Genomic DNA, 49,082 nt, shown 5'->3' on the forward strand with positions numbered 1-49,082 from the left:
ATATTTTGGAAAGAAAGTGTACAAACCTACTATAGGGGATAAAAATAGAGAGTTAAATATTATCAATATAAAAGATGCAATAAAAATTATGTATGGGGCAGAGATTTTACTAATAGTCATTATTACTATGGCTTTACTATGATTATGATTTGCTGAATGAAAGGAGCATTATATGAATAAGCACGGAGGCTATTATGGAGAAAATCAGGAAAAAGTTTTAGATTTTAGTGTTAACATAAATCCCCTAGGTATAACTGAAAAAGTAAAAGAAAAGCTCATTGAAAGCATAAATACAATAAATAGATATCCAGAAATAGATGGAGAAAGCGTAAAGAAAGTATTAGCCGATAGATTAAATGTTGAAACTTCTCAAGTCATAATAGGTAATGGAGCAATTGAATTAATATATCTATTTGCAAGAGCTTTTTGTCCTAATAAAGTAGTTATTATACAGCCAACTTTTAATGAGTATTTAAGAGCATTTAATTTAACAGGAAGTATTATTTGCAATTATGAACTAACATATTCTAATGATTTTAATTTAGAAACAAATGCTTTGTTAGAGTATTTAAAAAAAGCAAAGCCTAATTTACTTATATTATGCAATCCTAATAATCCAACTGGTCATTTTATTAGATATAAAAACTTACTACCTGCTATTAGTTATATTAAAGAAATTGGGGCATATTTATTAATTGACGAGTCTTTTATTGATTTTACTGATGAAGAATCATATGTAAATCTTTTTAAAGAATTTCCTATATTTATTATAAGGTCAATGACGAAATTTTATGCTATTCCAGGATTAAGGCTTGGATACGGTATAGCTAATAGTGATATTATTAAGAAATTAAATAAATACAAAGAGCCTTGGACAATAAATAGTTTGGCTTTATCGATAGTCACAACAGTTTTAGATGATGAAATATTTTATAAAGAGTCTAAAAAATGGCTGCAGGCTGAAAAAAGTTATTTGTATAAAGAGTTAAAAAAAATCAAAGATATTGATTTTTTTAATAGTCAGACCAATTTTATTTTATGTAGAGTTAAAAAAGGCAATGCATATGAGATGAGAGAAAAATTAATGAAATATAATATCTATATTAGAGTTTGTGATGATTTTGCTGGGTTAGACAATACTTATTTTAGGGTTGCTATTAAAAGTCATAAAGATAATGTGAAGCTAATTAATGCTATAAAAGAGATTTTACAATAAAATACAATATATAAGTAGAAGGAAATGGGTGAAAATCCCATACGGTCCCGCCACTGTGATGAGGAGCCTATTAGCATTTGCCACTGAGTTAATTCTTGGGAAGGCGTTAATAGGTGATGAATCTAAGTCAGGATACTTCGCTTATATATTTAAGTTTAAAGTCTACGGGGATATAGGCTTTAACTTGAGATTATTTATTTTAATATTGCTTAAGTTAAACCTTATCCTTTTGGATAAGGTTTTTTATAATCCATAAGGAAATTATATACATTATTAAATTGTGGATAATTTTAAATATAATTTCCGTTTATGGATTTCAACAAAATCTTCTTTAATCTACTTAAATCAAAGATTTTGTTCGATTTTTCAAATTATAAGGAGGGGTATCATGAAAAATTTTTTAAGAATTACAGTTTTATCACTTGTTCTAGTTTTAGTATTATCAAGCTTGGCATTAGCTGCAGATGTAAAGGTAAGTGTTGATGGCTTGGATAAAAATCTTAATATTGAAATTATTAATGCCAGATCCTACGTTTCATCAGAAAGCTTAAGAGACTTTGGATTAACTACAATTGAAGAAGGAAATGTAATAGTTGTTAAGAACGATGATGTAGTTTTTGAGTTTACTCTAGGAAGTAATCAAGTTAAGGTTAATGATTTGAGTTTAACATTAGATGCTAGGCCATATAAAAAAGGGAAGGATATATACTTACCGTTAAGATTTATACTTGAGACTTTAAATTATAAGATAGGTTGGGATGCTGAGGCTAAGAAGGTTAGAGCTGAAAAACTTAAGGAGTTAACATTTCCTATTACAATCGTAGATGGTGACAATACATATGTTGTTGAAAAAGAGGCCAAAACTATAGTGTCTATGGCTCCAGGAGTAACAGAAAAACTATTTGCTTTAGGTGTTGGAGACAGAATTAAGGGCAGAACTCAATATTGTAATTATCCTGAAGAGGTTAATAATATTCCAAGCATTGGTACTATGTTTGAACCGAATTTAGAATTAATATTAGATATAAATCCTGATTTGGTTATTGGCGAAACTCATTTCAAAGATGAGGTTATAGCTAAACTTAATGAAGCTGGTATAAAAGTTGTAGCTAAATCAACAGCTAAGGATATGGAAGGTGTATATGACTATATGCTTAAATTAGGTGCTATAGTTAATAAAAATTATGAAGCAAGAGCACTAGTATCAAGTTTAAGGGCAAAAGTTGATAGGGTTAAATATGAGTTAAAAGATTTAAAAGAAAGTAATAAGCCTAGAGTATATTATGTAGTAGGTACAGGACAATGGGGAGAGTATACAGCAGGTAAAGATACTTTTATATCAGAGCTTATTTCACTAGCAGGTGGCAAGAATGTTGCTGATGATGTGACAGGTTGGAAGTATAGTCTTGAAAAACTTATAGACCATGATCCAGATATTATCATAGGTGGACAATTTAATATCGATACAATGGTTAATGGTGAAAATTATCAAGCATTATCAGCAATTAAGAATAAAAAATATAAGATAGTAAATGAAGATATATTTGTCAGAGCAGCTCCAAGAGCTATTAATGAAGGGCTTAAAATATTGATAGAAACTTTCCATAAAGAAAAGATTAAAGACTTAGACTTTTAGTTTGGTGGTTTAGATGATGTACTTAAAGCAAAAGAAATATTATAAAATTTATATATTTACACTATTATTAATATTTATATTTATTTCTATAATAGCAACGACTTTGGGAACAGTAAAAATACCTGCAAAAGATGTTGTCAAAATTATTTTAAGTAAAATAAGTTTTTTAAGTAAAAAGGTTGATATTAGTAATATAAAGAAATCGAATATTTTTATAGTTATTAATATTAGATTACCTAGAATAATACTGGCTAGTTTAGTTGGAGCAGTGCTTTCAATTGTAGGTACATGTTATCAGGCTATTTTTAGAAATCCAATGGCTGACCCTTATGTTATGGGTGCTTCTTCGGGGGCAGCCTTTGGTGCCACTTTTGGTATAATTTTTGGACTAAATAATACAATTTTAGGTTTTGGACTAACATCTTTATTTGCTTTTACAGGAGCATTATTAACTACTTTGATAGTTTATAATTTGGCGAAGGTTGGAAGTAAAATATCTACTACTTCTATTTTATTAGCAGGAATTGTAATAAGTTCACTATTGTCATCTATAATTTCAATAATGATGGTGCTTAATCATAATGAACTAGCTAAAATAGTGACTTGGACTATGGGGAGTTTTAATGGAGCTAATTGGAAGCAGATAATTATTGTTATTATTCCTATATTTTTGGGAGTAGTAGTTTTATTCTCAATGACTAAAGAAATGAATGCAGTAGTGATAGGAGAAGAAAGTGCCAAAAATTTAGGAGTGAATGTCGAATTAGTAAAGAAGGTAATTTTATTATTATCATCTTTTTTAGCGGCTTGTGCAGTTTCGGTAAGCGGAATTATTGGCTTTGTCGGGTTGATTGTACCTCATTTATTTAGACTTATATTTGGTTCAGATCACAGAATACTTATACCAATTTCAGTTGTAGGAGGAGCAATTTTTTTATTAATTTGCGATACTCTAGCCAGAACTGCTTTAAATGGAATTGAGATACCAGTTGGAATTATTACTTCTATATTTGGTGGACCTTTTTTTCTTTATCTTCTTAGAAAATCTAAGCGTAATAAATTTATATAAGGGAGTATCTTTATGCCTAATGCAGTAGAACTTAAAAACATATATTTTAGCTATGGTTATGAGGATGTATTAGAGGATATTAGTTTAATTATCGAAGAAGGGAAATTTATTAGTATATTAGGCCCTAATGGTTCAGGCAAAACAACTTTATTAAAAAATATGTGCAAATTATTGAATCCATTAGATGGGAAAATACTAGTTGATGATAAAGACTTGAATAAAATAGCTTTTAAAGAATTAGCAAAAACAATGGCTGCTGTACATCAGGATAGTAGTGTGAATTTTGAATTTACAGTTTATGATATTGTTATGATGGGCAGGTATCCATATCAAAAAAGATTTAGACCTGAATCTGAAAGAGATATAAACATTGTAAAAAGGGCTATGAAAAATACTGAAACATGGACTTTGAAAGAAAAAAGTATTCATGAAATAAGTGGAGGAGAAAGACAAAGAGTTATAATTGCCAGAGCATTGGCACAGGAACCAAAAATACTTTTATTAGATGAACCAATTTCACAGTTAGATATAAAGCACCAGATAAATATATTAAATTTATGCAAAAAGCTTAACAGAGAAGAAAAAATAACTATAATTACAACATTACATGATATAAACTTGGCTGCCAGGTATAGTGACTATATTTTACTTATGAATAAAGGCAAAATAAAAGCATTTGGTTTGCCAGAGAGCGTATTGACGAAAGAAAATATTCAAGATGTTTATGGTATTGAAGTAAAGTTAATAAAACTTAATGAATATAAAGTACCATATATAGTTCCATTAAGTTTTTAGTCATTAGAGTCTTAACAAAAGAAGGTGGAAGATTGAAAAATTTTATATTAATAACTGGTGGTGCAAGAAGTGGCAAAAGTACATTAGCAGAAAGATTAGCTAAAGAATTAGGTAAAAATGTAGTTTATATAGCTACTGCAATACCTTTTGATGAAGGTATGATTGATAGAATAGAAAAGCACAAAAATTCTAGACCTAAAGAATGGGCAACTATTGAAAAATATAAAAGTTTTGATGAGCTTATAAATAATAAAGATTTTATTAAAGCAGATATTATATTACTTGATTGTATAACACTTATGATAACAAATCTGTTATTAGAAAGTGGACTAGATTTTGATAGATGTTCAATGTCTGATGTTGAAAAGGTTGAAAAAAATATTATTGATGAAATTGAAAAAATGTTATTTACAATTGAAAAGTTTAATAAAAGATTAATTATAGTTACAAATGAAGTTGGCATGGGAGTTGTACCAACTTTTAGATTAGGAAACATATTTAGAGATATAGCTGGTAGAGTAAATCAGTATTTAGCAAAACAAGCACAAGACGTTTATTTAACAGTTTCAGGAATACCTATTAAAATTAAGTGAGGTTGTTATGAAGAGTTTTCTGTTGATGATAACATTTTTAACTAGATTACCGATTAAAGTTAGGCTTCAATTTACCGAAAAAGATTTTATTAAAGGTATTAGATATTTACCAATAGTTGGTTTGATAATTGGTATATTATTATGGGCTGTAAGTCAAATTAATTATTTTACAGATAGAGCTGTAACAGTTTTATTTGTTTGGATATTTTATATTTGGATCACTGGTGGATTACATCTTGACGGTTTAGCTGATTCTTTTGATGGTATTTTTAGCAATCGCAATAAAGAAAAAATACTAGACATAATGAAAGATAGCAGAATAGGTACTTTTGGTGTTATAGGCATTATTTTTATTATATTACTTAATATAGTATTGAGCTATTTTGTAGATTTCAAAGTACTATTAATTATACCTGTTTTAGGTAGAAGCTGTGGAGTACTTTCGTGTGCTATTAATACTTATGCTAGAAAAGATAAGGGAATGGGGAAGGCTTTTGTTGAATATTCGAATTTCAAAAATGCTATATTCGTTATACTTATTACAATTATAATAACGATTATGTTTTTTGATTATACGCTAGCTTTTAGTGAAATACTTATATTTTTATATGCCTTATTACTTGGTATGTATTTTAAAAAGAAAATTGGTGGAATGACAGGAGATACTATAGGAGCAGTTATTGAGTTATCTCAGACTTTTTCACTATTATTATTCTACTTATTAAGGGGATTGATATTTTGAGATTAATCTTGATAAGACATGGAGAAACACAGGCGAATGTAGAGAGGATATATAGTGGTTGGACTGATTTTCCACTAACAGAGAAAGGAAAACAGCAAATTAACAGTATATTGGATATTTTAAGTAAAGCAAATATTGATATTTTATATTCTAGTCCGCTATCTAGAGCTTTAGTTACAGCTGAGATTATATCAAAGCACATAGGTAAAAAAATTTATGTTAGTGAAAAGTTAAAGGAAATGAATTTCGGTATTTTTGAAGGGAAATCTTATATAGAAATATCAGAAACTCATCATCTAGAATGGGAGAGGTGGATAAACGATAATATCAAATACAGGATACCTAATGGTGAGAGTTTAACAGATATGTATAATAGAGTTACTCAGTTTATAGATGGATTAAAAGACAAAACTGGAACTTTTCTTTTGGTTACTCATGCAGGAGTAATCAGAATTGTGATTACTTATCTTTTAAACCTAAACATTGATAAAATGTGGCATTTTAAGATACTGCCTGGGTGTTTAGTTGAGATATTGTATGAAAATGATTTTGGCATATTAACGAGGTTGATTTAGCATATATGTAGAGGAAATATTATATTTAGATTGTGGAGGTGAAAAAATGAATACAACTAAATCAGCTAAGCAAAATAATAAAACTATAAAAATAGTATATTGTGGGATACTTATTGCACTTTCAGCAGTAGGGGCATTGATTAAAATACAGGGAAGTATAGCATTTGACTCAATGCCTGGATTTTTTGCCGCACTGTTTTTAGGGCCAAGCTATGGGGCTTTAGTAGCAGGATTAGGACATATACTTACAGCCGTTACTAGTGGGTTTCCTTTAACACTTCCAATGCATATTATAATAGCTTTAGAAATGGCATTATTCGGTTATTTGTTTGGAGTATTTTATAGAAAATTTAATTATGCAATAGCTATAATACTAGCAATTATTTTAAATGGTCCTATTGGGGCACTTGTTGCAGCATTTGCTTCAGTATTACTTGGATTACCTTTTAATGGCTTAAAGTTATTTTATGCTGTAATTATACCTCTTACATTAGCATCAGTTGCAAATATTGTATTAGCTTATTTAGCTTTTAAAGCAATAAATAGGAATAAGTTGAGGGTACAAAATGAAAGTAAGAAAATTTAGAGATTTAACCTTTATAGAAATTAATGAAGAACAATTATTAGTTATAGCTTGTGATTCAAGCGGAGCTATAGGAAGTAAGGAGAATGATATTGTAAAAGTTTCTCCTGATATTTTAGGATATTTTACTACAAATGTTGCTTTATATGAAATTTTATCTGTTGGTGCAGAACCCTTAACTATAGTTAATACATTAACTGTAGAAATGAATGATACAGGGAATAAAATAATAGAAGGAATCAAAAAGGCTATTGAACCTTTATCAGCTAGTAAAGATATTATAATTACAGGGAGTACAGAAGAAAATTTTCCAGTTTGCCAAACTGGTATGGGTATAACTGTCATTGGCATTATAAATACTAATAATTGGACTATGCCTATGACAAAAAAAGGAGCTATTGCTTTAGTAGTTGGTTTACCTAAATTAGGGCAAGAAGTTATTGCTGATAATGGTAAAGAGATTTTTTCATTGAAAATTCTTTTAGAATTAAAGAAATATTCTTTTATACAAGAAATACTTCCTGTTGGGTCTAAAGGTATTTTATTTGAGCTGAAGGAAATGGCCAGAACAAATGATTTAGATTTATGCATATTTAGCGATATAAAAGTAGATTTGTATAAATCAGCAGGGCCTGCTACTTGTGCTATTGTTTCAATAGAAGAAGAATATTTTGATATATTGAAAGATAAATGCCCAATACCTATAAATAAAGTGGCTAAATTTTATTAAAAAGCGAAAGTCAAATTTTTATTTTCTTGTAAAGTCAATACTTTATACTTATTTAATACTCACCAAAACATGTATTTAGTACATATTCTAAATATAGGTAGTGTTGGGGGATGATATTATGGTGAGTATTGGTAAAATTAGAGAATCTGAATTAGAAGACTTATCGCTTCTCTATGAAGAGTTAACAAGTAAGAAAAGTGATATGGATAAGATGTATGAAGTTTTTTCTAATATTAAAAATAATCCTAATTATTTTTTGCTAGGTGTAAAATACTACAATAAATTGATTGGAAGTGCTATGGCTGTTATTTGTAATGACCTTACAGGCAAATGCAGACCATTTATGGTTGTTGAAAATGTGATAATCAAAAAAGAATTTCGTCAAAAGGGGTTTGGAAAGAAACTATTTGAACATATCGAAAATATTGCAAAAAGACATAATTGCTATTTTATAATGTTTGTATCTAATATAAAAAGAGTAGGGTCGCACAAATTTTATGAAAGACTTGGATATAATAGTAAAAATAATTTAGCTTTCAAAAAATATCTATAGGATAAGGACTCGATAAGAGTCCTTTTAAATATTTGTAAAATTGGCAAAATATTAAGAATATTTAATGAAATATAGTTATTATAAGATTGAAAAGAGTATATAGTTGTTATATAATGTAAGGAAATTTATTGAAAAGTGAGGGATACTATGGGGGTGTTTAAAAGGTTTAATAATTATCGAGGATTACCGAGAAGTATATATATAATATTTTTAGCTCGAATAATAAACAGTATGGGGGCTTTTGTTTATCCTTTTTTAACTTATTTTTTTGTTGAAAATCTAGGGCTTGGAGAACATACAGCAGGACAATATATTTTATTAGCTTCAACAGCTTTTGTACCTGGTTCATTAATAGGAGGGAAATTAGCAGATCATTTTGGTAGAAAGAAAATTTTGCTTTTTTTTCAAAGTTTGGCAGCTTTAACATTAATTCCATGTGCTTTTTTAGGAAATTCTATGATGATACCATGGCTTTTAATTTTATCTAGTTTTTTTAGTGGAGCTGCAAATCCTTCGAGTGGAGCAATGGTTACAGATTTAACTAATCCAAATAATAGACAAGAAGCTTTTTCTTTACTATATCTTGGTACAAATTTAGGAATAGCTGTTGGACCATTGATAGCTGGATTTCTATATAATAATTATATAGAATGGATTTTCTTAGGTGATGCTATAACTACATTTATTTCTTTGATTTTAGTTTTGATTTATGTTGAAGAGACTATTCCTTCTGAGGATGAAGTAAAAGATTCATTCAATAAGAAAGATGATGAAAAAGCTGAAGAAGGAAATTTAATTTTAGTTTTACTAAAAAGACCAGCTTTATTAGCATTTTCAGCAGTATCAACTATTTATTCATTTGTGTATTCGCAGCATTCGTTTAGTATACCTCTTCAAGTAAGAGAAATATTTGCTGCTAACGGACCGAAAGTATTTGGATGGGTTATGACAACAAATGCTCTTTCTGTAATAATTTTAACTGTTTTTATAACTGTAATTATGAGAGATAATAAATCAACAACTAATATAGCTGTAGCTGGAATTTTTTATGCTATAGGCTTTGGAATGTTATATTACATTAATAGTTTTTATCAGGTTATATTATCTACAGTTATTTGGACAATAGGTGAAATACTTATTGTTACAAACTCAAGTGTCTACATAGCAAATCACACACCAATTTCACATAGAGGTAGATTTAATGCAGTGCTGCCAATTATATCTGGGTTTGGATATGCTGTAGGCCCTGTAATTATGGGTAAATATATAGAAGCTAATAGTGTAAGAATGGTTTGGCCGATATTATTTGCATTATCATTAGGAGCTACAACTTTAATGTATTTACTTTCTTTAACTGAAAGAACTGAAGTGCGGCTTGTTAAAGATAATTAATATAATTTACTGTATAATAAAAGGAGTAGAAAGTTCTACTCCTTATTTATATATAATATACCTACAGTATTAGGACCACAGTGACTTGAAATTACACAACCTGCATCTGTGATAATAACTTCTTTAACATTTAAATTGTTTTCAAGTTCATTTCTTAAATAAAGAGCATCTTCATATCCCATAGAATGAGTTACTACAATACGGTCTAAATCTATATTTTCACTTTCTCTAATTGTATTTTCTAGCATTTTATTAATTATTTTTCTTCTTTTACCTCTAGCTTTTTGCCCTAATATCATTGTACCATCTACTACTTTTACTATTGGTTTAATTTTTAGCATACTTCCTACAAAACTTTGTAGAGCAGAACATCTTCCACCTTTGTATAAGTAATCAAGTGTATCAATAACAAAAGATGTTTTTACTAAAGGTACTTTACTTCTTAATTTATCACCGATTTGTTTTATTCCTAAACCTTCTTTTGCATAATCAACAGCTTTTAGGACTAACAGGCCAATGCCTGTTGAAAGATTTAAAGAATCTACTATTTCAATTCTGTTATTTGGAAATTTACTAGCAGCAATTTTTGCATTTTGTAAAGTTGAAGATATCCTAGAAGATAATCCAATATATACAATATCTTTTCCTTCATCGATGTATGGTTTAAAAGCTTCATAAAAATCAGTTGGTGAAGGTGCTGATGTTTTAGGTAATATTCCATATTTATCAACTAAGTTATATAATTCTTTTGTATTTATATCTACTCCGTCCTTATATACTTCGTTACCAAAGCTTACATAAAGAGGTACTACAGAAATATCGTGTTTTTCAAGAATTTTACCCGAAAGATCACAAGTACTATCAGTAAATATTTTTATGCTATTCATTTTGCATTCCCCCCTTTTATTTTAAAGCAATTATTCATATTAATTATATTATAAAAATCCAAGAATATATTAAAGTTTAAACGAAATTAGGTAGGGTAAATTATAAATAATAAATAAAGGAAAGCAAATAATATTTTTAAAAGATATTTTAAAATCTGAATTGTAACATTATACTAAATAGTATAATATAGATATAAGTATATAAATTGAAAGGGGAATTTGATGAGTATTAAAGTTATTGCCGATAGTGGTTGTGATTTGAACGATAAGTTAAAAAAAGAGAGGGAAATTGATATTGTTCCTTTATCGATACAAATTGATGATAAACATTATAAAGATGATGAACAATTAGATATAAAAGATTTATTGAATCAAATGAAAAATAGCGTTAATGTTCCTAAAACAGCAAGCCCTTCACCTATGGAATTTATAAAACGATTTAAGGAAGCTGAAAGTATTTTTGTAGTTACATTGTCATCTTCATTGAGTAGTACTTATAATAATGCATTGATGGCTAAAGAAATGTATAAAGAACAGTTTCAAGATAAATTTATACACGTTTTTGATTCGCTGAGTGCTTCGGTTGCAGAAACATTGATAAGCCTAAAGATATTAGAGCTTGCTAAGAAAAATTACAAGAACTTAGAAATTGTTGAAAAGGTAAATGAATATATTAATGAGATGAAGACTATGTTTATTTTAGAATCTCTAGAAAATCTTATAAAGTCAGGTAGAATGAGTAAACTTAAAGGCAGAATAGCAACAGCTTTAAATATAAAACCGATTTTAGGTGGAAATAAAGAAGGTAAAATTGAAATGATAGATAAGGCGAGAGGTTCGAAAAAAGCATTTAAAAGGTTAATTGAGTTGATAGGTGAAAAAGGTGAAAAGTTAGAAGAAAAGATTTTAGGAATAGCTCATTGTAATTGTTTGGAGAAAGCAGAAAAATTTAAAGAAGAAGTTATGAAAAGATATAACTTTAAAGACATTATTATTGTAGATACTGGTGGAATAAGCACAGTTTACGCAAATGATGGAGGTTTAATAATAGCCTTTTAATGACAAGCCCACGATGTTTTAATCGTGGGTTTATGATTTTATTTTAATAATAAAAATTGACGTATACTTAAGAAAATGTGGATATATTTTTTTAAATGATGATATAATTTAAATAATAAAGAGACTAATATTATGAAGGGTGGTAAATATATGGGAGATATCATTGATTACAAAATTTATGGAGACGATATGCAGATTGTTGAAATCGAATTAGATCCTAATGAGGGAGTAAGAGCAGAAGCGGGTGCTATGATGTATATGGAAGACGGTATAGTTATGCAAACCTCTACTGGAGGAGGATTGTTTAAAGGTTTCAAGAGGATGATTACAGGAGAGAGTTTTTTTATTACAACATTTATGTATCAGGGGAGAGGAAAGGGGCATGTTGCTTTTGGAGCACCTTATCCTGGAAAAATAATACCTATTCAATTAGAAAAATATGGTGGAAGATTTTATTGTCAGAAAGATGCTTTTTTATGTGCAGCTAGAGGAATTGATATAGATGTAGCTTTTACAAAAAGGTTAGGAGCGGGATTTTTTGGTGGAGAAGGTTTTATACTTCAAAAATTAGAAGGTAGTGGTATGGCTTTTATTCATGCAGGTGGTACAATTATAAAAAAGGAGCTAGCTCATAATGAAACTATACGTGTAGATACAGGATGTATTGTTGGTTTTGCACCAACTGTTGATTATGATATTCAATTTGTTGGAGGGTTCAAAAACGCATTGTTTGGTGGAGAAGGTCTTTTCTTAGCTCAGTTAAGAGGACCTGGAGAGGTTTATTTACAAAGCCTACCTTTGTCGCGTTTAGCTGATAGAATATATGCAGCAGCACGTTTTAATCAGGTTGGAGAGAAAAAGGGAATAGGAGGAATTGGTGCAAGTATTTTAGGGGAAATATTTGATGGAGATTAAAAGGACTACGACTGGTAAATAGCCAATGACTATGCAGTCATTGGCTATTATTGTTGAATATTAAAATTGTCCCTGAAGATAAATATCTATGCTGGTCGGTTTATCGATTTTAGCAGATTTATAAGCTAATCTACTATACATAGATAAAGTTTTAGGGAATATGGCAACTATTTGATTTGGCCTTACAATAAAAGTTTCTGAATCATTTATCCAATCAGTAGAATTTGGACTGATTTGTAATATTACTTCCACATCATTAGTATTTCCTATATTTTTGGCAAACCAAGTATAATTAGAAAATTGAGATACATCGTATGGTTGAGTATATTTATAAATATTAGTAGTTAACTTAATTATATTTTCAGAGGAAACAAAAAGTCGATTGTCTAGAGAAGCAGGATTATCAAGTATAATTTCTAATTTAGGATAATATTCTCTAACACCGCAATTTTTACTGTAAAAAGCTACTAGGGAATCTAAATTTTCATCAAGAGATTTAATTAAAAATCCATAATTTGGGAAGTTGCCATAGTAGCAATCTTTTATTAATTCAGTTATATCAGCTTTTATATAAGAATTTATTTCATCATTGATAGTTATTGTTGTATAAGGTATAACATCTATAGATGGCTGATTGCTGTAATTAACATTATCTTCTTCAAAATTTTCTAATAATCTATTTATTGTGAATTTTTTTGGAAAAGTAGGATTATCGTTTCTTATAATAAATAGAAGTATTTCAGCTTTACTAATATAAAAACCAGAAGGGATATTAGACAAGTCAAAATACAATAAACTCCTGTAAATTATACTACCTAAGTATTTGCCGATAAAAAGGGCATAGTAATTACTAAAATTTTTATTAGGATAATTACTTGCTACAAAGGTATCTTTTGTAGTATATTTTTTTATTGATATTGGCATTTTTAGCCCTCCAAACTTAGTTTATTAGTTTATTGTTATACTAAAACTTTCTAAGCTTTATCATACAATTTGTAAGCATTTTACTTCCTTCAATATCTATTTTTCCGAAGATTTTTATAGACCTAATAAATTCTTGGTAAGCTAAACTAAAAAAATCATTTTCATAGTATAATTTAGCTAATCTTAGAAGTATTTCATCATTGTCGATTAGATTTAACAATTCTAGTGATTTTTCAAAAACTTCAGGAGTAGAACTGATAAGTAAAATATCTAATACTTCGAAAATTATATCAAGGTATTCTGCCGATTCTGTTTTATCATAACTCAAAGGATTTGCTTTCTTATTGTATATCAAATTCTTCAACTCATTATATACAATTCTATATTTTGAGTTTTCCAATTCTCTAGCTTTATTTAGAAGTTTATTAGCTAAATTTAGATTGTTGTTTAATATTGAACATAAAATCATGTTGTAGAGTGCTTTATCATATTTATTTCCTTTTTTTATGTTTGCAAAGAAGTCATAAGCTTTATTATAATTTTTTAAATACAATAAACACATTCCTATAGAGAAACTTAAATGATCTGAAGTGTTAATAATTTCTTTAGCTTTTAAGTAATATTCATAACTGATACTATATTTTTTTAAATCAAAAAAGATATCACCTAAGATAATATAATCATCAGCTTTTAAAACATCATCAAAATAACTTTCTATTTTATTTTTTATATAATGAACTTCTTTTTGATTTTTAAATAATATTTTAGATATTAAAGCTAGTGCTTTCTTATATTTAGGTTTTATTTTTACAGTTTCTTGACAATAGTAATTAGCTTTTTCAAAGTCTTCTATATTAAAATATATCTCTGCTAATTTATAATAGGCATTATAACTTCCAGTTCCTATTATGAAATTAAAATGTATTGGAGGTTCACCTAAATCTATGCATTTTTTGAAGCTCTTTATTGCCAAAGTGATAAGATTTTTCTTCTCGTATATACATCCTCTTAAATATTCTAAATCCGTAAACTTGGGAAAATAACTTAGACCATCACTGATTACATTTAGTGCTTCTTCAAATCTATTTAGTTTATCTAAGGTTAATACTAGATTAAATAATAGTCTAGGAGTATATTTTTCTCTTGGATTCATCTTGTCGAGAGCTTTATTGTAAAATTTCAAAGCTGTATTATAATCTTTGTATTCAAAGTATTTATTTCCCATATTAAAATATGCTTCAGATGAAAACTCATTTTCTGATTTTGTAAAATATATAATGTCATTTAAATTTGGATTCTTAAGAATTATTTTCAATTTTGGAATATATGATTTTTCTTTACTTTCTTTACTAAAGAATGCTATAAGTGAGTTTATACTTTCGTCATGAGATTTTAATAATAATCCATAATTTGTGTGTTTACCTTTATACCATTCTGTAAATAGACTTGTTATATCAATATTAATAAATGTATTTATCTCATTAGAAATAGTAAAAGTGCTATAAGATTTTTCATATGTTTTTGGTTGAGTTTGAAAAGTGGTTTTGTTGTTAAAGCTGTCTAGTAATCTAAATACCTCAAATTTTTTTGCATAGTTTTTATAATCATTTCTTATTAAATATAAAACTAAATCTGCTTTTTTAACTATATAATTAGAAGGTAAGATTGAAATATCAAATAATAACAAACCTCTATATATTGCTTTATTGAGATACTTTCCTATAAACAAAGCATAATAATCGTCAAAGCTGTCTAACGGCATATTACTGTTTATTGTAGTATCTATTATTGGTGTAATTACATATACTTCTTGCATATTTGCCTCCTTATGAATTTTTTATTGTAAAATAAGATTATTTATTCAAATATAATATTTTCATCATCATTTTTAGACCTTCTATATCAATCTTATTAAAAATCTTTATTGACCTAATAAATTCCTGATAAGCTAAGTTGTAATAGCCATTGTAGTAATATAATTTAGCTAGTTTAAGGAGAACTTCATCACACTCGATTAGGTTTAAAAGTTGAAGAGATTTTTCAAATATTTCAGGAGTTGATGCTATTAGAAGTTTTTCTAGCAAAATAAATATCAAATCGACATATTCTTTAGATTCCTCGTAATTATTGCTGATTGGATGACATTTTTTGTCTTGCAGTATTTTACTTAAAGCTGTATATATCTCTATTGTTTTACTATTACAGAATTTTTTAGCTGACATTAATAGCTTAACAGCATTATTAAAATTAGTGCTTAAAATGTTACATAATATTTTTTCATACGTAGCTAATTCATAATACTTACCTTTTTTAATTTTATTAAAGCATTTTATAGCTTCTTTGTATTTTTTAAGATTTAAAAGACATTTACCTTTAAAGTAAAAGAGTTTTTCATTTTCTCCAAGATTTTTTTCAGCTTTTTTAAGATAATCGTAAGCAATATCGTATTTTTTTAGGCTAAAGAATATATCTGCTAATGTAATATAAGCAAAACCGTTTAAATTTTTACCGAAGAAACTCTCTAATTTACTACGGATTTCATTTGAAGTATATTTTTCCTTTGCTAATATTCGAGAAATTGTGTAGAGTGGGACAAGAAAATCTGGCTTTGATTTAAGTGTTTCAATGGAATAATAATAAGCATTATTGTAGTCTTCTAGTTCAAAATATATTTGCGATAATGCAAAATTAGGTCTATAACTACCAACACCAACTATAAAACTTAAATGAAGAGGAGGCTCGCCTAAAGAAATACACTTTTTGAAGCCTTTTATTGCATTTAAATAGTTACCAAGTTTATAGTTTAAGCTTGCTTTTATAAATTCTAAATCAGTAAAATTTGGATAATATTTAAGGCCTACTTCTATGATTTCGAATTCTTCTTGATGTCTATTTAATTCATCTAATGCCATAACCATTCTGAGTAAAAGTTTTGGTGAATAACCTATAAAGGGATTAAAATTTTTATATGATTTTTTATAATATTTTAATGCAGAAGTGTAATCGCCTAGTGCAAAATATTCATTGCCTAAGTTAAAAAGATTAAACCCATTATTTTTATCTTTTTTAATTAGTTTTTCTAATATATGAATATTTCTTTTTCTCTTTTTTTTAGTATCTATATTTTTATTTAAATAACCATAGTGATAGAACCTAACTTTTTCTATACATATTTTTTTATTTTTATTAAAATTATTACTGTCAATGTGAATTTGCTCATGTATTGCTCCTTGAAATTTAATACCTTTATTATTTCTTATTAATCTAACATTTAAATTACTTACTATATCATGCCCAGGTTTGTCACCAACATAGCTTAAAGTTTGTAAAAAATATACATCTACTTCTGGATTATTAAGCAACTTTAAAAGCTTTGGTTTATCTTGAGCTTCTAGTTCATCATCTGCATCCATGATTAATATCCATTCTCCTGAAGCCTTATCAATAGAAAAATTTCTTGCATCACTGAAATTGTTATTCCAATCAAAGCTGAAAATTTTAGCTCCATATTTTTTTGCAATTTCAATAGTATGATCAGTTGAACCTGTATCAACAATAATTATTTCATTAACTATATCTTTTACGCTTTCAAGACACCTTTCTAGATTATCTTCTTCATTTTTAACAATCATACATAAGCTTAAAAGCAAGCGAATCACTCCTTATAATATGCCAGCTACCGGAAAATCCGATAGCTGCATTATAATAACTATGCGTGTGCATTATAATAAACTTCTATACTTGTTGTATCAGATGGATTATAATATAACCTTGTATATTTGAGGAATTTTTGAGCTACTAAGATAGCTTTTTCGCCTGCAGGAATATTTATTTCGCCAGATGAATCGTCCAAGAAGTAGTCATCACTGTTAGTTGGAGAAACCTGGAGTTTAACTGAAACCGAGGCACTTCCAGTATTCTTTACATAAAATGAATATACATCATGTTGAGAATTATCAATAGTTAAAGCTATACCTGTGCTAGAAATACTAGTTAGCGTTGTATTTGATTCAGTGAAATAGCACCCAGCTTTAATCACACTGTCAGTTGCACCAGATAAATTTCTGATATCAAAATCCACAGCAGTAACAGTAACGGAATCTGTTGCAGCAGATAAGTCACGTATATCAAAGTCGACAGCAGTAACAGTAACGGAATCTGTTGCAGCAGAAAGGTCACGTATATCAAAATCCACAGCAGTAACAGTAACGGAATCTGTTGCAGCAGATAAGTCGCGTATATCAAAGTCAATAGCAGTTACAGTTACAGAATCAGTGCTTCCGGAAAGATTTCTAATATCTAAATCTGTTGCTGTTATAGTCACATTTCCATTTGAATCAGTAGCGATAGGAGTTGCAGTGCCGCCAAAATTACCATATATTTGAGTTTTGAGTTGACTAGCTACATTATTGAATACTATATTATTAGGCATCGTTCACTCCCTCCTAGATGAATATTTTGCCTATTACATGATATTAATTAAAGGTAATGACGGTGTCAAAAAGTTTATTAAATAACATATTATATTATAACTACAAGGAGGGATTGTAATGCCAACCAGTTATCATGGTCAAATTTCTTTAATATTAGACTTTGTGTTACATGAAAAGCCAAATAGTATACTAGACATTGGTATAGGTTTTGGTAAATATGGAGTCTTATTGAGGGAATTACTAGATATTTCTAAAGAAAGATATGAGAAGAAATATTGGAAAATTAGAATCGATGGTATCGAAGGGTATGAACATTATAGTAATCCTATTTACAATTATGTGTACGACAATATTATTATAGGAGATGTTCGCAAAGTAATAAAAAATATTAAGAACATATATGATATTGCTTTACTGATTGATGTTTTAGAACATTTTGAAAAAGAAGAGGGCAAGCAAGTACTTTATGATATTCTTAAAATATGTAAAGTTTTAATCATTTCTGTACCAGCTATTCCTGCTGATCAAACTTATTTAGATAATGATTTAGAGATACACAAAAGCGTATGGCTTCCAAAGGATTTTCAAGATTATAAAGTTAAGAAGGTAGATATTGTACCTATGACAATAATGAATTCTTCTATAGTAGTCATGATAGAAGGATGTGACTAATATGCTTGATTATGAAAAAGTAAAAGCTTATCACTATAATAAGAGATTAAAAGAACTTGCAAAGCTATTTTACGATAGAAATCCAATTTATGATCTTAATACTGGTATTATCGATAATGATGAAGTGAAAATAAAAATAAATCTTATGAAACTAGATATATTAAATTATAAATATGTCTATGAAACATTTGAATACTTGAAAACTAAAGATAAAAAAAGAGTTGCATATTTATTACCTCATAATTTTTTGACAGGAGGTCTTAAAATTATAATAGAGCAAGCCAATAGGTTGCTTTTAAATGGATATGATGTAACTTTATTATGCCATATGCCTAAGCCTGATTGGATTGATATAAAATGTAGATATGTTCAAGTCATACCTGATAATACATTAGCAGAATTTGTTCATAATACTGATATAGTAATAGCTGGTTATTGGGATTTGATAGTAGATGCTATGAAAACTGATGCACCATTAAAATATTATTTTGCACAAGGGGATATCGATATATTTGAATATGAAAATCTAAATCCATTGTTTAGAAATTTATGCTATACAGCTCATCAATTACCTGTCAAGATTCTTACAATATCAAAGATAATGGAAACAAAAATTAGAGAATTGTATAATAGAAAGTCTGAAATAATTCCTAATGCTATTGATAAGAAGTTTTTTTATCAATCAAGTCATAAAGAAGATGCTCCGAAAAATATTTTGATTGTAGGGAGAGATAATTTATTATTTAAAGGAACTGAAGATATAATTAAAGCTTTATATTTATTAAAATTAGATGGCTATGAGTTAAAAATAAAATGGGTTACACCAACTCTTCCTACTAAAGATTATTCATCTTTACGACTAAATATTGAATATATCATACGCCCAACGCAGGAAGAATTAGGTGAAATTTATAGAAATTCAGATATTTTTATATCAGGTTCATATTATGAAGCGTTTTCACTTCCACCTTTAGAAGCTATGGCTTGTGGAACAGCTGTTATAACTGCTTCTAATGATGGAGTTAAGGAATATGCAATTGACAATTATAACTGTCTTATGTATAAGCCAGGAAATGTTAACGAGTTAATATTAAAAATTAAAGAATTAATTAAGTCAAAAACTATTAGAGATAAAATTGTGATAAATGGTTTAGATACAGTAAAAAAATTTACATGGGAAAGGTCTATTAAAATTCTTGATAAAGAAATTAATACAGATATAAAAAACTTAAAATTAGCTTTATTGGAATTGTAATGAATTTAATTTATCTATTGAATTATATTGAAATGATGAAATATTATGTTATAATAATTAATAATATTACATTAAAAGCGATGACTAAGAGTAGTAGGCATATACCTAACTAAAGCGATTCGAGGATGGTGGGAGCTCGAAGTTAAGGGTATGCTGAATGGACTTAGGAGTGTGGATTCGAATTTAAGTAGAATTCAACGCATGCCTGCGTTATAGGCCAAAGTGGACACAAAGTCAAGTAGAGTGGTACCGCGGAAGCTAACCTTTCGTCTCTATAAATTAGAGAAGAAAGGTTTTTTTCATAGATTAAAAAGCAAAGGAAGGTGAGAAAATGAACGATAAAAAAGTGATTTTAAGCGGGGTTAAACCTTCAGGAGAATTGACACTTGGTAATTATTTAGGAGCAATAAAAAATTGGGTAATGTTACAAGATGAATATGATTGTTACTATTGCATTGTTGATTTACATGCTATTACTGTACCTCAAGTACCAAAAGATTTAAGGAGAAATACTTTGGAGATTTTAGCACAGTATATTGCTAGTGGAATAGACCCAGAGAAAAATACTATTTTTATTCAGTCCCATGTTAGTGAGCATGCAGAATTAGCTTGGGTTTTTAATTGCTTAACTTATATGGGTGAATTAAATAGAATGACACAATTTAAAGAAAAATCCAGAAAAAACGAAGCTAATCTAAATGCAGGGTTATTTACTTATCCTGTATTAATGGCTGCGGATATATTATTATATCAGGCTGATCTAGTTCCTGTTGGTGAAGATCAAAAGCAGCATTTAGAACTTGCTAGAGATATAGCTAAAAGATTTAATAATAGATATAGTGAAACATTTAAAATTCCAGAAGTTTATATATCTAAAGTAGGAGCTAGAATAATGAGCTTACAAGATCCTACAAGTAAAATGTCTAAATCAGATGACAATGAAAATGGGTATATTTTGCTTAAAGATAGTCCGGATGTTATAAGAAGAAAGATAAAAAGAGCTGTTACAGATTCATTGAATAGAGTTAAGTATTGTGATGAACAGCCTGGAATTAAAAATCTGATTACTATTTATTCTAAGCTTTCAGGTGATAGCATTGAAGAAATTGAAAAAAGGTATGAAGGGCAAGGATACGCAAAATTCAAGGCTGATTTAGCTGAAGTAGTAGTTGAAGGATTAAGACCTTTAAGAGAAAAATTTGAAGATTTAATGAAAAATAAAGACTATTTGGAGAAGGTTTATATTGAGGGAGCGAATAAAGCACAAAGAGTAGCAAGAAAGACTATAAGCAAAGTTTATAGAAAAGTTGGATTTATTCAGAGAAAATTTTAAAGGAATCCTGGTTTAAAGGATTCCTTTAAAAACTTATTTAATTGTTTCAATAGCTTTTTTAGCAAATTCAGTTGTTACGATTTTATCATAAGGAGCTCTTTGATCAAGTTCTCCAGCTAGCTCCATAATATCCATTAGATGGTCTAAACCTTCTTTTGTTAGTACAGGGTCAGGTTTCCATGTATCTTGCTCTTTATATCTATTGATAACTGTAACTAGAAGTTCTTTATCTGCATCTGGGAAATGAGGTTGTATAGCTTCTGCAACTTCTTCAGAAGAATGATTTTGTACCCAAAGCATACCTTTATAGATTGCATTTGTAAAGCCTTGAATTATGTCCGGATTTTTTTCAATATAGCTTTTTTTAGCACAGTATACTGTATATGGGATGTAACCTCCTTCTTTACCTATTGAAGCGACTATATAACCTTTGCCTTCTTTTTCCATCATTGAAGCGGTTGGTTCAAATAGTGTTGTATAGTCTCCTTCTCCACTTGTAAATGCTCCTGCCATCATTGCGAATTGTATATCAGTACGTACATTTACATCTTTTCCTGGTTGAAGACCGTATTTTTTTAGTACATATTCTAGAGTCATTTCAGGAACTCCACCTTTTCTTCCACCAAGTATAGTTTTTCCTTTTAGCTTTTTAAATGAAAAATTAGGATCTTTTTTTCTACCTACTAGGAAAGAACCATCTTTTTGAGTCAATTGTGCAAAATTGATTGCATAGTCTTTTTTGCCTTGATTGTATACATAGATTGATGCTTCTGGTCCCATAAAACCTATATCAGCTTGATCGCTTAGTAATGCAGCCATTGATTTATCTGCACCTTTACCATTAGTTAATTCTATTTTAATGCCTTCTTCTTCAAAGAAACCTTTTGTTAAAGCTACGTATTGTGGAGCATAGAAAACAGAATGTGTAACTTCAACTAGTCTTACTGTTTTAAGTTCTTCTTTTTGACAACCTATTAATAAATTAGATATTATAAGTATGAATATTAAAAGAAGAGTAAAACCTTTTGCTAATTTCATGTTAATCCCCCTTAAAGATTTTTTGGTTCTAAAATTATTATATTCAGTAGTAATTTCAATTGTTACATATGTAACCGAGAAATATAAGTAGATTATTATTATTTAAAAGGATTTGTATTTCAAAAATATATTTAAATAAAATCTTAGAATTATGCAGGAATTTTGAATGTAAAGTGCAAATAAATAATATTAAGCAAAGCAAATGTGTAATATAGCTCTTGTACATATATCAATAATTATTTATAATCCATAATAGGAAGCTATGTTTCTCGGCAATAATAGCATTATCATATTTTAACAGAAGAGGTGCATTATGAACATACCTAATACACTCACAACAATTAGGTTTTTATTTATACCAATTTTTATAGTTATTTTCTATTCATCAATAGAGAATAATATATTGTATGCTACATATATTTTTATATTGGCTGGAATTACTGATGTTTTAGACGGGTATATTGCTAGAAGGTATAATATGGTAACTAAGTGGGGAGCTGCACTTGACCCTTTAGCAGATAAGCTCATGCAAATTACTGTTTTAGTGTGCTTTACAGATAAAAAATATTTGCCTCTATGGGTTATTACAGTTGTAGGTATAAAAGAAATTTTGATGATATTAGGAGGGTTATTTTTATATTACTTCGTTGATAGAACTGTTATTCCAGCTAATAAATATGGTAAGATAGCAACAGTATCATTTTATATTGCGATTTTATCTATCGCTTTTAAAGTAAATAAATTGATAAGCTTTTTACTTGTTTCAGTGGCTGTTGTACTTACGATTGTAGCATTTGTTAACTATTTGATTGGGTTTAGAGAAATAAATCGCACAAATAAAGAAAAAAGCATTGACAAATAAGATAATTATTATATAATATATTAAAAATTGGTACTGAGGACTTGAATCAGAGAACAGATGACAGGGAACAGTGGACAGGATAAAAGATTAAAAATGTAAAATTAGTTGATAGTCGATAGTTAATAGACCAATAACTAAGTATTTAGGTACTTGATACTGAGTGCTAGGTACTAGTACTGGTTAAAATAGAAGATAAAAGCGTTGAAGGAGAGGAGTAGGTAAACAACCTTCAAGAGAGCGAAACCCATTGGCTGGGAGGTTTTGCAAGGCAATGTTTACTGAAGGTAGCTCTGGAGCTTCTAGGCTGAACTTAAGTAGGCTTAGACGGTTTTTACCGTTATTAAAATGAGAGCCAGATATGTTTTCAATATCTGGAAATAAGGTGGTACCGCGAAAAAACCCTTCGTCCTTATATTTGGATGAAGGGTTTTTTATAATCCATAGGAAATTATTTACCTTGTTAAATTGTGGATAATTTTAAATATAATTTCCGTAATGGATTTCAACAAAATCTACCTTATACAATTTATTTATATCGAAGATTTTGTTCATTAAAAGGATTTTATATTTAAAGGAAGTGGTTTAATGTTTAATTTAGGAGGGATTTTATTTATAATAAGTGGATTAGTTGTATTTGGTTCTGATTTTTATTTTAAAAAGGGCAAAATAAAAACTCTGAAAGGCTTATTAATAATAAAAATATTTGGGTTGGTTTTGTCAATATTAGGAGCACTTTTAATGTTTTATGGAAAATAGATGATGAGGAGGGAAAAGTATGGAAAGAAACTTAGCTAAAAAGTATAATCCAAAGGATTTTGAAGAAAGAATTTATAACTATTGGAATGAAAACAATTATTTTAGAGCTGAGATTAATGAAGAAAAAGAACCATTTACTATTATGATGCCACCACCTAATGTTACTGGTAGTTTACACATGGGGCATGCTTTAAACGGTACTTTACAAGATATTTTAATAAGATGGAAACGAATGGAAGGTTATGAAGCTTTATGGCTACCAGGTACTGATCACGCAAGTATTTCAACAGAGGCTAAAGTTGTAGCTAAAATACGCTCTGAAGGTAAGACAAAAGAGCAAATAGGTAGAGAAAAGTTTTTAGAGGAAGCTTGGGATTGGACAGAAAAGTATGGTGGTAATATAAGAAAACAATTAAGAAAACTTGGAGTTTCTTGTGACTGGTCAAGAGAAAGATTTACTTTAGATGAGGGGTTAAGCAAAGCTGTTGAAGAAGTTTTTATAAGATTGTACGAAAAAGGTTTAATTTATAGAGGAAATAGAATTATAAATTGGTGTCCAAGTTGTAAGACAGCTATTTCAGATGCCGAAGTAGAACATGAAGAAAAACAAGGCAAATTATGGCATATTAAGTATCCTGTTAAAGATAGTGATGAGTATATTGTTATTGCTACTACTAGACCTGAAACTATGCTTGGCGACGTAGCAGTTGCTGTAAATCCACAAGATGAAAGATATGAGCATTTAATTGGAAAGAAATTGATATTACCTCTAGTTAATAGAGAAATACCTATTATAGCAGATGAATATGTAGAAATGGAGTTTGGTACTGGAGCTGTTAAAATAACTCCAGCACATGACCCAAATGATTTTGAGGTGGGATTAAGACACAATTTAGAGCAAATAAAAGTGATGAATGATGATGCAAGCATTAATGAATTAGGCGGTAAATATCAAGGAATGGATAGATATGAAGCGAGAAAAGCAATAGTTAAGGATTTAGAAGATGGAGGTTATCTTGTAAAAATTGAAGACCATAATCATAATGTGGGTCATTGTGAAAGATGTAATACTGTTGTTGAACCTATCATATCAAAACAGTGGTTTGTAAAAATGGAACCTTTAGCTAAGCCAGCATTAGAAGCATATAGAGAAGGAAGATTTAGATTTATACCAGAAAGATTTGGTAAAATATATGTTCACTGGCTAGAAAATATTAGGGATTGGTGTATTTCAAGACAGCTTTGGTGGGGGCATAGATTACCTGTATATTACTGCCAAGACTGCGGAGAAGTTATAGTTTCAAGACAAGAACCTGACAGCTGTCCTAAATGTGAAAGTACAAATATTAAGCAAGACCCAGATACTTTAGATACATGGTTCTCATCTGCTTTATGGCCATTTTCAACTTTAGGATGGCCTGAAGATACGCCAGAACTTAAATATTTTTATCCAACAGATGTGTTAGTAACAGGTTATGATATTATTTTCTTCTGGGTAGTTAGAATGGTATTTTCAGGATTAGAACATATGGGAGATATTCCGTTTAAAAATGTTTTAATTAACGGTTTGGTTAGAGATTCATTAGGAAGAAAGATGAGTAAATCATTAGGCAATGGTATTGATCCACTTGAAATAATAGATAAGTACGGTGCTGATGCTCTAAGATTTACATTGATTACTGGAAACACACCAGGAAACGATATGAGATTCCACATGGAAAGAGTTGAAGCTAGTAGAAATTTTGCAAATAAGTTATGGAATGCATCTAGATTTGTTCTAATGAATCTAGGTGAAGAGTTAATAGAGCATGATTTAGCATTTAATTCACTAAAAGAAGAAGATAAATGGATAATATCTAGAGTTAATAAGATAGCAAAAGAAATTACAGAGAACTTAACGAAATTTGAATTGGGTATTGCAGCTCAAAAGATATATGATTTTATCTGGAGTGAATATTGCGATTGGTATATTGAAATGGTGAAACCTCGTTTATATGGTGATGATGCAGCAAGCAAGAATACTGCAAGATATGTGCTATTGTATGTATTAAAAGACCTTCTAAAATTATTGCATCCATTTATGCCATTTATTACAGAGGAAATTTGGCAGCACTTACCAAATACAGAAAGCAGTTTAATAATGGCAAAATGGCCTGTATATAAAGAAGAATATAATTTTGAAGAATCTGAGAGAAGAATTGGTTTTATAATGGAGGCTGTGAAGAATATCAGAAATATAAGGGCAGAAATGAATGTAGCTCCTTCTAAAAAGGCTAAAGTAATATTTGTAACTAACAATAATGATATTAAGGACATATTAAGTGAAGGAGAGATTTATTTTACTACTCTTGCAGGTGCTTCAAGTATAGAAATCAGAGATAATAAAGATGGTATAGGTGAAGATGCAATGTCAGCTGCAATGGAAGATTGCGAAATATATTTACCTTTAGAAGAACTAGTTGATATTGCCAAAGAAATAGAAAGATTAGAAAAAGAAAAAGAGCGATTAGAAGGGGAATTAAAAAGAGTTAGAAGTAAGCTATCTAATGAAGGCTTTATAAGCAAGGCGCCTAAGCATATAGTTGATAAAGAAAGAGAGAAAGAAGCTAAGTATCAAAATATGATGGAAAAAGTGCTTGAAAGATTGGAAAGTTTAAAGAGAAAATAGAGAAAAGCTAAGACTCCTTAATGGGGTCTTAGCTTGTTGACAAAGTTATATTACTTAATGAATTGAAAAAATAACGTCCATAGACAAATCTTCAGAGAAAACTAAGATTCATAATTTCGAAAAATCTTAACGCACCTAATCAAGACGTCCTGTCTTGTAGGATGCTGGCTTAGCGTCCTGCTAAGCCTACGGATTTTTCTGAAATTCTTTATCAAGTTTTCTTGGCTGAAGCTTTGTAATTATTCACTTTTATTTTTTCAATCATTATATTTATTTAGTCTATATCCTAAGACTCTTTAAAAGAGTCCTATTTTCTCGATAATATTGAGGAGTGAGATGATGAACTATAAAGAGGCATTAGAATATATCCATGGTACAAGAAAATTTGGAAGTAAATTAGGACTTGAAAATATAAGAATTTTACTAGATTTATTGGGCAATCCCCATAAAGGTTTAAAAATAATACATGTAGCTGGGACCAATGGTAAAGGTTCAACTTCATCTTATATTTCGACTATATTGACTGAGGCTGGTTATAAAGTAGGATTATTCACTTCACCATATTTAGAGAGATTTACAGAAAGAATTAGAGTAAATGGTAAAGAAATTGAAGACGAAAGGCTAGCTCAAGTTACTTCAAAAGTTAAAGATAAAGTTGCGGAGATGATTAAAAAAGGTTATAATCATCCTACTGAATTTGAAATAGTAACAGCGATAGCTTTTGTTTATTATAAAGAAGAAAAAGTTGATTTTGTAGTACTTGAAGTTGGATTAGGTGGAAGATATGATTCTACCAATATTATTGAAAATCCACTGGTTTCGGTTTTAACTCCAATTTCGTTAGATCATAAGGATATACTTGGAGATACTATAGAAAAAATTGCCTGGGAAAAGGCAGGAATAATAAAAGAAAATGGACTTGTTATAAGCCATCCTCAAGTAGATGAAGCACAAAAAGTTATTGAGGATGTTGTTAAGGATAAGAATAGTAAGCTTATAATAGCACCTGTTAAAGATATAGAAGTAATTGAGTGTACGGAACTAGGCAGTAAATTTAATTTTAAATTTAATGAAAAGACTCTTGAAAATCTTAAGATTAGCCTTATAGGAGAGCATCAGATAAATAATGCTTGCATTGCTTTAACAGTTATACTTACTTTAATAGAAAATAATTATGTAGGCATTAATGAAGATTGTATTAGAAGAGGTTTACTAAAAACTAAGTGGAAAGGCAGATTAGAAATATTAAGACGTAATCCAACATTTGTCATAGATGGTGCACATAATTTAGCCGGAGCAAGTTCTTTAAAAAAATCTATAAAGGAACTTTTTAAATATAATAAATTAATTTTAGGTATTGGAATACTTGGCGATAAAGAAGTTAATAGTATATTGAATGAATTAGTTCCTCTAGCAGATGAAATTATTATTACAGAGGCAAATAATCCAAGAAAGCTTGAAGCTGAAAAATTAGCAAATATTATTGAGAATTTTAATAAGGAATATCTAATTGAAAAGGACATAAAGGAAGCTGTAAATAAAGCTTTGGATAAGGCAAAAGAGGATGACTTAATATTATTTTCAGGCTCTTTATATTTAATTGGTGATGTTAGAAAAATTATTATGAATGATTAGTTATTATTTTTCTCCCATTGAATAAAATATATATATATTCAAGTGGGAGGTTGGTTATGTCTGAAATAGGGTACAAACCATATAAAAATTTAGAAGATTATGTTTTACTAGAAGAAGTTTATTCGAAGATGGAAAAACTAAGACTTTTATCGACATCAGATGATGAAGAAAAATACTGGGAAGAAGCTAATGAGTTTAATGAACTGATTATTGAGATAAAAAGAAGAAATATAACAATTGATAAAGAAACATGGATTAAAAAAATAATAATTGATATATAACTATAATTTAATTAATCACCTCTATTCACCCTTATTATTAAATGTGCATAAACTGATATAAGGGCAATGAAGACAGAGGTGATTATTTTTATGAAGAGGAAAAAACTTGTAGTAGCTAATGCTGAGAATGATACATTGACCTTGGTAGATTTAGAAAATAAATATGAAGTTGAAAATATATTTCTCAATAATATTAGTACAAGTAAAAAACGAGTTAATATTTCAAGTATAAACAGACCATATATAGGACCTCATCATATTATTAGAGGGAGTAATGACTCAATAATATATACAGCTAATTCATATGATAACAGTGTTTTTAAGATAGATATAAACAGTAAAACAGTTATAGATGCTGTTTATGTAGGAAGTTGTCCAAAACATTTAGAGTTGTTAAATGGATGTATTTTTGTTACAAATACAGATTCAAATTCAGTTTCAGTAATAGATGAGAAAGACTTTATATTATTAGAAAATATACCTGTAGGAGAGAAACCTCATGATATTAAAATAAACAACAGCAAAAATCGAATTTATGTAGCTAATAGCAGTGGTTATAGTTTGAGTGTAATCTACTTAGATAGTAATAAAATAGATAAAATTAGACTTAGGTTTAATCCTTTTCATATTTTAACAAATAAAGATAGAATATATATATTATGTCCACAATCAAATGGGATGCATCAAAGTGCAATACAAATATTAGACATAAATGATAATATATTACTTGCAGAATTAGAAGTAGAAGGTGTAGTTTTAGATATGGTTGTCATAGAGAATACTGACATATTATATACAACTAATGCTCTTGACGGTTTTCTTTACAAAATCAATATTGAGAAGAAGAATATACTTGAAAAGTATTATTTAGGAGGAATGCCTAACTGTATGCTCTACAATGGTGATGATTTAATATTTATATCAGATGCTCTAAAAAATTGTGTTACTGTATTTAACTATAAAAAGGGAAAAATAATAAAAAATATATCAGTTGGGTTAGAGCCTAATGGATTAATCTTAATATGATAGAAAGATAATAGACAGGAAAAAACCTGCCTATTTATTTTCCACTATTAATAAATCTAATATTTTTTTATATATTTCTTGAGGATTTTCTTTCCAATTATTACAAATGAGCTTTGCTTGCTTATTTGAAACTACATTCAGAGACATATTGAATAGAGTAATGTCTTTTTCTATGACTTTTAGATTAACAATATACTCTGAATCATTCTTTTTATAGTAGTTACCAATAATTTGAGTTTTCTTAATCATTTCTTCTTTTTTCTTTTTATAATTATTATCAATTTCAAGTTTTATTTTTTCTGGTATTCTATCTATGAAGTAATTAAGAGTATTTTTACCTTGCTCGGTGATATGGTAGTACTCACTGCCATCTTTTGTAGTTATTTCAATAAACTTTGAGGATACTAGCTCGCTTAAAAATTGTTGTACCATAAAATAATTAACCATATAATCATTTTCGAGAACGAATTGTGTAATTTCAGAATTAGTCATCGGGAATTCTACAATATCTAATATGTATAGAAGCAAGAGTTTGTGTTGTGCTAATTCTTTAGTATTTTCAACAAACATAATGCCACCTCTTTTTTCTAGATATGTGATTATTGATTTTGTTTTATTGATTTCACACATCTTTAAATAAATCATATTAAAATTATAACACATAAAAAGGAGAAGTGGCAAAAATACCACTTCTCCTTTTTATTGATTTATCTTCCAGACATCTGTCTTTCAGCTTGCTCAATTAACCTTTTAACCATATATCCACCAACATAACCATTTTGTCTAGAAGTTAAATTTCCTTTATCTATACTATTATAATTAGATAAACCTAATTCATTAGCTATTTCTATTTTCATCTGCTCAAGGGCTTGCTTAGCTTCTGGAACAACAACTCTATTTCCTCTAGCCAATTTTTTTCCCTCCCAAATAGATTTATTACCAACATCATATTTGATGTTGTATTATTAATATAACCTTTTTTAAATTTTTATATCCATGAAAATATTTAAAATTGGTATATTTTATACTATTTATTCATATAATTAATACTTTAGGAAAAAATTGATTTAATAATTAATAATCAATAAATTAATAACTATTGGTCAATAATTATGGAGTAATAGCTGTGTTATAATAAATTTAGCATTAAAAAAAGAAAGGAGTATTATATGAATTTAAATTTCAAAGAAAAGATAATAGAAAAAGCTATTGGTATGGGTGCTTCTAAGATTGGATTTGCTAAATTAGAGAACGTCTTGTCTGATAGTTTTTCTCACTTAAAATCAGGTATTTCCATTGTTGTTAGATTATCAGATCAGATAATGAATGATGTAGTAGATAAACCAACACATACTTATTTTCATCATTATAGAACAGTAAATTTTTTAATAGATCAGATTACTTTAGCTATAACAACTATGATTCAAAATGAAGGATATCTTGCTATGGCAGTACCAGCTTCTCAAACTGTTAAAACACAAATAGATGCATATACAGGAATTTTCCAGCACAAAACTGCTGCAACTTTGGCAGGCTTAGGATGGATAGGTAAAAATGCTTGTTTAGTGACAGAAGAATTTGGACCAAGAATAAGATTAGGAACCGTATTAACAAATATGATTTTTCCATATGATGATCCGATTAAAGACTCAAAATGTGGTGATTGTAATATTTGTGTAACAAAATGTCCAGCTTTGGCTTTGAAAGGGGAAAATTGGTATCAAGGTATTAAACGAGGCAATTTGGTTGATGCATTTGCATGTAGTACTTATATGAGTGAACAATATAAAGATATAGGTAGAGGATCAGTATGTGGCTTATGTATTTCAAGTTGTCCAAGGGGAACAAAAGTTATTAGGCCATAATTTAGCGGCCTTTAATAGGCCGCACTTTTAAGTTAGTTTTCTTTTTATAGGAGTTTTTACATCTTTTCTAGTACCATGCTGATGTTTGCTTTCAAGCTGAGCTTTTTGAGATTCTGCTTCTCTATAAAAGTGTCTTTCATCGTTTGTTATTGTTATAGCAGAGTATTCAGCCTGTTTTCCTTTAATATTAGTAAAGGTACTTTTTCTTATAGACAATAAACACATCTCCTTTTTATGATTTTTAAAAATTTTGTAATTAATTGAAAAAATTATTATGAGCTAATCGGATTATAGTTTCGATTAAATACGATATGTTATAATTAAATAAAAATTATATTTATATTTTAACCCTATGAAACAACATAATACTTCGAATTTTTTCCTATAAATAATATTTATTTAAAAAAAGTTTTAAAATGTTGTAAAGAGATATAATAGAGAAATATTAGGGGGGATATTTTGAAAAAAGTAATAAATATAACAGTAGTGGTGGTAATTGTATTTTTACTTTTGACTGGATGTAATAAAATAGAAGAGGTAAACAATGAAATACCAGTTGTTAATAAGGTTTATAACAAAGCGGAAGAAACCAATAATATTATTGATAAAAAAGATAGTAAAGATGATAATAATTCAGAGGACCCTTTTGAAAAAATAGATTTATCAAAAAAACCAAATGAAGCAGGCCAAATAATGATATTAATGTATCATAACATTGGAAATGAAGAAAGTGAATGGGTTAGGACAGTTGAAAACTTTAAAAAGGATTTAAAGGTATTATATGAAAAAGGATATAGACCTATAAGTCTTAAAGATTTTGTGAATAATAATATAGATGTTGAGGCTGGATATACACCAATAGTTATTACTTTTGATGATGGCAATAAAAATAATTTTAATATAATTGTAAAAGATGGTAAGAAAATAATTGATCCTAATTGTGCGGTAAGTATTTACGAAGAGTTTCATAAACAGCATCCTGATTTTCCTTTAAAGGCAACATTTTTTATATTTGGGAAAAATCCTTTTAGGCAAAAAGAGTTTGTAGAGTATAAGCTTAAGTATTTAATTGAAAAGGGACTAGATATAGGTAATCATACAATTGCACATAATAATTTAACTAAATTAGATTCTAGTAGTATACAAAAGGTAATTGGTGAAAATATTGAGTTTTTAAGCAGCATTTTAAAAGATTATGAAGTAAATATGTTAGCACTTCCATACGGAAGTAGACCTAAAAACAAAGAAAATGAAATTTATTTAAGAAAAGGTGAGTATAATGGGATTAATTATAATAATATAGCTATACTGAATGTAGGCTGGAAGCCTTCTTATTCTCCAATAGACAAGAGATTTAATCCTTATTCAATACCAAGAGTTAGGGCAAGTGAGATTAATGTTGATAATGTCGGTCTCTATGACTGGCTAGAATACTTTGACAAGTACCCTCAAAAAAGATTTATTAGTGATGGCAATCCAGATGTTGTAACTGTACCTAAAAAGTTTGAGGATATTGTAGACAAAAATAAATTAAACGGTAAGTTACTTTATATTTATGAAGAAAAGGAGTAAGCTTTACTCCTTTATTAATTTTTTTGATATATTTACAAGGGTTGATGAAAAAGGTAAGAGCAGTAATGTAGTTATTATATTAAAAAGTGTATGAGCATTTGCGATTTGTCTCGAAGGATTATCTGGTGAAATTAGACTTACAAAGTTATAAAGATAATTTATAAAATAATAAAAGATAATAACTCCACTTATGTTGAATATTATATGGACAAAAGCAGCCTGTTTGCCAGCACGATTAGTTACTAAACTTCCTATTAAAGCATCTATACAGGTACCTATATTTTGTCCTAGTATAATAGGAATAGAAGTTCTGACTGAAATAATGTGAGATGATGCCATAATTTGAAGTATAGCAATTCCGGTACTGCTACTGTGAATAATTGTTGTTATAAGAAATCCTGAGAATATACCTAAAATATCATTAGCACCAATATTTTGTATTAATAAAGAAAGTTTTTTTGTACTATTTGTTAAAGCTATGCTATTTGAAATAATGTCTATACCTAGAAATATCAAAGAAATTCCTATTAATAGTTTGGAAATTATTTTAGTCGAATCTTTTTTTAATAAAGGCATAGTAGTAATTCCAGCCAATAAAAGATATACTGCGTATTTTTTAATATCTATTGCAACGATTTGTGATGTTATAGTAGTACCAATATTTGCTCCCATAATTATAGGTACAGCATTATAAATGCTTATTAGATTACTGTGTACAAGACTAATGACTAATAAAGTTGTAGCACTACTACTTTGAAGTAGTCCAGTTATTATTACTCCTAGTAATACGCCAAGTATTTTATTATTTGTTAATTTATATAGTTTAATCTTAAGCTTTTTTGAGACTATTTTTTCAAATGAAGTAGAAATTATTTTTATGCCTAAAAGAAATAATAAGAGACCTGCACAAATACTTAATAAAATTATTATATAATGTATTTCTTTCAATAACTTCATTTATTCCCTCCAATTAAATTACTAAAACATTATTACAGTTAATATATATGTAGTATTAGATAAGTAAAGTATAAATTTTACTATTAAGATTTAGGGAGGGAATAGTTTGAAAATATTTTTGCTAGATAAAAATAAAATAATAAAAATAATTTTAGTTACATTTTTAGTTATAAGTTCATTGGTTTATACAAATATTGATCAAGATGAAATAATTAGTGTATTTTCGGTAAAACGGGAGCTTCCTATTTATTCTGTTGATACTAATGAAATGAAAATATCAATAAGTTTTGATGCGGCATGGGGAGATCAGTATACAAAGCAAATTTTGGATATACTAGATCAATACAGTGTAAAAACTACATTTTTTCTTGTCGGATTTTGGGTTGATAGATATCCTGATATGGTTAAGGAAATAGCTAGAAGAGGACATGAGATAGGCAATCATTCTACAAATCATCCTCATATGACAAAGTTGAGTCAAACTCAGATTGTTGAAGAATTGAAGAAAACAGAGGATAAAATAAAAAAAATTACAGGACAGCGAACTATTCTTTTTAGACCTCCATTTGGTGATTATAATGATAGACTTATTAGAATTTGCAGAGATAATGGATATTATGTGATTCAATGGGATGTTGATTCTTTAGATTGGAAAGAATTAGGTGTTGAACCAGTAGTAGATCGCGTCTTAAGAAATGTAAAGAAAGGCTCTATAGTATTGTTTCATAATAATGCTAAGTATGTTACTAAGTATCTACCGATTATAATAGAGAAACTTCAAGCTAAAGGATACAAAATAGTGCCAATTTCAGAATTAATCTATAAAGAGGGTTATTATATAGATAATACTGGGAGACAGATGAAAAGAAAAAAATAATTTATGGTGGCATTACTGCCACCATACTGTTTTATGATCTTCCTAAGTTAGAAAAGCGTTTTTCAAAATTCTCCTTAATTTTTTTTACTACATTTTTGCCTGCTTTAGTGGTATCAATTCCCATTTCTTTTGCAATTTCTTCTTTGAAATTATCAAAAGCTTTTCTTGCATTTTCGGAGATTTTATTATTTTTCATATATATCACCTCAATATTATTTTATCCAGAGGTTTTGTTCATTATTAATACAAATACTGGAATATAGAAGCTACAATACATAAAAAGACTAACTAAAGTAAAATATAGAATATATATTTAACTTTTTTAGAAGGAGAGTAACCTATGACAACTGATAAGATAAATATAAAAGATACGATAAATGATTTGAAAGAAGCTAAGGAAGGTTACTATAATTTTATTTATGAAAATATGTTCTTTATAGGAGTTACAGGAATGCAAAGTAAAACAACTATTAGTTTAATTGAACATATTTTAAAATATGCAGGGCTTAAAACGGGAGTAATTAGTTCGAATGGTATAAAGTTTTGCAGTGAATTGATACATAATGTTTTAAACAAAATGACCAAAAATGGAGTTCAAGTTGTTATTGTGGAAGTTTCTTCTGATACATTAGATTATAATAAAATATATGATTTGAAATTTGATATTGCAGTGCATACAAGTATTGAAAATGAATATTCAGGTTGTTTTAGAAAGAGTGAAGATTCTTTTAAAATACAGAAAAAACTATTTTATGAGCTTGATAAAGATAAAATAGCTATAATTAACATAGATGATAGTGATGCTTTGAAATTAATAGAAGGTAATAATAAAGCTTTAGTTGTTACATATGGTTTGAATAATAAAGCGAGTTTAACGGCTTCTAGTATTTCAATAAAGGATTGCATTAATCTTTTCGTTTGCTTACAAAGAAGTCTTACTACGGTTCAAGGGTTAGACATAGATACATTTGAGTTTCCTGTTACTTTAAAACTTTTAGGAGAACATAATATTTACAATGCTCTAGCATCAATAGCAGTAGCTTTATGTTTGAATGTAAGTATTGAAACAATAAAAAAGTCTCTTATTTTGTTTAATGGTATAGAATAAAATCGGCTAGCCTTTCGCTATCTGCTATTCGATTGTCGAAAAGCGACAAGCGGACAGCAAATATCTAGTATCAAGTACCTAGTACCAAGTACCCATACATAAACAAAAGTCTGATATACTATTTGAAAGAATAGTATATATTTTTTTGGAGATTTTGAAGGATTTTTTTATTATTTGTCAAATATAATAAAAAGGATTTTGGTCTATTTAGTTGTATTAAATTTTAATTACTTAAGAAAAAATATCGTACCAGTAAAAACAAAAATATTCATATTATTAATTTGTAGTGAATATTATAGTTGTAGATTAGTCCAAAAAAACGTAAGATATAAAAGGGGAGTGGGAAGCAAATGGTTGATAAGGTTATTCAAACCAATTCAGTTACAATTGTTGGAAAAATAGTTAGTGAACTTGAATTTAGTCATCAAATGTATGGAGAAGGATTTTATACTTTTTATATTGAAGTTCCTAGACTAAGTGAAAATTCAGATGTATTACCAGTTACTATCTCTGAAAGGCTTTTTGTTGGTATAGAGTTAAAACCAGGTGTAGAACTTGTAATTGAAGGGCAATTAAGGTCTTATAATAGGTATTCAGATGGAAGCAACAGACTTTTATTAACAGTTTTTGCAAGAGATATTTACTTGCCTCATGATGAGGAAGAACTTTTAGAACTTAGACGTAAGCCAAATGAAATTTTCTTAGATGGTTATATTTGTAAACAGCCTGTATATAGGACTACACCATTTGGTAGAGAAATCACAGATTTACTTGTTGCGGTAAATAGACCTTATAACAAATCAGATTACATACCTTGTATTGCTTGGGGGAGAAATGCAAGGTTCTCTGAAAAGTTAAGAGTTGGCGATCATGTTAGATTATGGGGAAGAATTCAGAGTAGAGAATATCAAAAGAAGCTTCCTGATGGTGAAGTGCTAAATAAAGTTGCATATGAAGTTTCTATATCAAAGATGGAGTATTTAAAAGATGAAAATAATAGAGAAGGCAAATTAAAAGCTGAATCAGTTTAGAGTTGAAACAAGGCCATTAAGGTCTTGTTTTTTGATATAATTAAGTATATGAAATAAGTATATGAAGAGAAGGAGGGATTTTATGTATTTTAATGTAATTATAGTTGCTATCTTTTTTATAATTTTAATCAGTATTCAATATACTCTCAATAAAATATTATTAGAATTAAGGGGAATAAAAGAAATACTTAATAAGTGTAATTTTAAAAGATAGTAGTCCAGTAGTGAGGGATTAAAATATGAAAAAGTTAATTAAAATACTAGAGAAAACACTGGATTTTTATAATGGGAAGATAGATGAAGATTTGTTAGAGGATATGATTTTAAATTCATTAATATTACTTATTTTAGAAGGATTAAATGCTGAAAGACTATTTTTAAAAGAACCAGAAATTAAAAATATAAAGAATTATGATATATATAAAATATTGAAAAAAGACATAACAAAGGAAATTATTAAAAGTGATTATGTCTTACCAATGGCTTATGAGTATATCATAAGTAGAAAAGAGAAAAAAGAGATGTATGGTATATATTATACTCCTGAATGGCTTGTTAATTATATGGTTGACAGAGCTATTACACAATATATAGAACAAAGAGACAATGTAGATGATTTAAAAATTCTTGAACCAGCATGTGGAAGTGGAATGTTTCTTTTATATATTTTTGATGTATTTTATAAGTGGTATAAGAAGAAATCTAATCTGTCGAGTTTAGAGATTGTTAAAAGAATTGTAGAAAACATTATATATGGAATTGATATTGATGAAAAAGGTATATATTTATGTAAAATCAGTTTACAAATTAAAGTTTATAAATTAATAGGTGAGAAAATAGATTTTGATTTTAATTTATATGATGCTGATTTCCTAAAAAGTAATTATATTGATAACTATAAATTTAGTTATATTATAGGTAATCCACCTTATTTAGAAAATAGAAGAATAAATAAATACTATAACAAAGATTATTTAAAAAACAATTTTTTAACAGCAGTTGGACGATTTGATATATATTCACTTTTCATAGAGAAAGCTATAACAATGCTTTTGGATGATGGAATTTTAGCTTTTATAACTCCAGGTAATATATTGTCTAATAACAATTTTACACCTATAAGAAAAATAATACTTGATAAAACTGAAATTAATGAAATTGTCAATCTCGGAAGTAATATTTTTGACAAAGTAGATATGAATATGGCGATTATTTTTATCAAGAAAAGTCAGAAAAGTTTGAAAACAAATAAAATTCTTTGCAAAAATCTAAAAAATAGTTTTGATATAAAAAAAGATATATTTAAAAATGATTATAAAATAGTAAAACAATTGTATTATTATAATAATCTTAATTATGTATTTGATATTGAATCGTCTAAAGAAGTATTTGAACTAAGACAAAGAATTTATAATACAAATCTTTATAAAATAAACGATTTATGTGAAATTGTTGCAGGAATTGCTACAGGCAATATAAGAAATAAGTTGTTAACTTATGATGCAAATAAGAAAGGTGCTAGAAAAGTTTTAACAGGAAAAGATATTAAGTCATATTATTATAACTGGTCTGGACTTTATGTAATAACGGATAAATCAATAATTAATAAAAAAATGGGAGAATATGCTACATTCATGAGAGAAGAATTTGTGCTTAACCCTAAAATACTGATTAGGCAAACGGCTGATAGATTCATATGTACATACGATGAACAAAAATATTATATTTTAAATACATTATATTCATTGATAGTTAGGGAACAATATAGGAAAGATGTACTTATAAAGTTTATATTAGCTTTATTAAATTCAAAGCTGTATAGTTTTCTCTATAGGTCGCTAGTAATGGAAGAAGGTAAATTATTTCCACAGCTTAAGATATTCCATATTCAACAAAGTCCTTTTAAATTGGTTTCATTGTCTAAACAAGAAGAGTATGTTTTATTGATAGATAAGATAATTTCATTAAAAAAACAGTTATTTGAAAATACCTACAGTGAGTATGACAGATATATAAAACAGATAGAGATTGAATATTTAGTATATAAGTTAGATAGATTAGTATATAATTTATTTAAATTATCAAATTCAGAAATTGAAGAAATAGAAAGAAAAATGGAGAAATCTCCATTAATTTACAGCGAAAGCAATTCAATTAATATTAATAATGCATTGAAAGAATTAAATAAATGTAATGATATAATAAAAATATCAAAAAAATTCAAGATACATCCTTTAGTTTTACTTAACAGAATATTTCTTTAAAAAATCCTTTTTGTATTTAGTATGTCTGATATATTCTTCTTCAGTAATTATTCCATTAGTTTTCATTTTATCGAATATATTAATGAAATTAGTACAAAGCTCTGCAAGCTGTTTTTCAATATCATTAGATTTGCTCTGATATTTCATGACATAGCCCCCATAATTAAATTAATTTAATCTGTTATTCATTATATTCAATGACTTTACTAGTTATCACTTGAATTAAGAAAAAATGTGTGAATAATTTCATAAAAAAATTCACTTGCAACATTCTATTTTATTCTACAAAAAGTGTCAAAATCCTTCTTAAAAATAATTTTTTTAGTAAATTTAACTAATAATTCTTAAATAAAATATAAATTTTATATATATGAGTTTAAAATATTGACAAAATTCAACATATAAATTAGAATAAGTCTTATTAAAACAAAAAAAAGGGGTTGAGTTTCTTGGAAAAGGAATGGAAGGTTCTAATTTCTGAAGAAGAGATTAAAGCTAAAATTAAAGAACTAGGAAAAAAATTAGTGATGACTATAAAGACAAGAAACTTTTAGTAATATCTTTGTTAAAAGGAAGCTTTATATTTACTGCTGATCTAGTTAGATGTATTGAAGTTCCTACTCGTATTGAATTTATGACTACATCTAGTTATGGACATGGAAAAGAAACTTCAGGTAAAGTAGATATACTTAGCGATTTGAATATAGATATAGAAGGATATGATATATTAATAGTTGATGATATAATGGATTCAGGACTTACAATGAAAGTCATTAAAGAGCATTTACTGTCCAAAAATCCTAATTCTGTAAAGTCATGTGTTTTATTAGACAAACCTGAAAGAAGAAAAGCAGATATTACACCAGATTATATTGGTTTTACGATACCTGATGTTTTTGTTGTCGGTTATGGTTTGAACTATGGTGATTATTATAGGAATATACCTCATGTATTTACTTTTGATAGCTAAAGGACAGTCATTAGACTGCCCTTTTTTTATCCTCTTAAATCTTCAAGTATTTTTACTTTATCAATAGTTTTTTCATCTTTTTCTTTAATAACTCTTGCAGGTATACCTGCTACTACTGTATTAGGAGGAACATCTTTTGTTACGACTGAGCCAGCTGCTACAACTGCTCCTTTTCCTATTTTAACTCCTTCTAAAATAACTGCGTTAGCACCTATTAAGACATCATCTTCAATAATTACTGGTGTTTTGCTAGGTGGTTCAAGTACACCGGCTATTACAGCACCTGCACCTACATGTACGTTTTTACCTATTATTCCTCTTGCACCTACAACAGCATTCATATCAATCATAGAATTTTCGCCAATTTCTGCACCTATATTGATTACTGCTCCCATCATAATTACAGCGTTTTTTCCTATGTATACTTTATCTCTGATTATAGCTCCTGGTTCGATTCTTGCTTGAATAGTTTTTGTATCTAAAAGAGGAATTGCTGAATTACGTCTATCTGATTCAATGTGGTAATCTTGAATATATTCTTTATATTTTTCTAAAATAGGTAATATTTCTTCGTAATCGCAGAATACAATTCTGAAATTATCATCTCCAAAGTTTTTTAAGTTATTAAAATCGATTTTGTTCATATTACCTTTCAAGAAAGCTTTTATAGGTGTAACTTTTTTTGCTTCTTTAATGAATTTAGCTATTTCGTAAGGATTTGTTAAATCAAATTTTGAAGTTTTTTTATTTGTGTTATTCATTAGTTTCCAATCCTTTCTATATATTTTTTTCAAGTTATTACTAAGTCATCCATAGAGTAAAGTCCTTTTTCTTTATTTGCTATAAACTTTGCTGCTTTAATAGCTCCTATAGCAAAAATATTTTTTGACATTGCTGTATGCTTTATTTCTATTATTTCATCTAAACCAGCAAAAATTACGGAATGTTCCCCTACGATAGTACCTCCTCTTATTGCATGAATTCCGATTTCATTTTTATTTCTTTTTTCTTTTTTTGTGTATCTTCCAAATACGTATTCTTTAGAATTATTTAACTCTTCATTAATTTTGTTAGCTATCATATAAGCTGTTCCACTTGGAGCATCTACTTTATTATTATGATGCTTCTCTATAATTTCTATATCGAAAGATTCTGCTAAAACTCTAGCTGCTTCTTTGACAAGTTTAATTAGAACATTTACTCCTAAAGACATATTGGAAGAGTAGAATATAGGTATTTTTTTAGATGATTTTTCTATATCTTTATAATCTTTATTAGAAAAACCAGTTGTTGCAATAACAATTGGTAGATTTTTTTCCACGCAATAGTCTAACAAGCCAGGAAGGTAGTAAGGGTTTGAAAAATCAATTACTACATTAGCCTCTCCTTTGAATTCAAAAATATCTTTATAAACAGGATATTTATTTTTATATTTATTTGGAGCTCTGTCAATGCCAGCTACTATCTCTAAATCAGGGTCATTTTCAATTTGCTTTGTAAGAACCTGACCCATTTTACCATTACATCCATTAATGATTATTTTCATAAAAATTACCTCCTTGGAGATAGACCGTAGTTTTTCATTTCTTTGATTAGTTTTTGTAGATTGTCTTCAGACATAGTAGTAAGTGGTAATCTTAATTCACCTACATCCATTCCTAGAAGATTCATTGCAGTTTTAACTGGTATTGGGTTCGTTTCTATAAATAATGCATCTATTAATCCTTTCATTTTTAGCTGAAGTTTTCTTGCGTTATCGATATCTCCATTAAGGTAATACATAACCATATCGTGAGTATCTTTAGGTAAGATGTTAGCTACTACAGAAATTACTCCTTTTCCTCCAAGAGATAGTAAAGGTACTACCATATCATCATTTCCAGAATAAATATAGAAATCTTCAGGACATAATCTAGCTATTTCTGCAACTTGACTTATATTGCCGCTAGCTTCTTTTACAGCTTTAATATTTGGATGTTCTGAAAGCTTAGCTAATGTATTTGGTTTAATGTTTAAACCAGTTCTACCTGGAACATTATATACAATGATAGGAATATTAACTTCATCGGCAATAGTTAAGTAATGCTTGATTAAACCTTCTTGTGTAGTTTTATTATAATATGGAGTGACAATTAAAAGTCCATCTGCTCCAACCTTTTCAGCATAAATACTAAGTTCGATTGCATGTTTAGTATTATTGCTGCCTGTACCAGCTATAACAGGTATTCTTTTATTAACTTTTTCAACTGCGAATTTTATTGTCTGTTTTTGTTCTTCATCAGTCATAGTTGAAGCTTCTCCTGTAGTACCGCATATAATTATTGCATCTGTATGGTTGTCAATATGCCATTCTATTAACTCACCAAGTTTGTCAAAATCAATCTGGCCATTTTTATAAGGTGTAACTAAAGCAACACCAGAGCCTGTGAATAAAGTCATAATATACCCCCCTAAATTTTAATTTAAATTTTTATTTAAACATTAAAGTTGATTGATAAGTAATTCAGCGATTTGTACTGTATTTGTAGCTGCTCCTTTTCTGATATTGTCAGCAACTACCCACAAGTTAATACCGTTTTCAACACTAAAGTCTCTTCTTATTCTACCAACATATACTTCATCTGTTCCCTCGGCATTTATAGGCATAGGATAAACATTATTATTTACATCATCTTGTATAATTACTCCTTTTGCTTCTCTAAGTATTTCATAAATTTCATCTAACTTAAATGAATTTTCGAATTCTAAGTTAACTGATACACTGTGTCCATATCTTACTGGTATTCTGACAGTAGTAGCTGTAATTTTTAAGTTGTAATCATTTAATATTTTTTTAGTTTCTTCTATCATTTTTATTTCTTCTTTAGTATAACCATTTTCTAGAAATACATCGATGTGAGGTAGACAGTTAAATGCGATAGGATGAGGATATTTTTTAGGTTTTTTGCCTTCAAGTCCCATATCCAGATCTTTAATTCCACCTAGACCAGATCCAGAAACTGCTTGATAAGTAGAATACACAATTCTTTTTATTTTAAAAGCATCATGTAGTGGCTTTAGTGGTACTACACATTGTATAGTTGAACAATTTGGATTAGCAATAATTCCTTGGTGCCAACTTATATCATTTGGATTTACTTCAGGAACTATTAGAGGAACTTCTTTGTGCATTCTCCAAGCACTACTGTTATCAACTACAATGACTCCTTTTTCTTTAGCTATAGGTGCAAAATTTTTACTAACTTCGCTGCCTGCTGAAAACAATGCTATATCTATATTGTCATTGAAAGAATCTTTTGTTAATTCTTGAACAGTGTATTCTTTGTCTCTAAATTTAAGTTTTGTACCTTTGGATTTGGAGGAAGCAAATAAGTAAAGATTTTTTACTGGAAAATTTCTTTCTTCTAATATTTTGATAAAGGTTCTTCCAACCATACCTGTTGCGCCTACTATGGCAATGTTAAGTTTTTTCATAAAATCACCTCTAAAATAGATTTATTAAATAATAATTAGGAAGTAAAAAGTGTTATTATTATTATAATATTATTTTATAACAGATTAAGTGCTTAATAAATAGAACTATTTGAATTGAGTAAATAAAAAATATAAAATGGTTATAGAATGTAGGATGTGGAGGGATGAGATGTCAAATAGATTAAATGTAATTGGTGAAGAAATGAAAGCAATAAGGAGAGAGCTACACAAAATACCAGAGACTGGACTTAATGAGCATAAAACTTCTAATTATATAATAGAAAAGCTTGAAAAATATGGATATATTATCGAAAAAGTTGCTGGAACTGGTATAGTAGCTTATAAAAAAGGGAGAGTTTTTAAAAAAGCAATAGCATTTAGAGCAGATATGGATGGGCTAAGAGTTAATGAACAAACAGGTGTGAATTATTCTTCAAATGAAAATGGAATGATGCATGCTTGCGGCCATGATGGCCATATGGCAATTTTGTTGGGATTAGCAAGTTATTTATCAGATTTTGAACTTGAAAGAGATATAATACTTTTATTTCAGCCAGCTGAAGAGGGACCGGGAGGAGCTGAAATAATTGTAAATGAAGGTATTTTAGAAAAATACAATGTAGAATATATTTTTGGGCTTCATATATTACCAGATTTAGAGCAAGGAAAAATAGGAATAACTCCAGGACCAATGATGGCACAAACTGGAGAGTTTGATATTAAGATTACATCTAAGGGTGGACATGGAGCGATGCCACATACAGCTATAGATAGCATATATGTTGCTTCTCAATTAGTAAGTAGCTATCAAAGTATAATTAGTAGGAATATTGAACCTATTGAAGGATGTGTGTTGACGATAGGTAAAATTGAAGGTGGAAAAGCAAGAAATATTATTGCTGATAATGTAAGACTGGAAGGTACAATAAGAGCATTTAATACAGAAGTATATAATAAAATTAAAAAGAGAATGGTAGAAATTAATTTTGGACTAGAAAAAATGTTTAATGTTAATATTTGTATGGAAATAAGGGATATGTATCCGCCAGTCGTAAATGACTATAAACTATTTGAGATTATTAAGGATTTATTTAAGGATGAAATTAAAATAATTAAACCTATGATGATTTCTGAAGACTTTTCATATTATCAAAGAGAAATACCAGGTCTTTTCTTTATGTTGGGTTCAAGAAATGAAAGAAAAGGATTCATACATCCTTTACACAGTTGTTATTTTAATTTTGATGAGGAGATTTTAAAAATAGGATTAGATACTTATTTGAAAATATGCAAATATTTTGGTGTTATAAGTGATTATTAATATTAAGGGGGTCAATTAATGAATAATGAATTAAATGTTGAATCAAAGCTGAATATTTTAGGGACTAACTTGTTCTATCTATTAATAGGAATAATTTTACTTACAATAGGTTCATTGGTACAGAGATGGGATATTTATAAAGGGTTGATAATTACAGAATATATTATTATTTTATTGCCTGCATTGATTTATTTAAAAATTAAAAGACAATCGTTAAGAAAAGTGCTTAGACTTAATAAACTTTCTTTAAAACAGATACTATTAATACCTATTATTGTAATCTTATCATATCCGATTGGTGCATTTTTGAATTTGATAGTTATGATTTTTCTAAGTTTTTTTGGAGAAGTTAAACCTCCACCTATACCAATTCCAAATAATGAAATAGAACTATTAAAAGGTTTTTTTGTTGTAGCATTATCAGCTGGTATTTGTGAAGAAGTAATGTTTAGAGGATTAATAATGAAAGGATATGAAAAATTAGGAAAATGGAAAGCTATTATTTTTTCTGCTGTTTTATTCGGATTATTTCATTTTAATATACAGAATTTATTAGGACCGATTTTTTTAGGTTTATTATTTGGATTTATAGTTTATAAAACGGATTCACTTTATGCATCTATGTTGGCTCATTTTACAAATAATGCGTTGGCTTTATTTTTAGGTTTTATTGTAAATAAATTTAATACAGGTAATACTACGCCAAGCAATGTAACTTTAGATATATCATATACTAAGACTTTAATTTACGGAGCAATTTTTTTGGGAGCTATTTCGTTAGTTGCTGGGACTATAGTTGTTATGCTTCTTAAAAAAATGCCAAGTTCGGATAATTATATAAGTATTTATAATGAAGATTATAAGAAAAGCATGTTAACTTTTGTTGAAAGTATACCTCTAATTGTAATTTTAATAATATATATTATAATTAATGTTTTGAATTTTAGTGTTTAGAAAAAAATATTTATTAAAAGATTTTATTATAATTTCCTATAGTTTACTAAAAATAAATACAAAAAAGTTTAAGGACCTACTTGGGGGGAGTAGGTCCTTATTTAATAAAAATTTATATAAAAGGGGGAGTGGGAAAGTAGTACTTTTTCCGACAACGACAAGTTTAACACTTTTATATATATAAATCAAGAGAAAATATTAAAGTTCTAATTTTCAAAAAATTTATCATGATATAATTTAGAATATTATTCAAAAATATCCACATAATAGACACTAAGGAGGGGTCGATGTGAGCAAAACAAGAAAGAAGAAAAAAATAGAAACTTTAGAGGATAAATTAAAATATGAAATAGCTAGAGAATTAGGGTTATTAGAGAAAATAAAAAAAGTTGGGTGGGCGGGGTTAACAGCTAAGGAAACAGGTCGGATAGGAGGAATGATTACAGTAAAAAAGAAATTAATGAAACGTAAGCTAGAAAAGGAGAAAGAATTGTAATACAATATATTTATGACTCTAAAAAGGGGGGATATTATGCATAGTTATAAGGACTTTGCATATTTGTATGATAAGTTGATGGATGATGTGGATTATAAAAAATGGTTTGAGTATATATTGAGGATATTAAAGAAACTAGAAATTACCCCTAAAAAGGTTCTTGAGCTTGCTTGTGGAACAGGGAATTTTACTAGGTATTTGTGTGATAGTGGTTATGATGTTACTTGTTTTGATTTATCAGAAGATATGCTTTCTGTGGCATATAACAAGCTTAATATGTATAGAAATGTAACAATTTTAAAACAGGATATGCGTTTGTTTGATTTTAATAAGAAGTTCGATATGATTATCAGTGTTTGTGACGGAATTAATTATATTACCGAATATGAAGATTTAGTAAATGTTTTTAAGAGAGTTAATTTACATCTTGAACAAGAAGGAATTTTTATTTTTGATATAAGTTCTTATTATAAACTTCATGAAATTATAGGTAACAATACTTTTGTTGAAGAAAAAGGTAATATTTTCTATGCATGGGAAAACTATTTTGATGGGTATAATAATATATGTGAAATGTATCTCACTTTTTTTGTAAAGCGAGGTGACAAATATATTAGATTTGATGAGAGTCAAATTCAAAAAGCATATTCAGTAGATGAAGTAGTGAATGCATTAAAAGAAGCTAACTTTAAAAATATTGATTATTATGAGAGCTTTACGTTTGACAAGCCAAATGATGAGAGTGAGAGAATACATTTTGTTGCCAGTAAATAATATTTGGAGAAATTTATCAAAAACAAACGATTTTATTTGACAATGTAAAATTTTTGTGTTAAAATTAGTATGATGTTGAAATACATACAACATCTGTTATTTAATATTAGTATTGGAGGAATGTTTTTAATGGAAAAAGGTACAGTTAAGTGGTTCAATTCAACTAAAGGTTATGGATTCATCACAAGAGACAATGGTGGGGATGTATTTGTACATTACTCAGCAATCAAAACTGATGGGTTCAAAACTCTTGAAGAAGGACAAAAAGTTGAATTTGAGGTAGTTCAAGGAGAAAAAGGACCTCAAGCTACTAATGTTACTAAACTATAAGGTTTCCTAACATTGTAGCAGTTAAGCCCCTGTTTAGGGGCTTTTTTGATTTTTAAATTTAAAATGATTAAGTTGTTTTTTAATGTATTTTTAGGTTGACATCTGCTAATTAATAAAATTAATATATAAAAAGAAATTTATATAATTAGATTAAAAGACTGATAGATTTTAAAATAGAGCTAGAAAGGAATGAAGTTCTATGAAGGATTATATTGTAAGAGCGATTGATAAAGAAGGAAGTATAAGAGTTTTTATAGCGGCAACTACAAACATTGTAGAAAAGGCAAGACAAATACATAAGACTGCACCAACAGCAACAGCTGCTTTAGGCAGAGTTTTAACTGCTGCGTCAATAATGGGAGTTATGCTTAAAGGAGATAAAGATAAAGTATCACTTCATATAAAAGGCAACGGACCAATAAAATCTATTCTAGCAGTAGCAAATAGTAAAGGAGAAGTTAAAGGTTATATCAGTAATCCTGATGTTGATATGCCGCTAAGAGAAGATGGCAAACTTAATGTAGGTATGGCTGTAGGTAGAGAAGGAAAGGTTATAGTGATTAAAGATTTAGGACTAAAAGAACCTTATATTGGTCAATCTGGTCTTGTAACTGGAGAAATTGCAGAAGATTTGACACACTATTTTGCATATTCAGAGCAGCAGCCTTCTGCAGTAGCATTGGGTGTGCTTGTTGATAGAGATTTAAGTGTAAAATCATCTGGAGGCTTTATTTTACAAGTGTTACCTGGTGCATCTGAGGAGGTTATTACGAAATTAGAACATAAATTAAATAATGTTGAACCAATATCAAGATTAATAGATAAAGGTTATACACCAGAAGATATTTTAGACCATATTTTTGGTGAATTTGAAATGGGAATTTTAGAAAAAAAAGATATTAACTTTGTTTGTGACTGTTCAAGAGAGAGGCTAGAAGAAGCTCTTGTAAGTGTTGGAAAAGAAGAATTAGAAAAAATAATTAAAGAAGATGGTAAAGCAGAGTTAGTTTGTCATTTCTGCAATACAAAATATCATTTTGACAAGCAAGATTTAGAGAGATTATTAAAGGAAGCAGGAAAAAGTAAAATATAATTTAAACTAATTAAGTACTAAATTTATAAAAAGCTATTGACTTTAGAAAAAAAATATTGTATACTAACTCTTGTCGCTGAGGAAACACCCACTAGCATAGTTTGCAACTTAGTATTCTAAGGATGCCCAGATAGCTCAGTCGGTAGAGCAGGGGACTGAAAATCCCCGTGTCGGTGGTTCGATTCCGCCTCTGGGCACCAAAAAATCAAATAAGCGGAAGTGGCTCAGTGGTAGAGCATCGCCTTGCCAAGGCGAGGGTCGCGGGTTCGAATCCCGTCTTCCGCTCCATATATGGCGGCATAGCCAAGTGGTAAGGCAGAGGACTGCAAATCCTTTATTCCCCAGTTCGAATCTGGGTGCCGCCTCCA

52 protein-coding genes, 3 tRNA genes, 1 pseudogene, 1 riboswitch and 2 other annotated features (1 of these 59 running past the window's edge) are annotated in these 49,082 nt (G+C 28.5%); of the genes and pseudogenes, 40 read left to right on the forward strand and 16 right to left on the reverse strand.

Going from position 1 to position 49,082, the window contains the following annotated elements; translation table 11 throughout:
- From cbiB to TR13x_RS04195, 12 genes are all read left to right on the forward strand, one after another.
- Positions 1–142: the final stretch of an adenosylcobinamide-phosphate synthase CbiB gene (gene cbiB / locus TR13x_RS04135; RefSeq protein WP_054870636.1), read on the forward strand. The gene continues 809 nt to the left of window position 1, outside the view; only the last 142 of its 951 coding nucleotides appear in the window; its start codon lies beyond the left edge, outside the window; it ends in the stop codon at positions 140–142.
- Between the two features lie 30 nt (positions 143–172).
- Positions 173–1,216 (forward strand): threonine-phosphate decarboxylase CobD, encoded by a 1,044-nt coding sequence (gene cobD, locus TR13x_RS04140; RefSeq protein ID WP_054870637.1) that lies wholly within the window; start codon positions 173–175, stop codon positions 1,214–1,216.
- A riboswitch (cobalamin riboswitch) is annotated at positions 1,184–1,375 on the forward strand. It overlaps the preceding gene by 33 nt.
- Positions 1,376–1,604: 229 nt before the next feature.
- The gene (locus TR13x_RS04150) at positions 1,605–2,852 is read left to right on the forward strand and encodes a helical backbone metal receptor (RefSeq protein ID WP_054870639.1); all 1,248 of its coding nucleotides are present in this window, start codon (positions 1,605–1,607) and stop codon (positions 2,850–2,852) included.
- 16 nt (positions 2,853–2,868) lie between these two features.
- Entirely contained in the window at positions 2,869–3,921 is a 1,053-nt protein-coding gene (locus TR13x_RS04155; RefSeq protein WP_242851714.1) for an iron ABC transporter permease, read from the forward strand.
- Positions 3,922–3,933: 12 nt separating this feature from the next.
- Positions 3,934–4,716, forward strand: coding sequence for a heme ABC transporter ATP-binding protein (locus tag TR13x_RS04160; RefSeq protein ID WP_054870641.1), 783 nt, complete (start codon positions 3,934–3,936; stop codon positions 4,714–4,716).
- A gap of 32 nt (positions 4,717–4,748) precedes the next feature.
- On the forward strand, positions 4,749–5,309 hold the full coding sequence (gene cobU / locus TR13x_RS04165; RefSeq protein WP_054870642.1) for a bifunctional adenosylcobinamide kinase/adenosylcobinamide-phosphate guanylyltransferase: 561 nt from the start codon (positions 4,749–4,751) through the stop codon (positions 5,307–5,309).
- 7 nt (positions 5,310–5,316) lie between these two features.
- Positions 5,317–6,051, forward strand: coding sequence for an adenosylcobinamide-GDP ribazoletransferase (gene cobS, locus TR13x_RS04170; RefSeq protein ID WP_054870643.1), 735 nt, complete (start codon positions 5,317–5,319; stop codon positions 6,049–6,051).
- The gene (gene cobC / locus TR13x_RS04175; RefSeq protein WP_054870644.1) at positions 6,048–6,626 is read left to right on the forward strand and encodes an alpha-ribazole phosphatase; all 579 of its coding nucleotides are present in this window, start codon (positions 6,048–6,050) and stop codon (positions 6,624–6,626) included. Before cobS ends, cobC begins: the two co-directional genes overlap by 4 nt.
- 46 nt (positions 6,627–6,672) lie before the next feature.
- The gene (locus tag TR13x_RS04180; RefSeq protein ID WP_054870645.1) at positions 6,673–7,212 is read left to right on the forward strand and encodes an ECF transporter S component; all 540 of its coding nucleotides are present in this window, start codon (positions 6,673–6,675) and stop codon (positions 7,210–7,212) included.
- Complete coding sequence (locus TR13x_RS04185; protein ID WP_054870646.1) at positions 7,193–7,939, forward strand: AIR synthase related protein; 747 nt, start codon at positions 7,193–7,195, stop codon at positions 7,937–7,939. Before TR13x_RS04180 ends, TR13x_RS04185 begins: the two co-directional genes overlap by 20 nt.
- Before the next feature lie 118 nt (positions 7,940–8,057).
- On the forward strand, positions 8,058–8,492 hold the full coding sequence (locus TR13x_RS04190; RefSeq protein ID WP_054870647.1) for a GNAT family N-acetyltransferase: 435 nt from the start codon (positions 8,058–8,060) through the stop codon (positions 8,490–8,492).
- A gap of 147 nt (positions 8,493–8,639) precedes the next feature.
- Entirely contained in the window at positions 8,640–9,884 is a 1,245-nt protein-coding gene (locus TR13x_RS04195) for an MFS transporter (protein WP_054870648.1), read from the forward strand.
- Positions 9,885–9,919: 35 nt separating this feature from the next.
- Here the strand turns inward: TR13x_RS04195 and TR13x_RS04200 are convergent, their stop codons facing one another.
- Positions 9,920–10,771 (reverse strand): DegV family protein, encoded by an 852-nt coding sequence (locus tag TR13x_RS04200; protein ID WP_054870649.1) that lies wholly within the window; start codon positions 10,769–10,771, stop codon positions 9,920–9,922.
- Positions 10,772–10,993: 222 nt separating this feature from the next.
- Here TR13x_RS04200 and TR13x_RS04205 point away from each other — a divergent pair, with 222 nt between their 5' ends.
- The gene (locus TR13x_RS04205) at positions 10,994–11,830 is read left to right on the forward strand and encodes a DegV family protein (RefSeq protein WP_054870650.1); all 837 of its coding nucleotides are present in this window, start codon (positions 10,994–10,996) and stop codon (positions 11,828–11,830) included.
- 150 nt (positions 11,831–11,980) lie between these two features.
- Complete coding sequence (locus tag TR13x_RS04210; protein WP_054870651.1) at positions 11,981–12,745, forward strand: TIGR00266 family protein; 765 nt, start codon at positions 11,981–11,983, stop codon at positions 12,743–12,745.
- A 60-nt stretch (positions 12,746–12,805) separates the two neighbouring features.
- On the opposite strand, the gene TR13x_RS04215 is transcribed toward TR13x_RS04210, so the two are convergent.
- Genes TR13x_RS04215 through TR13x_RS04230 form a run of 4 tightly spaced genes read right to left on the reverse strand, consistent with a single transcriptional unit; the run spans position 12,806 to position 18,101 of the window.
- Positions 12,806–13,669: a DNRLRE domain-containing protein gene (locus tag TR13x_RS04215; RefSeq protein ID WP_054870652.1), complete on the reverse strand. Its 864-nt coding sequence runs from the start codon at positions 13,667–13,669 to the stop codon at positions 12,806–12,808.
- A gap of 40 nt (positions 13,670–13,709) precedes the next feature.
- Positions 13,710–15,485, reverse strand: coding sequence for a DNRLRE domain-containing protein (locus TR13x_RS04220; RefSeq protein WP_054870653.1), 1,776 nt, complete (start codon positions 15,483–15,485; stop codon positions 13,710–13,712).
- Positions 15,486–15,522: 37 nt separating this feature from the next.
- Positions 15,523–17,319, reverse strand: coding sequence for a TPR domain-containing glycosyltransferase (locus tag TR13x_RS04225; RefSeq protein WP_054870654.1), 1,797 nt, complete (start codon positions 17,317–17,319; stop codon positions 15,523–15,525).
- 59 nt (positions 17,320–17,378) lie between these two features.
- The gene (locus TR13x_RS04230; protein WP_054870655.1) at positions 17,379–18,101 is read right to left on the reverse strand and encodes a DUF6385 domain-containing protein; all 723 of its coding nucleotides are present in this window, start codon (positions 18,099–18,101) and stop codon (positions 17,379–17,381) included.
- Between the two features lie 118 nt (positions 18,102–18,219).
- Between TR13x_RS04230 and TR13x_RS04235 the strand changes: the two genes are divergently transcribed.
- The 3 genes from TR13x_RS04235 (at position 18,220) to trpS (ending at position 21,362) form a co-directional block, all read left to right on the forward strand.
- Positions 18,220–18,774, forward strand: a complete 555-nt coding sequence (locus tag TR13x_RS04235) for a class I SAM-dependent methyltransferase (RefSeq protein ID WP_054870656.1) — start codon at positions 18,220–18,222, stop codon at positions 18,772–18,774.
- A gap of 1 nt (position 18,775) precedes the next feature.
- The gene (locus tag TR13x_RS04240) at positions 18,776–20,029 is read left to right on the forward strand and encodes a glycosyltransferase family 4 protein (protein ID WP_054870657.1); all 1,254 of its coding nucleotides are present in this window, start codon (positions 18,776–18,778) and stop codon (positions 20,027–20,029) included.
- Positions 20,030–20,100: 71 nt separating this feature from the next.
- Positions 20,101–20,306: a binding site (T-box leader), on the forward strand.
- 54 nt (positions 20,307–20,360) lie between these two features.
- On the forward strand, positions 20,361–21,362 hold the full coding sequence (gene trpS / locus TR13x_RS04245) for a tryptophan--tRNA ligase (protein WP_054870658.1): 1,002 nt from the start codon (positions 20,361–20,363) through the stop codon (positions 21,360–21,362).
- A 33-nt stretch (positions 21,363–21,395) separates the two neighbouring features.
- Here the strand turns inward: trpS and TR13x_RS04250 are convergent, their stop codons facing one another.
- Entirely contained in the window at positions 21,396–22,400 is a 1,005-nt protein-coding gene (locus tag TR13x_RS04250; protein ID WP_054870659.1) for an ABC transporter substrate-binding protein, read from the reverse strand.
- A 313-nt stretch (positions 22,401–22,713) separates the two neighbouring features.
- Between TR13x_RS04250 and pgsA the strand changes: the two genes are divergently transcribed.
- The 6 genes from pgsA (at position 22,714) to TR13x_RS04275 (ending at position 29,628) form a co-directional block, all read left to right on the forward strand.
- Complete coding sequence (gene pgsA, locus TR13x_RS04255) at positions 22,714–23,262, forward strand: CDP-diacylglycerol--glycerol-3-phosphate 3-phosphatidyltransferase (protein ID WP_054870660.1); 549 nt, start codon at positions 22,714–22,716, stop codon at positions 23,260–23,262.
- A gap of 192 nt (positions 23,263–23,454) precedes the next feature.
- Positions 23,455–23,676: a binding site (T-box leader), on the forward strand.
- Between the two features lie 171 nt (positions 23,677–23,847).
- Positions 23,848–24,018 carry a hypothetical protein gene (locus tag TR13x_RS11135; protein ID WP_161802928.1) on the forward strand — a complete coding sequence of 57 codons (171 nt, stop codon included), beginning with the start codon at positions 23,848–23,850 and terminating at the stop codon, positions 24,016–24,018.
- A 19-nt stretch (positions 24,019–24,037) separates the two neighbouring features.
- Complete coding sequence (locus TR13x_RS04260; protein WP_054870661.1) at positions 24,038–26,686, forward strand: valine--tRNA ligase; 2,649 nt, start codon at positions 24,038–24,040, stop codon at positions 26,684–26,686.
- 339 nt (positions 26,687–27,025) lie between these two features.
- On the forward strand, positions 27,026–28,321 hold the full coding sequence (locus tag TR13x_RS04265; RefSeq protein WP_054870662.1) for a folylpolyglutamate synthase/dihydrofolate synthase family protein: 1,296 nt from the start codon (positions 27,026–27,028) through the stop codon (positions 28,319–28,321).
- 56 nt (positions 28,322–28,377) lie between these two features.
- The gene (locus tag TR13x_RS04270) at positions 28,378–28,602 is read left to right on the forward strand and encodes a hypothetical protein (protein WP_054870663.1); all 225 of its coding nucleotides are present in this window, start codon (positions 28,378–28,380) and stop codon (positions 28,600–28,602) included.
- 90 nt (positions 28,603–28,692) lie between these two features.
- Positions 28,693–29,628 carry a YncE family protein gene (locus TR13x_RS04275; protein WP_054870664.1) on the forward strand — a complete coding sequence of 312 codons (936 nt, stop codon included), beginning with the start codon at positions 28,693–28,695 and terminating at the stop codon, positions 29,626–29,628.
- A gap of 30 nt (positions 29,629–29,658) precedes the next feature.
- On the opposite strand, the gene TR13x_RS04280 is transcribed toward TR13x_RS04275, so the two are convergent.
- Positions 29,659–30,198, reverse strand: a complete 540-nt coding sequence (locus tag TR13x_RS04280) for a DUF4364 family protein (RefSeq protein WP_054870691.1) — start codon at positions 30,196–30,198, stop codon at positions 29,659–29,661.
- Between the two features lie 137 nt (positions 30,199–30,335).
- Positions 30,336–30,539, reverse strand: coding sequence for an alpha/beta-type small acid-soluble spore protein (locus tag TR13x_RS04285; protein ID WP_054870665.1), 204 nt, complete (start codon positions 30,537–30,539; stop codon positions 30,336–30,338).
- Between the two features lie 258 nt (positions 30,540–30,797).
- Here TR13x_RS04285 and TR13x_RS04290 point away from each other — a divergent pair, with 258 nt between their 5' ends.
- Positions 30,798–31,493, forward strand: coding sequence for an epoxyqueuosine reductase (locus TR13x_RS04290; protein WP_054870666.1), 696 nt, complete (start codon positions 30,798–30,800; stop codon positions 31,491–31,493).
- A gap of 27 nt (positions 31,494–31,520) precedes the next feature.
- Here the strand turns inward: TR13x_RS04290 and TR13x_RS04295 are convergent, their stop codons facing one another.
- Positions 31,521–31,709 (reverse strand): hypothetical protein, encoded by a 189-nt coding sequence (locus tag TR13x_RS04295; protein WP_054870667.1) that lies wholly within the window; start codon positions 31,707–31,709, stop codon positions 31,521–31,523.
- 243 nt (positions 31,710–31,952) lie between these two features.
- Between TR13x_RS04295 and TR13x_RS04300 the strand changes: the two genes are divergently transcribed.
- A complete protein-coding gene (locus tag TR13x_RS04300; RefSeq protein WP_054870668.1) occupies positions 31,953–33,065 on the forward strand; it encodes a polysaccharide deacetylase family protein in 1,113 nt (370 codons plus the stop codon).
- A gap of 3 nt (positions 33,066–33,068) precedes the next feature.
- Here TR13x_RS04300 and TR13x_RS04305 read toward each other — a convergent pair whose 3' ends face one another.
- Positions 33,069–34,022: a Na/Pi cotransporter family protein gene (locus tag TR13x_RS04305; protein WP_054870669.1), complete on the reverse strand. Its 954-nt coding sequence runs from the start codon at positions 34,020–34,022 to the stop codon at positions 33,069–33,071.
- A gap of 106 nt (positions 34,023–34,128) precedes the next feature.
- On the opposite strand from TR13x_RS04305, the gene pdaB reads away from it, so the two are divergent.
- A complete protein-coding gene (gene pdaB, locus TR13x_RS04310; RefSeq protein ID WP_054870670.1) occupies positions 34,129–34,899 on the forward strand; it encodes a polysaccharide deacetylase family sporulation protein PdaB in 771 nt (256 codons plus the stop codon).
- Positions 34,900–34,930: 31 nt separating this feature from the next.
- Here pdaB and TR13x_RS10915 read toward each other — a convergent pair whose 3' ends face one another.
- Positions 34,931–35,095 carry a small, acid-soluble spore protein, alpha/beta type gene (locus TR13x_RS10915; protein WP_082394783.1) on the reverse strand — a complete coding sequence of 55 codons (165 nt, stop codon included), beginning with the start codon at positions 35,093–35,095 and terminating at the stop codon, positions 34,931–34,933.
- Between the two features lie 144 nt (positions 35,096–35,239).
- On the opposite strand from TR13x_RS10915, the gene TR13x_RS04315 reads away from it, so the two are divergent.
- The 4 genes from TR13x_RS04315 to TR13x_RS04325 all read left to right on the forward strand — a co-directional run bounded on the left by TR13x_RS04315 (position 35,240) and on the right by TR13x_RS04325 (position 39,302).
- Positions 35,240–36,007 (forward strand): Mur ligase family protein, encoded by a 768-nt coding sequence (locus TR13x_RS04315; protein WP_054870671.1) that lies wholly within the window; start codon positions 35,240–35,242, stop codon positions 36,005–36,007.
- Between the two features lie 350 nt (positions 36,008–36,357).
- On the forward strand, positions 36,358–37,038 hold the full coding sequence (locus TR13x_RS04320) for a single-stranded DNA-binding protein (RefSeq protein WP_054870672.1): 681 nt from the start codon (positions 36,358–36,360) through the stop codon (positions 37,036–37,038).
- An 82-nt stretch (positions 37,039–37,120) separates the two neighbouring features.
- A complete protein-coding gene (locus TR13x_RS11340) occupies positions 37,121–37,252 on the forward strand; it encodes a hypothetical protein (RefSeq protein ID WP_255351306.1) in 132 nt (43 codons plus the stop codon).
- A gap of 25 nt (positions 37,253–37,277) precedes the next feature.
- Positions 37,278–39,302, forward strand: a complete 2,025-nt coding sequence (locus TR13x_RS04325) for an N-6 DNA methylase (RefSeq protein WP_054870673.1) — start codon at positions 37,278–37,280, stop codon at positions 39,300–39,302.
- Here TR13x_RS04325 and TR13x_RS11140 read toward each other — a convergent pair.
- Positions 39,279–39,449, reverse strand: a complete 171-nt coding sequence (locus TR13x_RS11140) for a hypothetical protein (protein ID WP_161802929.1) — start codon at positions 39,447–39,449, stop codon at positions 39,279–39,281. The genes TR13x_RS04325 and TR13x_RS11140 overlap by 24 nt on opposite strands.
- Positions 39,450–39,751: 302 nt before the next feature.
- On the opposite strand from TR13x_RS11140, the pseudogene hpt reads away from it, so the two are divergent.
- Positions 39,752–40,272, forward strand: a pseudogene (hpt, locus tag TR13x_RS04330) (hypoxanthine phosphoribosyltransferase).
- A 26-nt stretch (positions 40,273–40,298) separates the two neighbouring features.
- On the opposite strand, the gene dapD reads toward hpt, so the two are convergent.
- From dapD to TR13x_RS04350, 4 genes are read right to left on the reverse strand one after another with little or no spacing between them, the layout of a single operon-like run.
- Complete coding sequence (gene dapD / locus TR13x_RS04335) at positions 40,299–41,033, reverse strand: 2,3,4,5-tetrahydropyridine-2,6-dicarboxylate N-acetyltransferase (protein WP_054870674.1); 735 nt, start codon at positions 41,031–41,033, stop codon at positions 40,299–40,301.
- 29 nt (positions 41,034–41,062) lie between these two features.
- On the reverse strand, positions 41,063–41,818 hold the full coding sequence (gene dapB, locus TR13x_RS04340; RefSeq protein WP_054870675.1) for a 4-hydroxy-tetrahydrodipicolinate reductase: 756 nt from the start codon (positions 41,816–41,818) through the stop codon (positions 41,063–41,065).
- Positions 41,819–41,823: 5 nt separating this feature from the next.
- Positions 41,824–42,711, reverse strand: coding sequence for a 4-hydroxy-tetrahydrodipicolinate synthase (gene dapA, locus TR13x_RS04345; RefSeq protein WP_054870676.1), 888 nt, complete (start codon positions 42,709–42,711; stop codon positions 41,824–41,826).
- 42 nt (positions 42,712–42,753) lie between these two features.
- Positions 42,754–43,746 carry an aspartate-semialdehyde dehydrogenase gene (locus TR13x_RS04350; protein WP_054870677.1) on the reverse strand — a complete coding sequence of 331 codons (993 nt, stop codon included), beginning with the start codon at positions 43,744–43,746 and terminating at the stop codon, positions 42,754–42,756.
- Positions 43,747–43,915: 169 nt separating this feature from the next.
- On the opposite strand from TR13x_RS04350, the gene TR13x_RS04355 reads away from it, so the two are divergent.
- From TR13x_RS04355 to TR13x_RS04395, 9 genes are all read left to right on the forward strand, one after another.
- Positions 43,916–45,067, forward strand: coding sequence for a M20 family metallopeptidase (locus tag TR13x_RS04355; protein WP_054870678.1), 1,152 nt, complete (start codon positions 43,916–43,918; stop codon positions 45,065–45,067).
- A gap of 18 nt (positions 45,068–45,085) precedes the next feature.
- Positions 45,086–46,021, forward strand: coding sequence for a type II CAAX endopeptidase family protein (locus tag TR13x_RS04360; protein ID WP_054870679.1), 936 nt, complete (start codon positions 45,086–45,088; stop codon positions 46,019–46,021).
- Between the two features lie 289 nt (positions 46,022–46,310).
- Positions 46,311–46,517 (forward strand): small, acid-soluble spore protein, alpha/beta type, encoded by a 207-nt coding sequence (locus tag TR13x_RS04365; RefSeq protein WP_242851715.1) that lies wholly within the window; start codon positions 46,311–46,313, stop codon positions 46,515–46,517.
- A gap of 36 nt (positions 46,518–46,553) precedes the next feature.
- On the forward strand, positions 46,554–47,291 hold the full coding sequence (locus TR13x_RS04370; protein WP_054870680.1) for a class I SAM-dependent methyltransferase: 738 nt from the start codon (positions 46,554–46,556) through the stop codon (positions 47,289–47,291).
- A gap of 129 nt (positions 47,292–47,420) precedes the next feature.
- Entirely contained in the window at positions 47,421–47,621 is a 201-nt protein-coding gene (locus TR13x_RS04375; RefSeq protein ID WP_054870681.1) for a cold-shock protein, read from the forward strand.
- Between the two features lie 199 nt (positions 47,622–47,820).
- Positions 47,821–48,714 (forward strand): Hsp33 family molecular chaperone HslO, encoded by an 894-nt coding sequence (gene hslO / locus TR13x_RS04380; RefSeq protein WP_054870682.1) that lies wholly within the window; start codon positions 47,821–47,823, stop codon positions 48,712–48,714.
- 124 nt (positions 48,715–48,838) lie between these two features.
- Positions 48,839–48,914 (forward strand) — tRNA-Phe (locus tag TR13x_RS04385).
- 13 nt (positions 48,915–48,927) lie between these two features.
- Positions 48,928–49,002 (forward strand) — tRNA-Gly (locus tag TR13x_RS04390).
- A gap of 5 nt (positions 49,003–49,007) precedes the next feature.
- Positions 49,008–49,082, forward strand: a tRNA-Cys gene (locus tag TR13x_RS04395).

Source organism: Caloranaerobacter sp. TR13, from assembly GCF_001316435.1.
GTDB lineage: Bacteria > Bacillota > Clostridia > Tissierellales > Thermohalobacteraceae > Caloranaerobacter.

Bases quoted from the DNA above. Each gene is read 5' to 3' on its own strand.
- TR13x_RS04290 (WP_054870666.1), top strand. From the start codon at position 30,798: ATGAATTTAAATTTCAAAGAAAAGATAATAGAAAAAGCTATTGGTATG.
- TR13x_RS04370 (WP_054870680.1), top strand. From the start codon at position 46,554: ATGCATAGTTATAAGGACTTTGCATATTTGTATGATAAGTTGATGGAT.
- TR13x_RS04180 (WP_054870645.1), top strand. From the start codon at position 6,673: ATGAATACAACTAAATCAGCTAAGCAAAATAATAAAACTATAAAAATA.
- TR13x_RS04160 (WP_054870641.1), top strand. From the start codon at position 3,934: ATGCCTAATGCAGTAGAACTTAAAAACATATATTTTAGCTATGGTTAT.
- TR13x_RS04215 (WP_054870652.1), bottom strand. From the start codon at position 13,669: ATGCCAATATCAATAAAAAAATATACTACAAAAGATACCTTTGTAGCA.
- cobD (WP_054870637.1), top strand. From the start codon at position 173: ATGAATAAGCACGGAGGCTATTATGGAGAAAATCAGGAAAAAGTTTTA.
- TR13x_RS04220 (WP_054870653.1), bottom strand. From the start codon at position 15,485: ATGCAAGAAGTATATGTAATTACACCAATAATAGATACTACAATAAAC.
- TR13x_RS11135 (WP_161802928.1), top strand. From the start codon at position 23,848: ATGTTTAATTTAGGAGGGATTTTATTTATAATAAGTGGATTAGTTGTA.
- trpS (WP_054870658.1), top strand. From the start codon at position 20,361: ATGAACGATAAAAAAGTGATTTTAAGCGGGGTTAAACCTTCAGGAGAA.
- TR13x_RS04320 (WP_054870672.1), top strand. From the start codon at position 36,358: ATGGTTGATAAGGTTATTCAAACCAATTCAGTTACAATTGTTGGAAAA.
- TR13x_RS04200 (WP_054870649.1), bottom strand. From the start codon at position 10,771: ATGAATAGCATAAAAATATTTACTGATAGTACTTGTGATCTTTCGGGT.
- TR13x_RS04155 (WP_242851714.1), top strand. From the start codon at position 2,869: ATGTACTTAAAGCAAAAGAAATATTATAAAATTTATATATTTACACTA.
- TR13x_RS04350 (WP_054870677.1), bottom strand. From the start codon at position 43,746: ATGAAAAAACTTAACATTGCCATAGTAGGCGCAACAGGTATGGTTGGA.
- hslO (WP_054870682.1), top strand. From the start codon at position 47,821: ATGAAGGATTATATTGTAAGAGCGATTGATAAAGAAGGAAGTATAAGA.
- cobS (WP_054870643.1), top strand. From the start codon at position 5,317: ATGAAGAGTTTTCTGTTGATGATAACATTTTTAACTAGATTACCGATT.
- TR13x_RS04280 (WP_054870691.1), bottom strand. From the start codon at position 30,198: ATGTTTGTTGAAAATACTAAAGAATTAGCACAACACAAACTCTTGCTT.
- TR13x_RS04240 (WP_054870657.1), top strand. From the start codon at position 18,776: ATGCTTGATTATGAAAAAGTAAAAGCTTATCACTATAATAAGAGATTA.
- TR13x_RS04210 (WP_054870651.1), top strand. From the start codon at position 11,981: ATGGGAGATATCATTGATTACAAAATTTATGGAGACGATATGCAGATT.
- TR13x_RS04260 (WP_054870661.1), top strand. From the start codon at position 24,038: ATGGAAAGAAACTTAGCTAAAAAGTATAATCCAAAGGATTTTGAAGAA.
- TR13x_RS04375 (WP_054870681.1), top strand. From the start codon at position 47,421: ATGGAAAAAGGTACAGTTAAGTGGTTCAATTCAACTAAAGGTTATGGA.
- dapA (WP_054870676.1), bottom strand. From the start codon at position 42,711: ATGACTTTATTCACAGGCTCTGGTGTTGCTTTAGTTACACCTTATAAA.
- TR13x_RS10915 (WP_082394783.1), bottom strand. From the start codon at position 35,095: ATGAAAAATAATAAAATCTCCGAAAATGCAAGAAAAGCTTTTGATAAT.
- TR13x_RS11340 (WP_255351306.1), top strand. From the start codon at position 37,121: ATGTATTTTAATGTAATTATAGTTGCTATCTTTTTTATAATTTTAATC.
- TR13x_RS04305 (WP_054870669.1), bottom strand. From the start codon at position 34,022: ATGAAGTTATTGAAAGAAATACATTATATAATAATTTTATTAAGTATT.
- dapB (WP_054870675.1), bottom strand. From the start codon at position 41,818: ATGAAAATAATCATTAATGGATGTAATGGTAAAATGGGTCAGGTTCTT.
- TR13x_RS04355 (WP_054870678.1), top strand. From the start codon at position 43,916: ATGTCAAATAGATTAAATGTAATTGGTGAAGAAATGAAAGCAATAAGG.
- TR13x_RS04230 (WP_054870655.1), bottom strand. From the start codon at position 18,101: ATGCCTAATAATATAGTATTCAATAATGTAGCTAGTCAACTCAAAACT.
- TR13x_RS04275 (WP_054870664.1), top strand. From the start codon at position 28,693: ATGAAGAGGAAAAAACTTGTAGTAGCTAATGCTGAGAATGATACATTG.
- TR13x_RS04235 (WP_054870656.1), top strand. From the start codon at position 18,220: ATGCCAACCAGTTATCATGGTCAAATTTCTTTAATATTAGACTTTGTG.
- dapD (WP_054870674.1), bottom strand. From the start codon at position 41,033: ATGAATAACACAAATAAAAAAACTTCAAAATTTGATTTAACAAATCCT.
- TR13x_RS04205 (WP_054870650.1), top strand. From the start codon at position 10,994: ATGAGTATTAAAGTTATTGCCGATAGTGGTTGTGATTTGAACGATAAG.
- TR13x_RS04195 (WP_054870648.1), top strand. From the start codon at position 8,640: ATGGGGGTGTTTAAAAGGTTTAATAATTATCGAGGATTACCGAGAAGT.
- TR13x_RS04150 (WP_054870639.1), top strand. From the start codon at position 1,605: ATGAAAAATTTTTTAAGAATTACAGTTTTATCACTTGTTCTAGTTTTA.
- TR13x_RS04185 (WP_054870646.1), top strand. From the start codon at position 7,193: ATGAAAGTAAGAAAATTTAGAGATTTAACCTTTATAGAAATTAATGAA.
- TR13x_RS04270 (WP_054870663.1), top strand. From the start codon at position 28,378: ATGTCTGAAATAGGGTACAAACCATATAAAAATTTAGAAGATTATGTT.
- TR13x_RS11140 (WP_161802929.1), bottom strand. From the start codon at position 39,449: ATGAAATATCAGAGCAAATCTAATGATATTGAAAAACAGCTTGCAGAG.
- TR13x_RS04325 (WP_054870673.1), top strand. From the start codon at position 37,278: ATGAAAAAGTTAATTAAAATACTAGAGAAAACACTGGATTTTTATAAT.
- TR13x_RS04250 (WP_054870659.1), bottom strand. From the start codon at position 22,400: ATGAAATTAGCAAAAGGTTTTACTCTTCTTTTAATATTCATACTTATA.
- TR13x_RS04360 (WP_054870679.1), top strand. From the start codon at position 45,086: ATGAATAATGAATTAAATGTTGAATCAAAGCTGAATATTTTAGGGACT.
- TR13x_RS04265 (WP_054870662.1), top strand. From the start codon at position 27,026: ATGAACTATAAAGAGGCATTAGAATATATCCATGGTACAAGAAAATTT.
- pgsA (WP_054870660.1), top strand. From the start codon at position 22,714: ATGAACATACCTAATACACTCACAACAATTAGGTTTTTATTTATACCA.
- TR13x_RS04190 (WP_054870647.1), top strand. From the start codon at position 8,058: ATGGTGAGTATTGGTAAAATTAGAGAATCTGAATTAGAAGACTTATCG.
- TR13x_RS04315 (WP_054870671.1), top strand. From the start codon at position 35,240: ATGACAACTGATAAGATAAATATAAAAGATACGATAAATGATTTGAAA.